The organism is Halalkalibacter kiskunsagensis (assembly GCF_037027555.1).
Lineage (GTDB): Bacteria > Bacillota > Bacilli > Bacillales > Bacillaceae_D > Halalkalibacter > Halalkalibacter kiskunsagensis.
In genome coordinates this window covers 57,672-115,342 of record NZ_JAXBLX010000005.1, presented here as the reverse complement: position 1 = coordinate 115,342, position 57,671 = coordinate 57,672, and the positions used below count along the sequence as shown (strand labels likewise).

The window sequence follows — 57,671 nt, the reverse complement described above, 5'->3', positions numbered from 1 at the left end:
CGAAATCCCATATTAAACATGCAGTGAAAGATAGTTTATCCCGCTTACAGACCGATTATATTGACCTGTATCAGCTTCATGGAGGAACGACTCGGGATAATATAGATGAAACAATTGAAGCATTTGATGAGTTAAAGCAAGAAGGATTGATTCGTCATTATGGCATTTCCTCGATTCGCCCAAATGTTATTCGCGAATATACAAAACGTTCACAGATTGTTAGTGTGATGATGCAATATAGTTTGCTTGATCGTCGCCCAGAAGAATGGTTTTCTTTGTTAGAAGAGCATCAAGTGAGCGTTGTAGCAAGAGGTCCCGTTGCAAAAGGATTGCTGACTACCAGAGCTCTTGAAAAAACTTCTGATTCAATAAAAGAAAAAGGCTATCTTACTTATTCCTATAAAGATCTAGGCGCCCTCAGGTCATCATTTGATGCAGAGTTCTTGCAAGGACGTCCACTACAAGCGGTCGCGCTTAATTACTGTCTTGCTTCTCCAGTTGTTGCATCTGTTGTCACAGGCGCAACCAGCCCGGAGCAAGTCATTGAAAATAGCAAAGCAATTGAGTCGTATAAGCTAACTACGGAAGAAGTAGACTGGTTGAAGCACGAAACAAAGACAGCGGTTTATGAACAGCATCGGTAGGACTGGAAATGCCCAAAGGGGAACCACCTTTTGGGCACTCTCCATTCATCGTTTTGAATATCTTATCTATCAATTTAGCTTATTATCTGCTATTTTTGAATTACATCTGCTTTTTCACCTATTGATTTCCTATTTCAAACCACAACATAAAAAAAGACTGCTTGAGTCCCTCCCAAAAACAGTCTTTCCATCACGTTATTATGCTTATACTCGCACTTTGTCCATAAGTATTTCTTTCATCACCGAGCATAGTTCTGGTAAAATAATTCGATCCATTGCAAGTTGAATCGCACCTGTTGGACGCGGCATTGAGAAAATTGCCTTGCCATCGCGTACACCAGCAATCGCACGACTTAAAATCGCGGCTGTGCCGATTTCTTCTTTAAAACTTAAATGGCGAAAAAGCTCGCCAAACCCTGGCATTTCTTTATCTAAACTATCTCGAACTGCTTCATGTGTCGTATCATGAAGAGCAATCCCGGTTCCACCTGTAATTAATATTGCGTCAACATCTGCACGAATCGCAGCAATTTTAATCCAGTGTTGAATTAAACTGTATTCGGCATTAATAATTTGATATTCAGAAACAATGTGTCCTTTTTCTTCTAACATTGATCTGATAAGTGCTCCACCGTCATCATTCTCGTATGAACATGAATCTGTAACCGTCAACACCATACAACGAATGCTCTTTGTAGTTTCTTCCAAATGTTCTTCCATCATCGTCATGTATTATTGGCCTCCTATTTTTTAAAAACCACATTCTCGGAAACTATAATAACATGCCTTCTTTCCTCTGTTACCGAACTCTGCCAAATAATTGCTACGACGCTCAGAAAGTGAATGATAAGAAGCGTTCCCCTCCTCACCCCGGCTCAAGCATCGTATCCGAACATAATCATCGATAATGACAAAATTTGAACTTTCAGCATTTCACAAATATTCACTTAACGTTCATCAGAATCCTGCTTTAAACAAAAAAAGCAAGGGCCTTGTCCTGCTCCCTTACTCTTGTATCATCATTTTTTATCGCACACTAAAAAACTGCTTAATTTTAGCGAACATGCCTCTTTGTTCATCGAGTGACATGAGTGGCACCGTTTCACCAAGAATGCGGCGAGCAATATTTCGATAAGCAATTGATGCTTTGCTCGTTGTGTGAAGAGCGATCGGTTCGCCTTTATTGGAATGCTTAATGACCTCTTCATCATCGACAACAATCCCAATAAGATCGATTGCCAGTCGCTCAGCAATCTCATCAACATCGAGCATATCTCCATTTTTCATCATGTGACCACGAATACGATTCACAATTAATTTAGGAGACTCGATATCTTGTTGTTCAAGTAAGCCTATGATTCGGTCTGCATCACGCACAGCAGAAACCTCAGGTGTTGTAACAACAATCGCGCGATCTGCTCCTGCTATCGCATTTTTAAACCCTTGTTCTATTCCTGCAGGACAGTCAATGATGACATAGTCATATTCCTGCTTTAGTTCATCGATGATTACTTTCATTTGCTCTGGTTCTACAGAAGTCTTATCTTTCGTTTGTGCAGCTGGTAGTAAATACATACAATCAAAGCGCTTATCTTTAATAAGAGCAGTATTTAATTTACAACGACCCTCTATCACATCAACGAGGTCATAAATAATCCGATTCTCAAGACCCATGACAACATCAAGATTGCGGAGTCCGATGTCTGTATCCACTAAGCAAATTTTCTTCCCCGAAAGCGCAAGGGCAGTGCCAATATTAGCTGACGTTGTTGTTTTCCCAACGCCACCCTTTCCACTTGTAATGACGATTGCCTCTCCCACGTTGATGACCCCTTTCTAAAATATCATTCGTTAAAGAGCTGGTAAAAAGAAGATGGTTACAATGGGCTCCGCACGCTGTGCGCCTGCGGACGTAAGAAACCACTCACTAGGCAGAGGCTCCTCTCATTGCGATCTAAAGTTGTCAACAAAGTAAAACAACCTTATCGAAAACCCTCTTAAACTAGCAGCTTTGTCTCATTTTTCGCCAATTCTGGATGACTTTGAATCAATTGCTGAACTCGTCCAAGTTGAAACGAATTATCTTCATCCAAGAAAGCACTAGCCATTATCTGTTCATTTGATTTTTCTGACTCAAAATGCATGATTTCTTCAGCAATTCTTAGCTGTGAAGGGGCTAATAAAGAGGCAGAAATAACCGACCTAGCATTGCCCTCAAATCCAGCATGAGCGATTCCCCGAAGCGCGCCCATTACGTAAATGTTTCCATTTGCTATAAGCGTACCTCCAGGATTCACATCGCCAATTAACAAGACGTCTCCATTGATCTTCAGTACTTGTCCAGACCGAATGATTCGCATCAATGTCACAGTTTGTGAATCTTGACGAATTTTCTCAGATTCTTCCTTTGATAGAACACGAGATTCAAACTGATCGACAGCTAAATTACGCCCTTCTGAAATAATGTCCTCTAACTCTGCTTGCTGATGTTCTTGAAGGTAGCGATAACCCATATCAACCTTCACGGAAACATCTGGACCGTCTGCTTGCTGATAGTGCTTAGATGACAGCTTTTCAGCTAGTTCTTCAAGTAAACTCTCATAGGAGCAACTATCATCTAGTATAAAGATTAATCCCTCTTTTGTTCCTTTTATCGTCACATTTTGCTTTTTTGAAACCATAGTTGTGTTCACCTCAGCCTCACTCACCTTCGTTGCTCGCACTAGTACGGTCACCTCACCCGAGTAAAACGAGAAAACAGTGATGATACGTTAATTCAACACGACTCTCGCTAAACCCTTCTTTATGATGAGAAAGATGTAGAAAAATCACCGTATTTTTTGTCGTTTTTCTACCTTTGCCGAAGACTTGCTTGTTTTCCAACATACTGAAATAATTTCTTAACAGGAAAATATACGAGGATGGCAAATGCAATATTTAACACCAATCCCGGTAAAAAACGTTCGTAAAAAAATAAAACGGCTGACAAATCTGTTACTCCGATTAGTCGGTATAACCCAAATTGATAATACTCAAAAATAGAAACAGCCAGAGTGACAAGCAACAAATGCAGCAAAAAAGAATCTTGTACGCGTTTATATGTATAGGCAAATGCATAGCCTATGAACCCAAAACCAAACATATACACACCAAGTAGCTGAGTATAGACGATATCATATACAAGTCCTAAAATAAGGCCATATATTATGCTACTATAACGACCAGAATGAATGCCAATAAAGACGAGCATGACAACAATAAAACGTGGCACAAGTGTTACATCAATATCATGCTGATAAGGTGTGATCAATTGAAAAAGCGTTCCTTCTATAACCAACAAGAAAAAGACGACTGCAGGAATATAGAAGCGACTCACGATGTTTCCTCCTCAAGCAATTCTGGATCCATAGTTGTACTCGTACGCTCAATAATATACACATAATCTAATGCATAAAAATCAGCTGCTGGTTCAATAAAAGCATTTTGAGTTAATCCGTATTCATCCGGTTCAACACGAACGACTTCACCGATTAGCAAGCCACTTGGATACACGCCACCTTTACCAGAAGTTGTCACCATTTGACCTTCTTCAATTTCTGCCTCAAAGTCAATTTTTCTCATAATTAGCAAGCCAGCATCCTCATCATAGCCTTCGATAAAGCCATACTCTGGCTGATCCATTGTGATCATTGCCGATACTCTGTTAGTACGATCATTGTCAGATAGAAGCTGAATTCTAGATGAAAATTCACTCACTTGCTTCACCTTTCCAATTAACCCACCTTTTGAATCGATGACACCCATATTGGGCTCAATTCCATCATCAGACCCTTTGTTTAAACCAATATACTCTGTCCAGCGATCAGGACTTCTTTGAATAACAACCGCTGATCTCATTAAATAATCGTGCAAACTTTCTTCTAACTCGAGCATGTCTTTTAGCGTATTGTTCTCATTCCGAAGCAAACTTCGCTCAACTGAAATTTGCGCATATTCATCTAGTCTTGCTTTAAGCACTTTATTTTCCTCATAGATATGCTGGATATCTCGAACATTTTCAAAGAAACCCGCTACAGCGTATGCGGGTTTCGTAAAAATGGTTTGCACCCATCCAACAGCATCTCTGATGACTTGTTCTGGTCCCGTGATTTGTTCACGATCTGAACGAGAATAACCAATCAAGGCGACCAAAATGATAATGCTGACGAGAAGAATAATTAATTTTTTATTTGAAAAAAAGGATGGCATGCCTGACACCTACTTACAATTTTCTATCCGAACGTGATGTAATTCCCGCTTTTGAGCGGAATAAGTGAAGATTTTCAAGTGCTCTTCCTGTTCCAATCGCGACACAATCTAACGGATTCTCAGCTACAAGAACAGGCATATTCGTCTCATCACTTAAGACACGATCAAGATTACGTAACAACGCTCCACCGCCTGTAAGGACGATTCCACGATCCATAATATCCGCTGCAAGCTCTGGCGGAGACTGCTCAAGCGTATTTTTCACCGCCTCAATAATCGTCGTTACCGTATCAGCGAGTGCTCCCGAAATTTCTTCCGCTGTAACTGTGATCGTCTTTGGAAGGCCCGTTAGCAAGTCGCGTCCACGGATATCCATATCATCAACGCCTTCTGGTGCACCAGCCGAGCCAACTTCTAGCTTAAGCGCTTCAGACGTTCTTTCCCCGATCATTAAGTTATACTTTTTCTTAATGTATTGAATGATTGCCTCATCCATCTCATCACCAGCAACACGAATCGACTGGCTCGTAACAATCCCACCAAGTGAAATAATCGCAACTTCAGTCGTCCCACCACCGATGTCCACAACCATGCTTCCCGTCGGTTCCCATACAGGTAGGTCGGCACCAATCGCTGCAGCGAAGGGCTCTTCTAATGTATAAGCCTCTTTTGCTCCAGCTTGCTTTGTTGCGTCTTCAACTGCACGTTTTTCAACTGCTGTAATGCCAGACGGTACACATACCATTACCGACGGTTTACGCGTGAAAATCGAACGGTTTTTTAATGCCTGTTGAATAAAATACTTTAACATCGTTGCTGTTGTATCAAAATCAGCAATGACCCCATCTCTCATTGGACGAACGGCAACAATGTTACCAGGCGTACGTCCAATCATGTTCTTTGCATCGTTTCCTACTGCTTCAATTGACCCTGTATCTGTTCTAAGCGCTACTACGGATGGTTCACGAACGACAATGCCCTTGCTCTTCACGTAAACAAGCGTGTTTGCTGTTCCTAAATCAATTCCTATATCTTTTGAGAACCCACCAAACATCTATGTATCTCCCTTCATACAAATCCGAAATCATAACCTTCATTATAACGAATAATCATTAAAAAAAATAGCCTTAAGTTCCCCAACTTTTGACGAATTGCAAAGAATTGACCAAACTTCTCGAAATAAGTAGCAAATAGGCCCACACACACCTAGGATTCCGTACGAGCATCTACCTCTCTTCTTTCTCTTTCCAAACAAAAAAGGCAACAAACTCATGTTACCAAACTCGAGAAGGCTTCGCTATCCTCAATTTGTCTTTCGCTAATCACAAAGTGTGCCGCCCATATTATATGACATATCCTTGCTCCTTTAGACTGACAAATTTACGATCACCAATAATAACATGATCGAGAAGCTCGATTCCGAGTACTTTTCCAGACTCTGATAATCGTTTCGTCACTTCAATATCTTCGCGGCTCGGCGTCGGATCACCACTTGGATGGTTATGCAAGCAAATAATCGAAGCGGCTGAACGGCGAAATGCTTCTTTGTACACTTCGCGAGGATGGACGATGCTCGCATTTAAACTGCCAATAAAAATTGTCTTTCGTAAAATGACATGATTTTTTGTGTCGAGGTATAAACAATCGAAATGTTCCTGCTTCAGAAAGCGCATATCTTCCATTACGTAATTGGATACATCTTCTGGAGAACGAATGACATAGCGCTCATCAGGTAGCAAGCAGTGAATTCGTCTCCCAAGCTCAATCGCAGCTAGAAGTTCAATCGCCTTGGCTTCCCCAATTCCATTAATCGTACATAATTCTTCAATTGCAGCATCCTTTAATAACATAAGGCCATCAAATTTTGCTAACACTTGCTGCGCGACCTGTAAGACGGATTCTTTTTTCGTCCCACTTCTAAGCAGGATTGCCAATATCTCTTGATTCGTTAAGGCACTTGCACCTTCTTTCAACAATCGTTCACGAGGTCTTTCACGTAAGGGAACATCTCGAATGAGGAATGATGAGTGCGACAAGGAAACACTCCTTTCTACTTTGTTCAATCGAGGTAGATTTTATTTACATATTTGGTGTAATGCCTAGCTTTTGCAATTCTCTCATCGTTTTCGCAATCGGTAAGCCGACTACGGCAAAGTAATCTCCAATAATTCGCTTCACTAAATACGCACCAAACCCCTGGATTCCGTAACTTCCCGCTTTATCAAACGGCTCACCACTGCGAATGTACATCGCAATATCATCATCAGATAACGAATAAAACTCAACATCCGTTTTCTCATAAAACATTTTGTTGCCTTCTTGAGAGTAAAGTGCCACACCTGTATAGACGCTATGTGTATGACCTGATAGCATTGTAAGCATCGCTTGCGCCTCTTCTTTGTCTTCTGGTTTGCCAAGAATTTCATCACCAAAGGCAACGACCGTATCTGAGCCGAGTACGATTGCTTCTTTGTTTTTTTTCCACACTTCTTCTGCTTTTTGACTAGCTAACTGTTGCACAACTTCAGCTGGAGACAGTCCCTCCTCTACTTTTTCAATGACATGACTTGTTTTAACGGAAAAGGAATAATGGGCTTGTTCGAGCAATTCTTTGCGCCTCGGGGAACCTGAGGCTAAAATGAAAGATTTCATGAAAGGAGTCACCTCTACAATAGTTTTTCTTTTTATTGTACAGGTTCGAAAATAGAATACCAAATTTTTCTTAGTGCCGCTATACATGTGTCAGGAAAACTGACGGAAGAGCTTATTGTTGCTCGTCGTTGATCAAATAATTGCCTCACTCCGGTGATTCTAAGATCAGGAGCTACTTCCTTTCGCGAAATTTAAGTTTTTTTCAGCGAGTTCGTCCATCGTCCATATATCTGTAAAAAATTAATTTTAACAGCGAAATCGAAAATATATCAGCGAAATTCTTTTTTAACAGCGAATCAGCTATTATCGCGACTTTTAGCATTTACATTGTTATTCAACATACGAAAAAAAGATGGCACAAGTTCGTTGGCCATCTTTTTTCTGTGTATTTATTGCAACACTTGAACTACTTGCTCATACTCCACGAGTGCATCTAAAAGTGCTTGCTGTGATTCCCATAATGTTTTTTCATCCATTGTTTCCACGTATGCTGAAAGCTTATCGCCAGCTAGGACTAAATTGTCTCCTACTGCTAGTGCGTGAACTTGAGCCTCTTGAGGCAGTTGTGTAAATGCTTGGTCTCTTTCCGCCTGTAAACTGTCTGTTGACTGCTCTAATTGTGCCAATCGCTCACTCGTTAACAACGACCCACCACCAAGACCATCCACTGATAATTGCAGAAGTTCCTTGTAATGTGAAATTGCTTTTGTAAACCATGCAGTCACTGGTTCAGCTTGTCCTGTCACTACTTGCCCATCCACTTGATACGATTTCAAATACGTGTCTTGCCCGTAACTATCATAAAGGGTCGCTATTTTATTAGCTTGTGCGCGGTCTCCACCAGCACCAATAAACATATAAATAGGATCAGTTCCTTTTGTTAATGTACCAGCTACGCCTTGCTCTTTCAATTGAGCAACGATTTCCTCCCCTTTCGCAAGATCAGAAAACGCTCCACCTTGGACAACTTCTAATGATAAGACTGGGAAACTCTCGACTCCGCCTTCTGAAAACGTAGGAATGGCTCCTGTTGTATTTTCTTCGACTACGACATTTGGAGTGTTTCCTGTAAAAACGGTTAACACCATAAAGCCTAAACTTAAACCAACGACAACCGCTGAAAATAAAGCGACAACTAACATTACTGGAAACTTCGGTCTGTTCACGCCATTATGTGGCTTCTTCTTGCGCTTAAAAGGTAGCTTTGGACTTTTCTCACTAAAGCCATCATCCCAATAAGGTTGTCCATTTTGAATTCTTTCTTCCTGTCGTTTTCCAAAATCTATGATGTTATCTGGTTGAGGAATGAGTTCAGTATCGTCTTCTACTACATGTTCACGGGTCGCTCCAACTTCATCTTTGCTTTTTGGATCTGAATTACTTTCATTGATTGTTTGTTTTATTCCATTTAAACGAACCGAGATTGTTTGTTTTTCTTTTTCCACAGTAGTCACTCCTCTCGTAAACCGTTCTTTACTCTATTCTATTAAAAGTGAACGGATAATAGAACGAGAGAATGCAAAAAAGAAGGAAGAAATCTCCCTTCTTTTTTGATTTGAATCAGTTATATAAAGGCGAGCGCTTCGTAATCCTTTGCCCGCACCTTTACACGCAAGTGAACGAAATGCCTTCTGCTCTAGACAATGCCAACAGCAGTTGATCCATAAGGGCATTGACAGGAAGTTGCTGTTGCAAACGGACACTTGATTTGAATCGGTCGACCTGGTCAATGTCAGGCACCCGCTCTTGCAACTCACTTAAGATTTGCCGTTCAACGTCAAGAGTTTGCAGCACTTGTTCACGCTCAGCGCGCGCTGGTGCCAGCACGTTCATCGCCAGAAAGAAAAAAAATCCGGCAATGAAGACGAGCCCAGCTATAGCAACGAGAATCGTTTGTCGAGTCCACTCGATCTTCACTTGCAATCACCTAATTTCCTTACTTCCGACTTCTTAATTTCAAGCGAAAAACTAGCAACATAGCGCGGCAACACGTCATCAGATGCTATCTCTAACTCATTTGTATTAACAATCGACAAAGTAACAGCTGATACAACATTTGATTGCTCGAGTTCATGGTGGTAAGCAGCAATTTCCTCCATTCGATCAAAGCTTGCATCAAATGACACGATCCCAGGCAAAGCATAATCAAAATTCAAATAATGCCCTCGCTCTGGAAGCAAAGTAACTAAATAATCGAGCAACAAAGACGCTGGCACAACTTGTCTTTCAACCAGTTGAACCGCTTGTTCTAAGCGCTCGTAGTCATTTCCCTCTGTTACAATTAACTGCTGATGCTTTGCCGAAAATGCTTGTTTGAATGAACGCACAAAACTGGCCACATACGGATGATCGCCACAAACAAGTAACTGACTAACTACCCCTATTCCTTGCAACACATTAAACTGATAAAAGTTCATCACTTTTTCAATTTCTCGTACTTGATCGTCAATGTAAGTAAACAAGATCTCTTCATCATCTTTCCAGACAAGAGACGATTTTGCGTAGTCTCGAGCAATGTCCCAACTCTCTTGATCTAACTCAGATGGGATCGTTCTTGAAAACACTGGATGATGTTGATGGAAAATCGTCAAATTCGTTGATGTCGTATCAATTTGTATGAGCATCGTATAGTCCACTTCATTCGTTAGCTTAAGATCATGGAACAACCGATAGGCGCTTAACGACGATAGGTCGGCCGCATTCGGCTTCAGCTTAACTTCTTCTAATAGCTCAACATAGCCATGAACCACTTTTTCACGCGAGGCAAATAAGAGCACCTCTTTTTGCCCTTCATGTAAGCCAAGCACTTTATAATCAAAGACGGGATCATCACATGGCAGCAATAAGGTCTCCCCTATATCGAGATATAGCTGCCCTTTTACTCGTCATCTGGTGTTGCAGCATCAACTTTAGCGTGCGAATAATGACTTGTCCATCCGCCACACAAAACTGAACATACTGTCGCTTTAAGTCCCACTCACTTAAACATTCTTCTAAAATCGTGAGCAGCAACTCAGCATTGACGACTTGTCCATCTTTAATCACATCCGCAGGCATATAGCGTTTTTTCCACTGCGTAAATCGCCTCAAGTTGTGGACGCTTTGAGCCAGCATAGCGAATGACATGATCTTCTATAACAAGCGCATGACGCGCTCCTTTTGACTTTGTCCAAATGTTCATGGGCATTCACCTGTGTTTCAGAATTGTATGATTTATGGGGTAGACTTGATGCTTCGTCTTGGTTTGAGGGTCAGACCCTGTGCTTCGGTTTTTGTTGTTGGGTTGGACATTTGTGCGCGTTTATTCTTATCGTAGGAATGTAGTTATATACCATTCTACTAGAATTGAACCGATAAAATAAGACGTAATTGTGCCGAGTACGATAAATGGTCCGAAGGGAATTGGCTTTTTGCGTTGGACTTTGCCAATGAACAGGCCGATCCCGCCAATGATCGCACCGTAAAAACAAGAAAAGAAAAAGGCGAGTAGCACACCTTGCCAGCCAAGCACTAGGCCTAACACGGCAAATAGCTTAATGTCTCCCCCTCCCATTCCACCGCGGCTGACGATTGCAATGGCAAGCAATAATGTAAAGCCAATTGCTGATCCAACAAACGCATCCCAAAACGGGTCAAGTGGCGCAACGGTTACGCGCATAAGGAGTAAAAGAGGAAAAAAGAACAGCAGCACTTTATCGGGAATGAGCATATAACGAAGATCACTAACAAAAATAATCGCAAGCAGCGACACGAGAAGCATCGATACGACTGTCTCCCACGTCCATCCAAATACGATGAACGAAGCAACAAACAACAAACCGGTCATCAACTCCGTAAATGGATACAAAAGCGAAATTCGCTGCTTGCACCCACGGCAACGCCCTCGTAACACAACATACGAGAACACCGGCACTAAATCAAGCACTCCTAAATCGCGATCACAAGTTGTACAATGAGACCGTGGCCGAACAATCGACTCTCCGATGGGCACACGCATCCCAACGACATTATAAAAAGAACCGAGCGTTATACCAACAAGAAAGAGATAACTATAAATAAGTACCATCATCGCTTTGTACCTTCCTTACTTAGAATCTTGAGCTTTGAGCAAATAAGCCGTGTAAGTCACTGTGTTTCCTTCTTTTGTGACAAGCACATAGGAATTGTTCGTATAGCGCCGAAAAAAACGTTCATTCTCTTCTTGATCGATCAATCCGTGCTCAAGCAATTCCGCAACCGTAATCGCTCGTGTTTCTCCATCCGCAACACTTTCTTGATAGAAGAAATCACGCTGAACGATGTCAACAAGCCGCCGCTCACTTTCCTCATCAACGACTCGACCAACCGGTACCTAGTTCGTACGTGTCTTCATTTTAAAAAAGAACCCCTGCCGCGTAATGTCCGCCAACAGAAAACAAAGCTAACGCACTACAACTAACAAAGAGCTTAAAGAAAGGGGTTTCTATTCATGTTAGTAGTCATCCTCTACCCTCATTTTCTAATTGCTCAAACAGCTGCGATCGCTTCGTATACACATCTTCGGTTGGACGAGAAACCATTTCAACATCCCTCTCTTCCTCATACGGAATTCGTAAAGGCAATGAATCATCGTGCACATCTTCCTCTTCCCGTAATGACCGCGGCAATAAGCTATCACTTTCCACTTCTTTTTTGGAGTCTTGCTCATTTTCTAACAAATACCGTGTCCGATTTTCATAGAAATCTAGTAAATCAGCGTCTTCATGTTCAGTTTCATGAGCAAGAGCACTCCATTCCTCTTTTTCTCCGCTTTCTTCTTCGACCGTTTCTCTTTTGCTGAGCTTATTGTATAATAAAGACCAACTAATGAAAAGAACGGCTTTAATAGAACTCTTGACAGAATTGCATAATTTGGAATAGCACGTAGTTCTATGGACTTATTTAGGAAAAAGACATGACCCTGCTCAACCACGGCAAGGTCATGTCTTTCTTTTGCTCAAGTACCACCTGTTTTTTTATTTGCTATACCAAAGTTCTCGAACGGCAGAAATAAAATAAAGCGATCCACATACAATTAGCATACTGTCTTCTTCTAGTGTATTTACTTCCGTTCGTAGCGCATTTGTCCAATCTGTATCATAACGTTTCGTTGCAACTGGCGCTTGCTCGCATAGAACTTTCGCATCTGCCGCACGGAAAAAATCAAAAGTTGTGAACGTAAATGATGCATTCATTTGTTCAAACGGCTTCAACAAACTATTCATATCCTTCTCTTTTGTCGCTGCCATTAACAAGCGATAACGTTTTGAAGGATAGTGTTGCGTGAGTGTTTGTGCGAGCGACTCCATTCCTTCCTTATTATGAGCACCATCAATAATGACAAGAGGTGATTCACTTAGTTGCTCGAACCTACCAATCCAAGTCGTTGCAGCTAATCCTCTACGTATTTCCTCATCAGAAATAAAATACATTTCTTTTTGTCGCAGCCACTCTAATGCCCGAATCGCAACCGAGGCATTTTCTCGTTGATGCGCTCCAGGCATTTGTATCGTAACTTGATCGAACAAATCACAATCGCTCTCATAGGCAAACTGCTGTTTATTTGCAGCAACACTTAGCAAACGTTCGTGAAAATCAACATGTATTTGAAAATAATCTGCCTGTACGCTGTTCGCCTTCGCGGCAATAATGTCACGCGCTTTTTTTTGTGAGACACCCGAAATGATCGGAATGTTCGGTTTGATAATGCCTGCTTTTTCTTTGGCTATGTGCGAAAGGGTTTCACCTAATATGTGCATATGGTCAAACCCAATCGATGTAATGACAGACAACATCGGGCTAATCACATTCGTAGAATCGAGTCTTCCCCCTAACCCAACTTCCACTAACACGATATCCGGCTTTGATAGATTGGAAAAATAATCAAAAGCAATTGTTGTGATCACTTCAAATTCAGTCGGACTGCCAAGCTCTGTTTTTGCAAGTTCTTCCACTAACGGACGAACTCGGCTGCCACATTGAACAAGTGACGCTTCATCTATTGGTGTCCCGTTAACGGAGATCCGCTCTTCAAACAATTCTATAAAGGGAGAAGTAAACGTCCCGACGTTATACCCTGCCTCTTGTAAGACATGCCTCATAAAACTAAGTGTTGATCCTTTTCCGTTCGTTCCCCCAATATGAACCGCCTTTAATTGATTCTCAGGATTACCTAATCGTTCAAGCATCCAATGCATTCGCTTTAATCCAGGCTTAATTCCAAATGGCAACAAACTGTGGATCCATTCAATCACCTCAGCACTCGTCTTCACAACCCCATCCCCTTTGCTCTCTTTCTCTAAAAATGAAGGTTGCTCCAAAAAAGGATATCCGCCTTCTTTTGAAGCAACTTTATCACTTTTAAAACCGTTGCTTTTTTATTAGCTATAGTACCATTACCTAAAAATATATCTTTCTTGCCTCTTTATGATCAAGTTTATTGAAGTGGAAAGTCTTTCTCCTCTGATTTTCATACGGTCCGGTTTTATCGTTTGAGTATTGTCATCCTCACCTTTTTAAGTTTCTTTTCTCAATCTATCATGCTTTCCACAAAAGTTGAAGATAAATTAATTGCCATTAATCTAGCTGAAAAAATGTAACTGAAGTAAAAAGAAATCCTACTGAGGCAGCTCATGCGAATAATGAATTCTCTGAATTTCACACGGGTTATCTCTTCTAAAACACCCGAGCAACAAGAATCTGAATTACTTGAGCAAACAATTCGCGAATACAGTTTACATTTAAAACAATTCAGTGTAAATATTTTTAGTGATCAATGTGCGGACTCAACCATCCTCACCGAACTCTATAGATACATAGAAATGGAGGAGTAACAGATGATCAAATCACGGATGAACGAACAAAGATATGCCTTAATCCTCGTCCTTCTTATGATTGCCGTAATTGGCATATTCACTCCGGTCATTGTCTCAAATTAATGAGTAATACCCTTCAATTTCAAAAATCGGAAGAAACGATTCAGTTTACAAAGCTAGAAGCAATGGGGATTCTCTATGTCGAAAAAGCTGTTGCTACTGCAATTGAGCACATCCAAACAGATAACTCATGGAAAGACAGATCCGTCTAAAGGTGTGATAAGTGATGCCTACAAAAGCGTGTTTCAAACAGAGATGCAAACGGCTGGGTTCAACCCTGAAATAGAAGTAATAACAATGGACGGACGTTCGAAATTTCATATAATTTTAGAAGAACCAGCTGTAGAGACGAATGATGAAAATAGCTTTCTTCTTATCGTTGGTTATACTGTTACTTCTTCGCTCGATTTACACAATAAGAAGAGTAAGACGGTAACTGATCAACTAGAGATAAACTTAGTAGTAGAGTAAGTTTCATCGATAAAATCTCATGTAGAAAAGAGCTTGGAACAAGTCCAAGCTCTTTTCTTATAAACACTATTTATTTACGCCTTCAACTCTGCAATTCTCGCTTGAACTGTTTCACGCTTCTCCATATAATCAGCTTGCTTCGCTTTTTCCTCTTCAATCACTTTTTCAGGGGCTTTCGCGATAAAGCCTTGGTTGCCTAATTTCTTGTCTACTCGCTCTACTTCTTTATTAAGCTTTTCTAGTTCCTTCTCAAGACGAGCAATTTCTGCGTTCAAATCTAGTAAGCCTGCTAATGGTAAGAATAGCTCTACTCCAGAAAGTACTTGTGACATTGATTTTTCTGGCGCTTTTACATCTGTTCCTACTTCTAGCTTGCTTGGATTACAGAATTTTTCGATATAGCTTTGACCGCGTGTTAATTTCCCTAATACTTGATCGTCTTTTGCCGAAATCAGCAATTCGATTTGCTTGCTCATTGGTACATTCAACTCTGCTCTTGTATTTCGAACGGAGCGAATGATTTCTTTTAATAGTTCCATATCTTCAACAGCATCTTCGAACATATAATCCTCGTTTTTCTCTGGCCACGCTGCGATTGTAATCGATTCGCCTTTATGCGGCAAATGTTGCCAAATTTCCTCGGTAATAAAAGGCATCATTGGATGCAATAGTCGCATCGTCTGATCTAGAACATAAGCTAGAACTGATCTAGTCGTTTTCTTTGCTGCTTCGTCTTCACCGTATAATGGTAATTTTGCCATTTCAATATACCAATCACAGAGGTCATCCCAGATAAAGTTATAAAGCAAACGGCCCATTTCGCCAAACTCATATACATCAATTAAACGCGTTACATCGGCAATCGTTTCTTGAAGACGAGTTAAGATCCATTTGTCAGCAATTGTTTTCTCACCTATTACATCAATCTCGTCATGCGTTAAGCCTTCCATATTCATTAACGCAAAGCGTGAAGCATTCCAGATCTTATTTCCGAAATTCCACGTTGATTCGACTTTTTCCCAGTAAAAACGCAAGTCATTTCCCGGGGAACTTCCAGTAGATAGGAAGAATCTCAAGGAATCCGCCCCATATTTGTCGATAACGTCCATTGGATCAACACCATTTCCGAGTGACTTACTCATTTTGCGACCTTCTGAATCACGAACAAGTCCATGAATAAGAACGTCATCAAATGGGCGTTTGCCTGTAAATTCAAGCCCTTGGAAAATCATTCTTGATACCCAGAAGAAAATGATGTCATAACCCGTAACTAGCACATTCGTTGAATAGAAACGGTCAAAATCAGGTGATGCTTCCTCTGGCCAACCCATCGTAGAAAACGGCCAAAGAGCGGAACTAAACCATGTATCTAGTACGTCTTCATCTTGTTTCCAATTTTCCTCATCTGCTGGTGCTTCGTGCCCAACATATACTTCGCCTGTTCCTTTATGGTACCAAGCTGGAATTCGGTGTCCCCACCAAAGCTGTCTTGAAATACACCAGTCACGAATGTTTTCCATCCATCGCATATACGTTTTCTCAAAGCGATCTGGAACAAAGTTTACTTTTTCCTCCGACTTTTGCAAGGCAATTGCTTCATCTGCTAATGGCTGCATTTTTACAAACCATTGAGTTGAAAGATACGGTTCAACGACTGCACCACTACGCTCTGAATGTCCAACTGAGTGCATATGCTCCTCAATTTTAAATAACACGCCAGAATCTTGTAAATCTTTTACGATTTGTTTTCTACACTCAAAGCGATCCATTCCGTTGTATTTTCCAGCTTTGTCATTCATCGTACCGTCTTCATTCATGACTAGAATGCGTGCAAGATTGTGACGGTTTCCAATTTCAAAGTCATTAGGGTCATGGGCTGGTGTGATTTTCACAGCTCCTGAGCCAAACTCCATGTCAACATAATCGTCAGCAACAATAGGAATTTCTCTACCTGTAATCGGAAGAGTCACCGTTTTTCCGATTAACGACTTGTAACGCTCATCTTCTGGATGAACTGCAACTGCCGTATCACCAAGCATCGTTTCTGGACGAGTCGTTGCGACCTCTATTTGCCCACTACCATCTGTTAAAGGATAGTTCATATGATAGAAGGCACCTTGAACATCTTGATGGATAACTTCAATGTCTGATAGCGCTGTTTTTGTTTGTGGATCCCAGTTAATAATGTACTCCCCACGGTAAATTAAGCCTTTTTCATAAAGCTTAACAAACACTTCACGAACCGCTTTTGAAAGACCTTCATCTAACGTAAATCGTTCACGAGAATAATCGAGCGATAGTCCAACCTTTGACCATTGGTTACGTATGAAAGAAGCATACTCTTCCTTCCATTCCCATGATTTCTCAAGAAACTTCTCACGTCCTAAGTCGTAACGGCTTAGACCTTCTTCTTTTAATTTCCCTTCAACTTTTGCTTGTGTTGCAATTCCTGCATGGTCCATACCTGGTAACCAAAGTGTGTCATAGCCTTGCATGCGTTTCACACGTGCAAGAATATCTTGCAATGTTGTATCCCAAGCATGCCCTAAGTGTAGCTTTCCAGTTACGTTAGGTGGTGGAATAACAATTGAATACGGTTTTTTTGATTCATCTCCTGTTGCTTCGAAATATTTCCCTTCTATCCAATAAGAATACCATTTCGCTTCGGTTTCTTGTGGGTTGTATTTTGTTGGCATCGTTAACTTTTCATCACTCATCACTAGATCCTCCTTAAAATAGAACAAATAAAAAAACCCCCTCCATCAAAGGACGAAGAGAGTTCACTCGCGGTACCACCTTTGTTTGCAACACAAATAAATCTCATGTGCTACACACTCAAACTGATAACGGTCAGTATCCGGCTATGCTTACTATAACTTTTCAGCAAAGCTGCTCCTAGGTGACATTCGAATCGTACATCTTAAGAAATCTCTCAGCTATTGATTTCTTTCTCTGAAAGGTTCCGACCCTACTCTTCCTATTCTACGCATTCAATGATTGTGGTTATATTTTAGCTCGAATCGTATTCATTCGTCAATAACAGCATCGCCCATTTTTTCTTTTTTATACGAAGATAACAATTCATAAGTAAAAATCCTGTGCCCTTGCACATCTAATGGGTTGTTGCATACCGTAAAAGTAAGGAGTTCTTTAGAAAGAGAGGTGTCACGATGCGTCGTCGTTTCAGGCGTTTTCATCATCATCACCATCATAATCGCCCAACTTGGTGGTTAAAATTGCGAGCGCTGTTTGCTCAAATTCTCATTCCTCTTATTTGCTTTCAGCTTTTACGTACTCTTTTGCTACCAACTACGTTTGATGTTATTTTGTTAACGTTGATGATTGTTATGTACTTTTCCATAAGTCTACGGTTTATATAGAAAAATAAACGTCCTCTTCAATGAAGAGAACGTTACTGTTGGACTTGTTGTTGTTCTGTATCCGGTACGATGATAAGCTTTTGCGTCAGTCGCTGCACTCTGCGCATTGACGTTAAGCGCTTTTCGAGCCTTTGGACATGCTCAAATTCTCTCATTGTTCCTTTGCTTGCCACATAAGAATCTACAGCAAAGGCGATCGGTTCTGGAAAATTCAAATAGGCGCAGATTAAATGCTTTTCTTCTTCTAATAGAGGAAGATGGCGCTCATAGTTCATAAACCACTTCAGCACCTCTTCTTCAACCCAATAAGCATGACGGAAACTATATCTACAAAAGCTAGCAATATCCCGAGACGGTGTATCGATACATGCTCTCTCAAAATTTAATAAAAGAGGTTCGTTTTCAGGACTAAAAAAAGCATGTGATCGATTGACTCTTCCGTGGCATAGGACTGTCCGGTATTTCTCTTTTTCCAAACAGATTTCGTACCACTTTTCTAAATGGTTCTTTGCAGCTTCTGCCATTTGATCAAGCATATAGACATGTGTAATATAGGTTAATTCAAATGGTGACATGTATGTTTTTCGTTCCGCTTCATCTGCAAAGCGGTTTAACATGAGTCTACGCATTTCCCAACGACGAAGCAGCTGCTGATACGACTCATCAACATTTTCTTTTAAAAAAGGTTGCGTCTTGACCGTTAACCGATGAATGGTTCCAAGCTGAGAAGCTAGCTTTTGCTCCTGTGAATCTCTTGATGTATACTCAATCGCTTCCATCCATGGCATTAAATAATAGGTATGAGTTCCAGTTGAAAGAGTATACTCTCCGTATTTCGTCGGAAGAATCGGAACAGCTTGCTTAAAACCGAGCTTAGTTAGCTTTCGCAAAGCATGAATAAATTCATCTGCTTGGTGCGCTCCAATTGTTGTTTCTTTTAAAGCAAACACTCCACGGCTCGTTGTGACTTTTTTAATTTTCCCGTGATCTTCAATTGCTTGAGGATATAGGTCATAATAAAAAAGGATCGAATCATACGGCGTTCGTGCCTGGTTCATTGTGTAAACACCTTCTTTTTCTTATCTATCGAAGAGCTGATCACTTGAACAAGTATCTTTGACTGTTCCCACTCTTTTTTTATGTTTAGTATCTCCTCTTCAATCTCTGCTTCTGTTGGGTTTCGTTCTAATATCATGACGAGGTTGTCGAGTTCATATGGACATAAGCATTCCGAACAAAGGAATATCGCTTGTTCTCTCGTGACTCGATCCTTTTCATACATTCCTTCTATAAGGCTTTCAAGTGATTCCTTCCCATACTTTTCAAGCCACTCAGAAAGAAACATTCGCAATGAATAGTATCCTCGTTCTGGCAATTGCCTTGTGCCAAACCAGATTAGAACGTCATAAACCATTTTTGCCTGTTTCGGTGTGGTAACAGGATCTAGCAACGGCAATCGTTCGTTCAAACTCGCTTGTAAAGCTGTTGCCTTCTTCATTCGAATTTCCGATTCCTTCAGTAACGCCGAAACGAATTGTCTATGGGATTCCCTTAAATAAGGCACATGCGAATGCAACTTGGAATACATTGGTTCTTTTTGCTGTACGGGTTCAATATCAGCTGTTGATTGTACACCGTAGTGAATCATCGCACCAATCAACCTGCCAATTTCCTTTTCCGATTGACTCACAACAGCTCCTTGATCAACCTCATCATGAACGGTCAACCATCCACCTTTCCATGAGATGGCAGCTTCTTGATCTTTGTTTCGAATCATCCGGTCGGCTAGCACATAAGGCGTGACGTTGCAACGGTCACGCCATTCTATGTGCCAATCAAGGAGGGCTTTATCTGACCAATAGCGCAACCTTTTTCGACCTTGTTCCGTCTCGACTAACGCTTCGTTTACAAATTTCACGTTTTGCCATTGATAATTTTCGCAAAGCCAATCCAACAATTCCATGTTGTTACTCCTTTTAAGACTCTACACTAACCGGTATATAAAGGATCTGACCTTCTTCTACTTGCTCACCTTGCAAGCGATTCATTCTAACGAGTTGACTCGTACTTATATCATACCGGTCAGCAATAGTGTCTAGAGATTCATTCTCTTGAATAATGCACATTTTCCATTTTGAAAATCTTTCCTCTCCTTTAGAAAGCATACTCGTTAAATACAATGCATTTTCTTCACGAGGCGGTGGCGCTTCTTCTTCATCAGCTTTTTCTTCAGGACGTTCTTCTAATGACGGTGCCACTGCCATTTCTTTAAGAGGAGCTAGATTGATTTTTGTTTCTGGTTTAGCTGGGGCTTCTTCTCTCACTTCTTCTACTGTGTCTTCAGCAACAAGTTCCACACTCTCAGTTGGTGCTTCTTGCTCTATTTCTACTTCTTCAACGTCTTCTATATCCTCTGTGTTATCCACTTCTTCTATGTCTCGTGCCTCACTTGCGACTGGCTCATAACGAGGTGCATCCGAACTCACATTTGCTACCTCTTCTTCCTTACGTGTATATTTAGTTGATGGTGAGGCTGCAATGGCTGGTGTCTTTTCTTCTACTTTTTCCTCCACGGATTCTGGACTCTCTTCACTTACCGGATGAAACGGGCGAGCTGGATAACTTCCTGGTACATTTGGAATCATTGCTCCTATTTCTGGACGCTTTTTCGCTTCAAATGCAAATGCGGTTGGAACAGCTCCTAATTTCGGTGGTTCGGCCTTTACGGCTTCTTTTTCGATTTCTTGCTCTACTCGCTTTTCAACCGAATCTTGCTGCTGAGTCATTCCTGAAATACTTATATCAGCGGTTAGTTGAATACAGCTTTTTTCCGGGAGATCATAATCAAATGATTCGACTTGTACGTAGACATCATCGAGATTTTGAATGCGGCTCGTTGGAATGGTGACATCAATTGGGAAAAAGTGTTTAATCTCACCAGTTCCATCATCAGAAATTGTCACATCTCCAGCTGACCGAAATGATAGCTGCGCCTCAAGCGATTCACTATCTACATCAACAGCTTCAGCGCTACCTGTTGGACGGTATTCTCCAACAAGACGTAAGCCACCCTTAATGTAGACATGAAGATCTTTTTCTTCAATGACAATCTCTGGTTCAAGAGACATCCCTAGGATTTCCTCAACTTCTTGACCTTTATTTAACCAAACCGATTCCTCAATCGAAAATGATAACTTAGACGGGTGTTCTGTCACGTTACATTCCTCCTCAACATATTCTCTTTCCTTCTGCTACGCTTCTAGTCAGTACAATATCACTCTATGACAAGTTCTCCGGCAATATGCTTAAAAAGGAAAGTTTAATAGATCAGAAAAAGAGAACCGTCTTTCACATAAAAATAAAAAAACTATCCATTTCTACGAGTGATCATAGATAGGATAGGCTTTTAAATTATTTCAACTTCGAAAACGCAACTTCAGCAGCTGCAATCGTTTGATCAATATGTTCGTTTGTATGTTTGGTCGATAAGAACATTCCTTCAAATTGTGATGGAGGAAGTGAAATTCCTTGGTTCATCATTTCTTGGAAGTAACGAGTGAAATAATCAAGGTTAGATGTTGATGCTTTCTCAAAGTTCGTTACTTTTTCATCGGTAAAGAAAAAACCTACCATTGAACCTGCTCGGTTTATATGATGCGGAATCTCATGTTTTTTCGCGGCATTCGATAATCCAGTAGCTAGGCGCTCTGCTAACTCTTCAAACTGGTCGTAATCAGCTGGTGTTAACTGTGAAAGGGTTTCATAGCCTGCCGTCATCGCAAGAGGGTTTCCTGATAGTGTTCCCGCTTGGTAAATCGGTCCACTTGGGGCTATTTGCTCCATAATTTCACGTTTCCCACCGTAGGCACCTACCGGCAATCCGCCACCAATAACTTTTCCAAGACACGTCAAATCAGGTGTCACACCAAGCTTTCCTTGGGCACAGTTATATCCAACACGGAAACCAGTCATCACCTCATCAAAGATTAATAACGTTCCGTATTCTTCCGTGATAGCTCTTAATTCTTCTAGAAAACCTGGTTCTGGTGGGACAACTCCCATATTTCCAGCAACAGGCTCCACAATCACACCAGCAATATCATCACCGAATTCTTTAAATGCATAGCGAACACTTTCTAAATCATTATAAGGAACTGTTAATGTATTTTGAGCAATCGACTTTGGCACACCAGGACTATCTGGCAATCCAAGTGTGGCAACACCTGAACCTGCTTTAATAAGCAACGAGTCTCCATGTCCATGATAACAGCCTACAAATTTTAATATCTTGTTTCTACCTGTATAGCCTCTTGCTAAGCGCAAAGCACTCATTGTAGCTTCTGTTCCTGAGTTGACCATACGAACGACCTCAATGGACGGAACGCGGTCGATGACAAGCTCAGCTAGTTTGGTTTCAAGCTCACTTGGCGCACCAAAGCTAGTCCCTTTTTCAGCCGTTTCTTTTAATGCTGCAATTACTTGTTCATCGGCATGTCCTAAAACGAGTGGTCCCCATGACAAGACATAATCAATGTACTCATTTCCATCGATGTCATAAATCTTTGCCCCTTCGCCTCGTTCCATAAAGACAGGATCCATTTTTACTGACTTAAAAGCTCGGACAGGACTATTCACTCCACCTGGCATTAACGGCTTCGCTTGTTCAAATGCAGCTTGAGACTTCGTGTAAGTACGCATCGCGTCTTGCTCCCTTCTTATTTATCTTCTAGTAACCACTTCACAACATCTTTTGCATGATACGTTAAAATTAAATCAGCGCCTGCACGCTTCATACTCAAAAGTTTCTCTAATACAATCTCTTTTTCGTTAATCCAGCCATTTTGGCTAGCTGCTTTTACCATCGAGTATTCTCCACTTACATTATAAGCAACGATCGGAAAGCCAGAAAAATCTTTTACTTCTCGAATGATATCTAAATAAGAAAGCGCTGGTTTAACAATGAGGAAGTCGGCTCCTTCTTCCATATCAGATCGAGCTTCACGCAGCGCTTCTAGACGGTTGGCTGGATCCATTTGATACGTCTTGCGATCTCCAAATTTTGGCGAACTATGTGCAGCATCACGGAAAGGACCATAGAATGCAGATGAAAATTTCACAGCGTACGACATAATCGGTACATCAACATAACCAGCTTCATCTAATCCATGACGTATAGCTGCAACAAATCCATCCATCATATTCGATGGGGCAATGATATCTGCTCCTGCTTCCACTTGAGATACAGCAGTTTTTGCAAGCAAATCAAGCGTAGGGTCATTTAATACTTTGCCGTCTTCAATGACACCACAATGACCGTGATCAGTAAATTGACATAAACAAGTATCCGCTATAACAGTTAAATCAGGGTGATTTTCTTTTATTTGACGAATTGCTTTTTGAACAATGCCATGGTCATGATAAGCTGATGAACCTACGTCATCTTTTGAATTAGGAACACCAAATACGATGATTGCAGGAATTCCAAGGCTCACAACTTCTTCTACTTCTTGGTCAACAAGGTCTAAAGACCAATGAAATACATTTGGCATTGATGGGACTTCCTTTTTCACATTGGTGCCTTCTACAACAAAAATCGGGTAAATTAAATCTTCCTTATGTATATGAGTTTCTCTTACCATGCTACGAATAGTATTACTTTGACGTAGGCGACGGTGGCGGCGGAATGTTACGTCTTTCATCTAGAGTTCTCCTCCTTTGAATCAAGAATTATTTGCTCTACTAAATGTTCAATTGTATATGTATGTGGAATTATTTCAACAGGTAAATCATACTTTTTTGCCGTACGTGCCGCAATTGGACCAATGCAGGCTATTTTTGCTCCAACTTCTTTTGGATCTATACGTATTTCCTTCAGCGCATTCATGTAGTGATGAACCTGGGACGAGCTTGTAAATGTAACATAATCAATTTTCGCATGACACCGAAGGGCAGACTGTAGCTGTTTAGTAGCCCTTTTTGGATATACCGTTTCATATACAGAAAGATCGTCTACAAATGCTCCTAGCTTCGTTGCCTCTTGTATTAATTCTACTCTTCCTAGATTTCCTCTTGCAACTAATACGCGATCTCCTTTTTTAAGTGTCTGAGATAACGCTGCAACTAGTCCTTCTGCGACAAAATCTTTTGGAACTAGATCGGCGCTAAGATGATAGCTCATTAGCGCTTCTTCCGTTTTTGTTCCAACAACAGCTATTTGTATAGTCGGAAATCTAGTATCGTATTGTAACGTTTTATAATGGTTCATAAAGAAATGAACGCCATTCACACTGGTGAAAATTAACCAGTCGTAGTCTTGTAAATGATGAATGGCTTGTCCGACTTCTTTTGAGTTGATTGGTTGAAAAGCAATGAGCGGAACCTCTACTGCGCTTCCGCCCTGATTTTTAATTAATTGTGATAAGTCGTTCGCCTGTTCCTTTGCTCGTGTAACGAGAATCGTTTTACCAGCTAAAGGTCCACTACTCATCCTTGATCAAGTTCTTTCTTTACTTTATCAAGAATTTCTTTTGCTCCTTGATCGAGCAGTAACTGTGACGCCTTTTCCCCAACATCAACAGGGTTTGAGCCTTTTACTGTTTCTTTTAACAATATTTTTCCATCAGGAGAACCAACGAGTGCGGTGAGTTCAATTTCATTGTCTTCAGTAACAAGAGCATAACCGGCAATCGGAACTTGGCATCCACCTTCCATCCGGTTTAAAAACGTACGCTCAGCCGTTACGGTACGGGCAGTATGATCATGATTAATGCGATTTAGAAGGCTGATTAAATCCTCATCATCAGAACGGCACTCTATTCCAAGTGCTCCTTGTCCAACAGCCGGAACACACATGGATTCATCTAAGTATTCTGTAATCAAATCTTCAGGGAAGCCTAAACGCTTGATCCCAGCTACCGCTAGAATAATTGCATCGAAGTCTTCCTCTTTCAGCTTTCTTAATCTCGTTTCTACATTTCCACGGATCCATTTCACTTCAAGGTCCGGACGCGCTGCTAGAATTTGTGCTGAACGACGTAAGCTACTTGTTCCAACGACCGAACCTGCTTTTAAATCAGCAAGTTTCACATGGTCATTTGAAATAAAGGCATCTCTTGGATCTTCCCGCTCTGTCACTGCTGCTAGTGTAAATCCATCTTGCAACACAGAAGGAACATCTTTCATACTATGTACCGCTAAGTCAATTTCTTTATCAGCAAGTGCTTGTTCAATTTCTTTCACAAATAATCCTTTCCCCCCCACTTTTGACAACGTGACATCAAGGATTTTATCACCTTTTGTAACAATTTTCTTCACTTCAAATTCATAGGGAAGTCCCGTCTTTTTCAACTGATCTATGACCCAATCTGTTTGAACAAGAGCAAGATTACTTTTTCGTGAACCTATTACTATTTTACGCATACGATCCTCCAATTTTTATTATCATTTTGACCTATTTTTGTCTTTCTTAGTCTTATATATATCTGTGTACTTAACGTGAACATTTGCAATGGCTCCGCTCAACTAGCGCGCCTAGCATGAGAAGATCTCTCATAACAGGCTTATAAGTTAGCAGCTGCTTTGCTCATTGCGAGTTCGAACAAAAAGGTAAAAATCGGCCTTTTTGTTCGAACACTAATACCATATATGAAACGACGAATATTGGCCTGAGAGAAAATAGTTTATTAATAATACTAGAAAGCCGGCAATTCCGAGTAAGGCCATGTTGTACCCTTGTATTAATTTGACCACTCGTTGATAAATATAAATGGCATAAATCGTTAAGACGATTAATGAGCTAATTACTTTTGAATCAAAGAACGGTACGTATGTAAGCTGGCTATGTGCCCATATAAATCCAAGAATGAGCCCTATTAGCAAAAATGGCCAAGCAATGACAACAGCCATAAATGAAAGTGAGTCTAGTTTTGCAAGTCCTCCAAACCGTACTAACCGTTTTCCCCAAATTTTCCGCTTTAGCATTTGATACTGGATCACATACATCATTTGCAAAGCAAATGATAACGTAAAGGCTGCATATGAGAGCAAAATGAATGAAATGTGGATGATGAGGAGCTCTGAAGCAAGTAGAGCAGAGAGTGACTGTGGTACATCACCATCGGGAGTAAACAAGCTAAAGGCCATCATACTAAACCCAATTACATTTGTGAATAAAACAAGAAAATCAACTCGAAAAAACCAGTTGATTGCCAGCGAAAGAGTTACGACTAACCATGCATAAAAGAACAATCCTTCAAAAGGGGTTAACAATGGCACTCGATCTAGTTCAATTGCACGGATAATAAAAAAAACAGTTTGTAAGACCCAAACAATAGAAAGCAACCAGAAGGCCATAAGATTGACCTTCCGGTTGTTCTGTAAGAAATCAATAAAGTAACCAAATAAACTAATACTATACAATACAATCGTAATAGGATAAATCCAATTCATTCGTTCGTCCCTTCTTTCTTAAGAACGGACAACAGCTGTACGTTGTCTTGCTACGCTTACGTATTCTTGTTTTTGAGTCTCCCATTGCTTTTCTATTTCTGTTATTCGAACTTCTTCTTCGTGTGAAGCTAACTCACCTTCTAAAGCAAAGATTTTCGTGAATAACTCCAATTTTGCATTTGCATCTGGTTCAGCTGCAAGCTCTTTTACTCTCGTTACTGGATCACGTAGAAGCTGATTAACAATACTCTTCGTATGCTTACGTAATACTTTTTTCTCACGCTCTGTTAAATCAGGGAGCTTACGTTCGATGCTTTCCATCGTTTCAGCTTGGACCGCAAGCGCCTTCGTTCTAAGAGCTGTAATAATCGGCACTACTCCTAATGTGTTTAACCATTGCTTAAAATCATCGATTTCTACTTCAACCATTAGCTCAATTTTTTCTGCTTCTCGCTTACGTTCAGCTAAATTAGCTTCAACAATGTTTTGTAGATCATCAATATCATATAAGAAAACATCATCAAACTCAGCAAGAGTTGGGTCTAAATCGCGTGGTACGGCAATATCTACCATAAACAACGGACGGCCTTTCCGCTTTTTCATCGATCCTGCCAGCATTTCTTTAGTAATGACAAAATCACGGGCACCTGTTGAACTAATTAATACATCTGCTTCAGCTAATGTACGCTGCAAGTCTTCAAATGGGCGCGCTTGTCCGAGAAAACGAGCGGCAAGTTCTGCTGCTTTTGCTTCGGTACGATTAATCACCGTAATTCGATCAGCTCCATTTGAATGCAAGTGCTTAGCCGTTAATTCGCTCATTTTTCCTGCACCTAAAATAACAACATGCTTTCCTGAAAAATCGCCAAAAATATTCTTTCCAAGCTCTACAGCAGCGTAACTGACTGAAACTGCATGCTCACCAATTTCCGTACCAGTGTGAGCCTTTTTCGCCAAAGTAATAGCTTGCTTAAATAATTGATTAAATATTGTACCAGTCGCTTGTTGTTCTTGTGCAAGTAAAAAGCTATCTCTAACTTGCCCTAGAATTTGCGTTTCACCTAGGATCATCGAATCAAGCCCACAGGCAACACGGAATAAGTGCTCAACCGCATGGTCGTTTTCCCGAATATCTAAATAAGGGATGAAATCGTCCTTAGGTAAGTTGAACCAATCAGCCAAAAACTGCTTAGTAAAATGTCGACCCGTGTGTAATTGATCTGCCACTACATAGACTTCTGTACGATTACAGGTTGATATAATCGTACATTCAAGAATGCTTTTCATATTCCGTAATTGAGCTAGCGCACTTGGAAGCTCACTTTCTTGGAATGCAAATCTCTCTCTTAATTCGACAGGAGCGGTTTTATAGTTGAATCCGACAACAAGTATATGCATCCTGACGTTCACCCCCAAATTTAATGTCCGTTCAACCATTTATCTCTATATTTATCATAAGTGCATGTTCAATGCGACAATGGCTATATTCGTTGCTTCGAATTTGTTCAAGAAAAGGGACCAACCTTTTTTTGAGCAGACTCTATAAATAATCCAACATACTGGACTGACCTCTACCAGTATAACTGAGTACATTATAACATGTCTAATCTACGACGCCAAAAAAAATTGTGAACAGATCATGAAGCTATGCTATCATGAGATTATTCTTTAAAAGCCTTTTCAAAAACTCACTTATTCCTTTGATCTAGTTCTTTATTCAGACTGGATAACGAACCAATACCTACCTTTATTTAAATATTGTATCCAAGGATGGTACGAAGTATGACTTTTTCATAATCTAGTACATAAGAAAAAAGTATGACATGCATAAACAGCAGCAAACGAATGAATGAGTAAAGTAACTCTTGGTCTTAAAGGGGGGACACTATGAAGACACAACGTATCTTTCCAGGCGTTCTATTAATCGGAGTAGGCTGCTATTACTTACTCCAACAATTATCGATACCATTCGCGCAGCAACTACTTAGCTGGCCGTCAATTTTATTTGTCATAGGATTTGCCTTTTTAGTACAAGGATATGTAGGTCCAGAATATTCAATGATCTTTCCAGGAGCACTTTTAACAGGTCTTGCGATTCACTTTCACCTTTCCTCATTTTTTAACTGGTGGCCAGAACATTGGGGAATGTATACGAGCATCGTTGGTATTTCCTTTATATTATCCGCTCGGAAAACAAAAAAAGAAGGTTATTTATTAGGTAGTTTTCTTATCATCTTTTCTGCACTAAGCTTTGCTTCCATTAATCCATTTAGTTGGTTATATGACGCCTACTCCTTTCTTAGCTCTCTTTGGCCAGTTTTTCTGATCGGACTTGGTACCTTTCTTATTTTCAAAAGAAAATAAAACGATTCGATAAAAAATACTAGTAAATAAGAAGCAATGGCTCCACTCATAGCGGGCTTTAAAACAAGGTACCGGCTTATGTAAGTAAATCTGACCTGACTGGACTATGCTCATTTGGCATGTCAGTCAGGTCAGGTACAGGGTCAGCTTGTGGTGGACCTACAACATGTAGTTCTCCGTTGTTTCGACTTGGAAGATCTCTCCGATTTGTGTTTCATCGAGTCTGAAATTAAATTGAGCATTATGAAATTCCATTCCAGGCACCAAATTGTGGGAATCGTATTAATAGAAACAAAATAAAAAAGCGAGGATTATCTCCTCACTTTTCGAAAGATTATTCAATTAAAAAAGTTTACATACATTACTTTGATGTATAATGAAGAATCGTTTTCCAAATTTGTTCTTTTCCTTGAGCGGTCTCAGAAGAAAAAAGCAACAATGGGTCCGATTCTACTTTTTCTAACCCCTCTTTTATCACTTTTAAGTGCTTTTGCCATTTTCCCTTAGGAATCTTATCACTCTTTGTTGCAACAACGATAACAGGAATATCAAAATGCTTGAGCCAATGATACATTACTATATCATCTGCGGAAGGCGGATGGCGAAGATCAACGATTTGAACAACGGCTTTTAGCTGTTCGCGGTCTTGCAAATACGTTTCAATCATTCTTCCCCAAGCTTCTCGTTCTGTTTTCGGAACTTTTGCAAATCCATACCCAGGAACATCAACAAAATAAATGCTCTCATTGATTTCATAAAAGTTTAACGTTTGTGTTTTCCCAGGGCGTTGCGACGTACGTGCTAAACCCTTCCGGTTAATCATCTTATTAATAAACGATGACTTTCCAACATTCGAACGACCTGATAACGCAATTTCAGGTAAACGTGAAGTCGGATATTGTTCAGGCTTGACAGCAACATGTGCTAATTCTGACTTTGTAACTTTCATACTTACTCTCCTAACGCATGCTTCAAAACTTCATCTAGATGAGATACGAGAATGAATTGTAAGTCGCTACGCACGCTCTTTGGTATATCTTCTAAATCTTTCTCATTATCTCTTGGAATAATAATGGTCGTGAGTCCAGCACGATGAGCACTCATTGACTTTTCTTTTAAACCACCTATCGGCAGCACTCGACCACGGAGCGTAATCTCTCCCGTCATCCCTACTTCTTTTTTCACTTTTCGACCTGTTAACGCCGATACTAACGCTGTCGCCATTGTAATCCCTGCTGATGGACCATCTTTTGGCGTCGCTCCTTCAGGAACATGAATATGAATATCATTTTTCTCATGGAAACTTGGATCAATATTAAGTTCTTCTGAGCGTGAGCGAATGTAACTAAATGCAGCTTGTGCTGATTCCTTCATAACGTCTCCCAATTTCCCGGTTAACGTTAACTTGCCTTTTCCTGGCGCAAGCGACACTTCTATCGAAAGCGTATCGCCTCCGACTGTTGTGTAGGCTAGTCCTGTTGCAGCACCAATTTGATCTTCTACTTCTGCTAAACCGTAGCGGAATCTTGGTTTACCAAGCATCTCTTCCACTTTCTTTTCAGTGAGAATTACTTTTTTCCGATCGGACGATACAATCAATTTCGCTGTTTTTCGGCAAAGTGTCGCCAATTGACGTTCTAAACTACGAACTCCCGCCTCACGAGTGTAGTATCGGACTAATTTTTGAATCGCTTCATCCTTTACTTGTAGCATTCCTTTAGTTAGACCGTGATCCTGCATTTGTTTCGGCAGTAAGTAATTTTTTGCGATTTGAATCTTTTCTAGCTCTGTGTAGCCTGCTATTGAGATAATTTCCATACGATCAAGAAGGGGACCAGGAATGGTACCTATGTTATTAGCTGTTGTCACAAACATAACCTTTGATAAATCGTACGGTTCCTCAATGTAATGATCACTAAATGTACTATTTTGTTCAGGATCAAGCACTTCTAGCAAAGCTGATGATGGATCTCCGCGGAAATCATTCGCCATTTTATCAATTTCATCTAGCAAAAATACAGGATTTATTGATCCACTCTTTTTCATTCCTTGAATGATTCGACCAGGCATGGCACCAACGTATGTACGACGATGTCCACGAATCTCAGCTTCATCTCGAACTCCACCAAGAGAAATACGAACAAACTTACGGTTAAGTGAACGAGCTATTGACCGGGCTAAGGATGTTTTCCCTACTCCAGGAGGACCTGCTAAACAAAGAATAGGACCTTTGAGCTCTCGTGTTAACTGCTGTACAGCTAAATACTCTAAGACACGCTCTTTCACTTTTTCAAGACCATAGTGATCTTCATTTAGAATTTCTTCTGCGCGAATGACATCTAATTGATCTTCTGTTTCATACGTCCAAGGTAATTGAATCAACCAATCCAAATAATTGCGAAGCACGGAACTTTCCGCTGAATTAGCCGGCATTTTCTCATATCGATCTAATTCCTTCAATGCTTTTTCTTTTACTAATTCAGGCATGTCTGTTTCTTCAATTTTCTCTCGAAGAGTCGAGACTTCACCAGTACGTCCCTCTTTGTCTCCAAGTTCTTTTTGAATAGCCTTCATTTGTTCACGCAAATAATACTCTTTTTGCGTCTTTTCCATTGATTTCTTCACTCGTTGACTGATTTTCTTTTCTAGGCCTAATACTTCATGCTCATTGTTTAAAATTTCGATCAATTTTAACAGACGGGCTTTTAACGAGGTAATTTCCAGCAATTCTTGTTTTTGAGCTAGCTTAAGAGGTAAGTTTGCTGCAATAATATCAGCAAACTGCCCTGGATCACTAATATCTTTTACTGCTGCTAATGTTTCTGCTGAAACCTTTTTTGATACTTTCGTATATTGTTCAAACATTGAAAGAAGATTTCTCATTAGCGCTTGCAGTTCTGGTGTTAGAAATGCTTCTTCTTCATCAAGAAGTTCTGCCTCTACTTTTAAGTAGTCATCATGTTGCAAAAATTGTTCAATTCGAGCACGTTGCAACCCCTCAACATGAATTCGGACCGTTCCATTTGGTAACTTAAGTAAGCTTTTTACTTTTGCTAGTGTTCCTATATGATAAATTTCATCCTCAGTCGGATCATCTATAGAAATTTCTTTTTGAGTTGCAAGTAAGATTTGATGGTCACGTTCCATCACCTGCTCTAACGCCTGAACGGATTTCGGTCTTCCTACATCTAAATGGAGAACCATTGCAGGAAAAACAAGCAATCCGCGTAACGGTAGAAGCGGAATTTGTCGTTTGTCGTTTGTATCGACCATCCGCGCACACCTCCATACATCCAAATTGAGAATCCAAGATCGTCTCATAAGTGTCTGACTCTTTTACGACAAAGTTACTTTTTAAGTCAGACGCTTAAAAGGTATCCGGATTCAATTGGTGATTTTTAGTAAAGATTAAAATTGATCTTTTTCAATTTTATCTTATCGCCATATGTTTGTCTAATTTAAACCGGCGCGATGGATGTGTTCAGATCGGTACTTGCTGGAATAATTTCTTGCTCCTCTTGTTCAATTGCAAGTTCTAGAACTTCATCAAGATGCTCAACCGCCACCACTTCAACGCCTGTTACTTTTTGCAGCAAAGCTTGCTCATTTTCTTTCGGAATGATAACCATTTTGACACCAGCCATTTTAGCTGCTTCAACTTTAGCTACAACGCCTCCAATTGGCTTTACCTTCCCATGAATCCCAAGTTCACCAGTCATCGCTATTGTATTCTTAACTTTTTCACCACGGATAGCAGAATAAATCCCCGTAGCAATGGCTGTACCTGCAGATGGTCCATCTACTGGACCTCCCCCTGGAAAATTCACATGGATGTCATAGTCCTGAGTTGGAATGCCCATACGTCTTAGAACAGTCACAACATTTTCAACAGAGCCTTTGGCCATGCTTTTTCTTCTAATTGAGCGCATTTGATTTCCAGTACTCTCTTCTTCAGCAATCCCTGTAATATTAACAGATCCTTTGCCTGGATTATCAATTACGTTCACTTCAATTTCAAGTAAAGCACCTAAGTTCGGACCATAAACAGCAAGTCCATTAACAAGTCCGACTGCAGATTCATGATAAATCTTTTTCTCTGGTCTAGGTGCAATTTGACTAGCATGAAGGACCCATTCCACATCTTCCAACGTAATTTCTTCTCTATTATCACCTGTAGCAAGTCCAGCTGCAATTTGAACGATATTAACAGCTTCACGACCATTTGTCGCATACTTAGCAATTCGTTCAATCGCTCCTTCTTCGGTCCTGAAATTTATTTTTTCCGCTGCCTTTTCAGCTATTTGAATAATTTCCTTTGGCTTTAACGCTCGGAAATACACCTCTAGACAACGAGACCGGATGGCTGGCGGCAATTCATCTGGTGTTCTTGTTGTTGCACCAATCAACCGAAAGTCAGCTGGTAGCCCTTTTTGAAAAATTTCATGAATATGCCTAGGGATTTGTTGATTTTCTGCACTGTAATAAGCACTTTCTAGAAATACTTTTCGATCTTCTAGCACTTTTAACAGTTTATTTATTTGAATCGAATGCAATTCACCTATTTCATCAATAAATAAAACTCCACCATGTGCTTTTGTCACAGCTCCATGTTTCGGTTGTGGAATTCCTGCTTGGCCCATTGCCCCTGCCCCTTGATAAATAGGGTCATGCACAGAGCCGATTAAAGGATCTGCTATACCTCTTTCATCAAATCTAGCTGTTGTCCCATCAAGTTCAACAAATACTGCTTTTTGTGAAAAGGGTGACAGCGCATTTTTCTTTGCTTCCTCTAGAACGAGGCGAGCTGCTGCTGTCTTTCCAACACCAGGTGGTCCATAGATGATCACATGCTGTGGGTTGGGCCCACATAATGCAGCGCGCAAAGATCTGATACCTTCTTCTTGTCCAACGATATCAGCAAATGTCATAGGACGAACCTTTTCAGATAATGGTTCGCTCAGGGAGACGGCTCTCATTTTTCGTAATTCTTCCATCTCTTTACGTGATTCACGATCGATTGACACTTTTTGATTTCGTTGACTCTTTAATAAATTCCAAAAATATACACCAATGATGACCCCAAAGAAAAGTTGGATCACCAAAGCAATTCCTGTCCAGTTCATGATGAAACCCCCCAGAAGTAGTGTTTTCTTTCCTTTAGTATGACCGGGAAAAAGAACACTAATCAAAGAAAGTTTTGAGAAAGATTGGAGAGCTCATCCCTCCCCTTTTAAACTAAGAGCCAAACTTCTTATGTAAAACCGTCTCAGACTCGCACACAACTACAAAAAAAGTAAGACTGACCCGGTATCCGAGTCAGCCTTGGTGTAATTAAGCACTTTCTTTCGGTTCTGTTTTAGACAAGCTCATTTCTTGCCCATCAGCCGTTAATAAAGTCGGTAACTCATTTTCAGTTACACACTTATCATGAATAATACACTTCACAATATCTTCTCGTGAAGGTAGATCAAACATCACATCAAGCATTAGCGTTTCAATGATCGAACGTAATCCACGTGCTCCTGTTTTCCGTTCAATCGCTTTATTGGCAATTTCTTTAAGTGCTTCATCTGTGAATTCAAGCTCTACTTCATCAAGTTCAAGTAATTTCTTGTACTGCTTCACTAGTGCATTCTTTGGTTCGGTTAAAATTTCAACCAAAGCATCTACATCAAGCGGCTCAAGACTCGAGATAACTGGAAGTCGACCGATGAATTCAGGGATTAAGCCAAAACGAAGCAAATCTTCTGGTAACACTTTTCCTAAGTATTCACCTGGTTTCAAATCATCTTGCTTAACGTCAGATCCAAACCCAATTACTTTTTTACCAAGACGACGCTTGATAATTTGCTCAATTCCATCAAATGCTCCACCACAAATAAAGAGAACATTTGTCGTATCAATTTGAATAAATTCCTGATGAGGATGTTTACGCCCACCTTGAGGTGGTACGCTTGCGCTCGTACCTTCTAGAATTTTTAGAAGTGCCTGCTGAACCCCTTCACCTGATACGTCACGTGTAATTGAAGGGTTCTCAGATTTACGAGCAACCTTATCAATTTCATCGATGTAAATAATCCCTTTTTCTGCTTTCTCAACATCATAGTCTGCAGCCTGAATTAATTTCAGTAGAATGTTCTCAACATCTTCCCCAACATAACCAGCTTCCGTTAAAGAAGTAGCATCTGCAATCGCAAACGGTACATTCAAAATACGGGCTAGAGTCTGTGCGAGTAAAGTCTTTCCGCTCCCCGTCGGCCCGATCATACAAATATTACTTTTCGCGAGTTCCACCTCATCAGAACGTGATAATGAGTTTATACGCTTATAATGATTGTAAACCGCTACCGATAGCGATTTTTTGGCACGATCTTGACCAATGACATAGTCATTTAAGATTTGTCTAATTTCACTTGGCTTTGGTACTTCTTGAAATTCTACTTCCTCTTCCGTACCTAGTTCTTCTTCGACGATCTCAGTACACAATTCAATACATTCATCACATATATACACACCAGGTCCAGCAACTAACTTTCGAACTTGGTCTTGAGTTTTTCCACAAAAAGAACACTTGAGTTGTCCTTTTTCTTCATTAAACTTAAACATCCAATCATCACCCCTTAGTAAATATTGTACCATCCTCAAGCAACTCTGCCTAAATAAGGCAATTAAAAATGGACACGACAATACAAATAACTATGAACATTTTACTAGCTAATACTTTCAGATTAGAACAATCGTATGTTTTGTCATTGTATCACATTTACGATGAGAACCATAAAGAAAACCCTTATTGCTCTAGTTACGTGAAACGCTCAACATCGATTGCAGTCGAACATTCAGGATCCGACCAATATACTTTAGCGATTTCACCTCCATGAGAACATTCTTCACCTATGTAAGATTTGTCTTAAGACATAGAAGACAAGCAATCAAGTATGATTACTTCATTTTATGTATGGATTGATTATACATTCAAGATAAAGTGATAAAAATCCTTTTTCTTGTACAAAAAATCATTTCCCTATTTACTCATGTTCGTGCCCGTCCCTTTAATCAGCTTGTTCAATTCCTTCAAACTCCATACATGTGCGTGGGATAATAAGCTATGTGCTTACATGCTTAATATAAGATCATTTCTGAAACTATTGAACAAAAAAGGAAAAACAACGACACCATTCATCGCCTCCCGACCTTTTAAAAAAACAGGAATCATATCTTTTTTTGAAGAAAACAAGGCGCGAATAATTCGCGCCTTGTTCTGGAGTTATTATGCTTTTTTGCTATTTTCAACAAGAAATTCAACTGCTTTTTGGATTTTAAGGTCACCTTTAATACCTTCAAGTCCACCTTGAGCAGCAAAAATATTTTTAATTTCTTCAACTGAACGTTGGTACATTTCAGCCATTTTTTCGATTTCTTTGTCTACATCTTCATCTGTTGCTTCAAGATTTTCTGCAATTGCAATTGCTTCTAGTGTAAGGTTCACACGTACACGCTTAGCTGCATCCGTTTTAAATTGCTCACGCATTGCTTCTTCATCTTGTCCTGAGAATTGGAAATACATTTCAAGGTTCATACCTTGAGCTTGAAGACGTTGCTCAAATTCTTGTAGCATACGGTCTACTTCTGTATTAATCATTGCTTCAGGAATTTCAATTGTTGCATTTTCAGCAGCTTTTTCTACTAATGTATCACGAATTGCATGCTCAGCTTGATGGTCTTTATCTTTTTGAAGCTTTTCCTTTAATTGAGTCTTAAGCTCTTCTAAAGTTTCTACTTCTTCATTTGTATCCTTTGCAAACTCATCGTCAAGAGCTGGTAACTCTTTACGCTTAATATCATGAACTTTCACTTTGAATGTTGCAGGCTTACCAGCTAAATTTTCAGCATGGTATTCTTCAGGGAATGTTACTTCCACATCTTTTTCTTCTCCAGCTTTTAAACCTACTAATTGCTCTTCAAAGCCTGGAATGAATTGACCAGAACCAATTTCAAGTGAGTAGTTCTCTGCTTGTCCACCTTCAAATGCTTCACCGTCAACAAAGCCTTCGAAATCAAATACAGCAGTATCGCCATTTTCAATTGCTCCGTCTTCTACTACAACAAGCTCTGCTTGGCGCTCTTGTAAAGTCTTAAGTTCAGCATCAACATCTTCATCAGTAATTGTTGTATCTTGCTCTTCTACTTCAAGACCTTTGTATTCTCCAAGTTCAACCTCTGGCTTAACAGTAACTTTTGCTGTAAATACTAGAGTGCTTCCTTTTTCCATTGTTTCGATATCAATTTCAGGACGGTCTACAGGGTCAATTCCTGTTTCGGCAATTGCAGCAGCATATGCTTCTGGTAGTAAGATATCTAGAGCATCTTGGTAAAGAGATTCAACACCAAATTGCTTTTCAAACATACCACGAGGTACCTTTCCTTTACGGAATCCAGGTACATTCACCTTTTTTACCACTTTTTTGAAAGCTTGCTCAAGAGCAGCATCTACCTTTTCAGCTGCTACATCAACTGTTAGGACGCCTTCATTTCCTTCTAATTTTTCCCATTTTGTAGTCATTTACTTTCCCTCCAACTTATACACATCTTCGTTTCCGAATGATAGATTTCTTCTATTATCTTTGACAACCACTCTAGTATAACATAACGTTTGTCCATTTCAAGTAGTACTAATTATCAACATCCTTATTAATCATATGATTTTGATCTATTTGATAAACAGACGATTCTAATTCTTTTACTTCTACCACTTTCTCCATAAAAAAGTTCAACTTAAATTGATATTCTTCTTCTAATTGCACTACTTCATCTTCTAAACCAATTCTCTCTGCTGCACAATAATGAAAGACTTGTGCCCAAAGTTTAGAATCTTCTGGTTCAGGTAAGAAAGGATAAAGCGACCAAAGATGAGTCCAACTGAGTTGCTTCGCTAATTCGTATAGTAATGGATCGTTAGGTTCAAGATGATTACTTAAATATGCTAGAATTTCATTATGAAATTTTTGTTGGTAAACATGAGTAAGTTCACTGGGTGTGACATCCATTTCCCTACCCTGTTTCGTAATATGTATTGTCTCATTACAGTCTTTATCATGCAAAGCTTGTAACGCCATACTCTGCAAAACATAATCACGGTCTTTTAAACGTAAATATTGAACTAGTTCATTCATAGATTCCTGACCTTCTAGTTCCCTCAAGTGCTGAATCGCTTTAGACTGAAGTTCCAATGAATCTGCCTGAAGCATATTGGTTACTTCTATTGGTATTGATTCTTCTTTCAATTCTGTTTGAGCAAGCCACTCTTGGTCACCAACCATTTGACGGCTGAAATGTAGCAACTGATAGAAGGATTCTGCGTATTGAGATGGAAATTGATTTTCCGATAAGACTGCATCAAGTATATCAACAACTTCTTGATATCTCCCTAACTGGACAAGCAATGATATATGTACTTGGAGATTTTCAAAATATTCTCCTATCCCTTCTTTCAGTAAATCATTCGTATGTTGAACCGCCTCTTCTAACCTTCCTAACTCGACTAGACTTAACATCTTGCCAAACAATATTTGAGGATGCTCAGGCTCATGTTCTTCTGCTGATAAGAAGAATTCATAAGCTGCTTTTCCGTCCTTATTTTTTAAAGCATCCATTCCTTTCTCAATGAGACGCTTTACAAGACCAGGGTATAAAATAACCTTCTTATTAATTTGCTGCTTTCGTTTATCCACTGGAACCGCTCCACTCTTTTTTTCATGAGTTTTTCTGACCTCCCAACCAATCACCTACTCACCAGGAATACGTCAGTTTCATTTCCATCAGCTATGGAACGGGCGAGGCAGGGCAATACTTTTTTACAAAAATAGTTGAATAAGCCATAGAATTATTTATCCTATTTTTACAACTAACTTTAATGAATAATCATTCAAGCTATTCCTTTAATTTTATCAGGTCCACCATGGCATTACAATCTATGCTTATAGACATGACAAAAGGGTAACTCCAAGTCCTCAGTAGCCGTAGTCATAAACTCATAGCTAATGATTCCTAGAATTACCCTTTTGCTTATGCTTTTTGTTCAAATGCTTCAATTTCTTTGTCATATTGAAGTGTTAATCCGATTTCATCCCAACCATTTAGAAGCATTTCCTTCCAGTAAGGATCAATTGAGAATGTTGCCTCAAAGCCGTCTCCGCTTAACTTCTGATTTTCTAAACTTACACTAAGCTGATAAGTGTCATTTGCTCCTTTAGTTAAGAGTTGTTGCACCTTTGTCTCATCTAATCGAATTGGAAGCATTCCATTTTTTACACAGTTATTGTAAAAAATATCCGCAAAGCTTGGTGCTATGATCACTTTAAACCCATAATCATGCAACGCCCATGGTGCATGTTCTCGAGATGATCCACAACCAAAATTATGACCAGCTACTAAAATTGATGCTCCTTGATTATGCTTTTGGTTTAATTCAAATTTAGGATCTGGTTTCCCATCCGCTAAAAAACGCCAATCAAAAAACAAAAACTGGCCAAAACCGGTACGCTCCACACGTTTTAAAAACTGTTTTGGAATAATTTGATCCGTATCGACGTTTACTCGGTCCATTGTCGCAACTGTCCCTTTAAGGTTTACAATTGGTTCCATCGTTTTCCTCCTTACTTTGATACATGCTGTAACTTGAACTCACGAATATCAACAAAATGTCCAGCAATCGCTGCTGCTGCTGCCATCTCAGGACTTACTAAGTGCGTACGCGCTCCTTTTCCTTGGCGCCCTTCGAAATTTCGATTGGATGTTGAGGCACAGCGTTCTCCTTCAGGTACCACATCAGGATTCATGCTTAAACACATACTACATCCAGAACTACGCCACTCAAACCCAGCATCTATAAATATTTGATCAAGCCCTTCTGCCTCAGCACGTTGTTTTACCTTTTGAGATCCTGGTACAACGAGCGCTCGTACATGCTTAGCAACCGTTTTTCCTTTTATAACGTTCGCTGCTGCCCGAAGGTCGCTTAGTCGTGAGTTTGTACAGGATCCGATAAAGACATGTTGAACGTCAATGGAAGATATTGGAGTACCCGGACTTAAATCCATATAGTCTAGCGCTTGTTTAATAGCTCGTTGATCAGTATCTGTTTTACCGTCCGTAGGCGCGGGAACCAGTTTAGAAATACCGACACCTTGTGAAGGATTCGTTCCCCAAGTTACCATCGGTTCAATTTCAGACGCATCGATGGTAACGACGCGGTCATACGTAGCACCCTCATCAGTCGCTAACTGCTTCCACTTTTCTACCGTTTCAACAAACGCATCGCCTGAAGGAACCTTTTCACGTCCTTCTAAGTAATCAAATGTAACTTGATCCGGACTAATGAGACCAGCTTTGGCTCCTGCTTCAATAGACATATTACAAATTGTCATACGTTCTTCCATTGTCATTCCACGAATCGCATCACCAGTAAACTCAATGACTGAACCCGTACCAACATCTACTCCGAATTTTGCAATAATCGCTAAAATTACATCTTTTGCTGAAAGTTCAGGTGAGAGTTTCCCAGTAACACGAACCTCTAATGTCTTTGGACGTGATTGCCAAAGCGTTTGAGTAGCAAGAACATGCTCTACTTCACTCGTTCCGATACCAAAGGCCAATGCTCCAAATGCTCCATGTGTTGATGTATGACTATCTCCACAAACGATTGTTTTGCCTGGCTGTGTTAAGCCAAGCTCTGGACCAATCACATGAACAATACCGTTTTCCGGGTGTTCTAAATCAGCAAGTTCAATGCCAAACTCCTTGCAATTTGACTCAAGTGTTTCCATTTGAGTTTTTGCGATTTGATCAGTTATATCATACCGATTTACCGTTGGAACATTATGATCCATCGTTGCAAACGTTAAGTCTGGTCGTCTTACTTTGCGATTCGCGAGCCTTAAACCCTCAAATGCTTGGGGGGAGGTCACTTCATGAACCATGTGTAAATCAATATAGAGGAGACTTGGCTTTCCTTCTTCTTGCATTACTTCATGAGCTTCCCAAATTTTTTCAATGATCGTTTTAGGTGCCATTCTTCACTCCTCCTAGTCACTAATAATTTTTGTTATAGAATAAGAGAATGACAACGATAATGTAGTTCATCATCGTTGTCATCTTTTTTTGATTACGATATGACTACTTTTTTTGTTAACGCGTCAATCACTTTTTCAGTCATTTCAACTGTTGATAAGGCCGTTTTTTCATCTTGCGTTAAATCTGCTGTTCTGTAACCATTCTCTAACACATCATTAATCGCTTCTGAAAGAGCTTGGGCCTCATCGGTCATCTGAAATGCATAAGTTAGCATCATGACAACAGATGAAAGTGTTGCTAACGGATTAGCAATTCCTTTTCCAGCGATATCTGGAGCCGATCCATGAATTGGTTCAAATAACCCTGGACCATCTTGACTTAAGCTCGCAGATGGCAGCATCCCTAAGGAGCCAGTAATCATTGATGCTTCATCACTCAATATATCTCCAAACATATTTTCTGTGACAATTACATCAAACTGTTTCGGATTTCGAATGAGTTGCATTGCTGCATTATCGACAAGCATATGGCTGTAAGAGATCTCAGGAAATTCTTTTGCGACCTCTTCAACAACTTCACGCCACAACCTACTTGATTCTAGAACATTTGCTTTGTCAACAGATGTTAATGCACCACCACGAACTTCCGCAAACTCAAATCCTTTTCGGACGATGCGTTCAATTTCTTTTCGAGAGTAAACAAGGGTGTCAACAGCCACTTCTTCTTCTCCAACACCGCGGCGTTCACGAGGTTCACCAAAGTAAAGTCCTCCGGTTAATTCCCGAACAATAACAAGATCAACCCCTTGAATGATCTCATCCTTTAAAGGTGATGCTTCAGCTAGAGCATCATAGATAGTAACAGGACGCAAATTCGCAAAAAGATCTAACTCTTTTCTTAAACCGAGCAATCCCTTTTCTGGCCGCTTATCTCCAGGAAGTGTATCCCACTTCGGTCCACCGACTGCCCCGAGTAAGACAGCATCACTTTGTTTACAAATTGAAAGAGTCTCTTCTGGTAATGGAGTACCAGAAGAATCAATTGCAACACCACCAAGATCGCCGTACGTAAATTCAAACTCATGCTTATACAAACGACTGATTTCAGTTAATACTTTGGTAGCAGCGTCACATACTTCTGGTCCAATACCATCACCAGGGAGAATAGCAATCCGTTTTTTCATGATCTTCCTCCCACTTGTTATATCTTTACTGTATTTGTTCGTTGTTCATTGAATTGTTTGCGATTAATTGTACGGTTAACCGCATTAATGTATGCCTTAGCTGACGCTTCTAACACATCATGAGCTGTTCCACGACCAGATGATTCTGTTCCGTCGTATTGAACTGTAACATACACTTCAGCTAGAGAATCGCGACCAGCTGTTGTTGACTGAATTCGGTAGTCCATTAATAAAATCTGTTCATCAATCACACGTTCAAGTGTATTGTAGATCGCTTCTACACTACCCGAACCAGTTGCAGCTTCTTGAACCGTTTCACCAGTAGGCAACTTCATTGTAATAGTTGCTGTTGGAATATTGGTTGTTCCATAGTTCACTTGTAATGTTTCAAGTTCATAATGAGCAATTGCCGATCCAACCGTTGCCTCTGTCATAAGAGCAAATAAATCTTCTTCTGTAATATCTTTTTTCTTGTCAGCTAAATCTTTAAAGGCAACAAATGTCTTTTGTAATTGTTCATCTGTTCCATTAAAACCAAGTTCAACTAACTTTTCCTTAAAGGCATGACGTCCTGAGTGCTTGCCGAGGACCATTCTGTTAGAAGATACTCCTACAAGTTCAGGCGTAATGATTTCATACGTTTCTTTATTCTTCAACACACCATCTTGATGAATTCCTGATTCATGTGCAAAAGCATTAGCACCAACAACAGCTTTGTTATTAGGTACAACCATACCAGTCAATTTACTAACGAGAGAACTTGTTCGTTTAATTTCTTTTAAAACAAGTCCTGTATCAGCTTTGTAATGATCTTGACGAATGTTTAGTGCAACAGCAATTTCCTCAAGAGCAGCATTACCAGCACGTTCACCAATTCCATTAACTGTACATTCAACTTGACCAGCACCATTTTGGATCGCTGCAAGGGAATTCGCAACTGCCATTCCAAGATCATCGTGATTGTGTGTAGAAAGAATCGCTTTATCGATGTTCGGTACATTTTCTGACACATAACGGAACATTTGACCAATTTCATAAGGGGTCGTGTATCCAACTGTATCTGGAAGGTTAATGACGGTTGCACCTGCATCAATAACAGCGCGGATAATTTTCGCTAAAAACGGTAACTCAGTACGGCTTGCATCCTCTGCAGACCACTGAACTTGCGGAAATCTTGTTTTTGCTAATTTCACAGCCGCAACCGCATTTTCAATGACTTGCTCAGGTGTCATCTTCAGCTTATATTCCATATGAATAGGAGATGTGGCAATGAAAACATGGATTCTCGGTTCAGCACTTTCTTTTAGTGCTTCCCAAGTTGTTTCAATATCACGCTCAAGTGAACGGGCGAGGCCTGTAATCGAACTTCCCTTTACCGTATCAGCAATTGCTTTAACAGAAGCAAAGTCCCCTTGAGAGGAGGCCGGAAAACCAGCCTCAATAATATCAACACCCAAACGCTCTAGTTGTTTTGCTATCTCTAGCTTTTCTTGAAAGTTTAAGTTCACACCAGCAGACTGTTCTCCGTCTCGTAGCGTGGTATCGAAAACATTAATCTTCCGCACTACTACCACTCCTTAGATTTTTGATTTTGCCTTAACGAATGGCATCATTTCACGTAATTCACGACCAACGACTTCAATTGGATGTTGGCTTTCTGCTCTTGTAATTGCAGTAAACTCTGGACGATTTGCTTGGTTTTCAAGAATCCAACCTTTTGCAAATTTACCTGTTTGAATATCAGTAAGAACTTTCTTCATTGCTTTCTTAGTATCTTCCGTTACGATTTGAGGACCTGCTACATAATCTCCCCATTGTGCTGTATCAGAGATTGAATAGCGCATTGTTTCAAGTCCACCCTCATACATTAAGTCAACGATTAACTTTAGTTCGTGTAGGCACTCAAAGTAAGCAACTTCTGGTTGGTATCCAGCTTCAACAAGTGTTTCAAAACCAGCTTTAACAAGTGCAGATGCTCCGCCGCATAGTACTGCTTGCTCACCGAATAGATCTGTTTCTGTTTCTTCTTGGAATGTCGTCTCTAATACACCTGCACGTGCAGACCCGATTTGCTTTGCATATGCTAATGCAATATCTTTTGCATTGCCAGTTGCATCTTGGTATACAGCGATTAATCCTGGTACGCCACCGCCTTCTTCAAATACACGACGAACTAAGTGACCTGGACCTTTTGGAGCTGCTAGGAATACATCAACATTGCTTGGTGGTACGATTTGATTAAAATGAATATTGAAACCATGTGCAAACGCAAGTGTCTTTCCTTCTGTTAATTCAGGCTCAATTTCATTTTTGTAAACAGTTGGTTGAAGCTCATCTGGAAGAAGAATCATGATTACATCTGCTTGAGCAGAAGCTTCGCGAACAGATACAACTTCAAATCCATCTTCTACAGCTTTATCCCATGATTTTCCTGGACGAAGACCGATGATTACATCTTGACCACTTTCACGCATGTTTAGGGAATGTGCATGACCTTGTGAGCCATATCCAATTACTGCAACCTTTTTCCCTTTTAAGATTCCTTCATTTACATCTGAATTGTAGTATACTTTTGCCATTATAAAACTCTCCTCTTTTTGTTTAATTATTTTTTATATTTGAATTAATGAATTCACAAAATTAGTTAATTAGAGTTAATCGATATGGGTCATTTACTGGTTTTTTTGTACTACGGTTAAATGCAGTAATTCCAGTTCGGGCAATCTCTTTAATGCCATAAGGACGAAGTAAATCAATAAATGCTTCAACCTTTGTATGATCCCCTGTAATCTGAATCGTCATAGACTCTCGTCCGACATCAATAATCGTTGCTCTAAAAGGATTAACAAGTGCAGCAACTTCCCCACGTTGTTGAGGAGTTGCTACAATTTTAATTAAAGCAAGTTCACGCGCAACAATGGATTCATCTGTTATATCTTTTACTTTTAAAACATCCACTTGTTTGTTAAGTTGTTTGATAACTTGCTCAATGTTTTGCATACTGTCAGCACCGACAACAAATGTCATCCTTGAGATAGAAGGGTTTTCAGTTACGCCAACGGTTATGCTTTCAATATTGTAATGTCTTCTTGCAAACAAGCCCGTAATTCGGTTCAAAACACCTGATGTATTGTTTACAAGTGCAGTGATTATTCTTTTCATAGTGGCTTAACTCCTTCCATTTGGTGCTGTCCTTTTCCTGGAGAAATCATTGGATATACGTTTTCCTGTTTAGCTACTCGAACATCCATTAGTACCGGGCCAGGATGCGCCATCATCTCTTCTAGAGCTCCTTTTAGGTCTGAAAGATTTTCTACTTTCATCCCCTTAATGTCGTACGCCTCAGCTAATTTCACAAAGTTAGGCTGAATCGGGAATAAGGAGTTTGAATAACGCTCACCATGAAAGAGCTGTTGCCATTGTCGAACCATTCCGAGTGATGCATTATTAACAATAACAATTTTCACTGGAATATTTAACTCTTGCAAAATTGAAAGCTCTTGCGCTGTCATTTGAAATCCAGCATCGCCGATAACTGCAACAACCGGTGATTTAGGTTCAGCAAATTGAGCGCCAATTGCTGCTGGGAAACCAAAGCCCATTGTTCCAAGGCCGCCTGAGGTTACCCAACGATTCGGTTTTGTAAAACGGTAAAATTGAGCTGACCACATTTGGTGCTGACCTACATCTGTTGTGATGATCGCTTCGCCATTTGTCACTTCATGAATCAATTCAATTAGATTTTGCGGCTTAATCGTTTCGCCATCCTCTTTATACCAAAGCGGATACTCTTCTTTACGTTGTTTTTGCTTAGCGCGCCATTCTGTTGTATCTCCCGTAGCCCCTTTTTCTTCTAGTAGCATTTGTAATGCGCGTTTCGCATCACCAACTACTGGAATTTCAGTTTCAATATTTTTCCCGATTTCCGCAGGATCTATATCTATATGGACGACACGCGCATTAGGAGCAAAGTGCTCAAGGTTCCCAGTTAATCGATCATCAAATCTTGCACCAATGCTGATTAATAGATCAGACTCGTAAATGGCCATGTTGGCTGTATATGTTCCGTGCATACCACCCATACCTAGAAACAACTCATGATCTCCTGGAAAACTACCAAGACCAAGCAATGTATTGACAACAGGAATATTTGTTTCTTCAACGTACTCAAACAATTCACTTGATGCCTTTCCGTGTAAGACACCAGCTCCTGCTAAAATAATTGGTTGCTTAGCTTCAGCTACAGCTTCAACTACTTTGCGAATTTGCAAACGATTCGGGACGACAGTTGGTTGATAGCCTGGAATATTGACTTCTGAATCATAATCAAACATCCCCGTTGCTAACGACACATCCTTAGGCAAATCGATTAATACTGGACCAGGTCTTCCAGTTGTAGCAATATGAAACGCTTCTTTTATTATTCTTGGAAATTCATCAACTGAACGTACCTGATAATTATGCTTTGTGATTGGCATTGTGATACCAATCATATCAGCTTCTTGGAAAGCGTCTGTTCCGATAACCGTAGTCGCAACTTGCCCTGTTATCACAACAAGTGGAAGCGAATCAATCATTGCATCAGCAATTCCAGTTACAACATTTGTCGCTCCTGGTCCAGAAGTTACAATACAGACGCCTGGTTTTCCAGACACTCTCGCATACCCCTCAGCAGCATGAATGGCTCCCTGCTCATGTCTTGCTAACACATGATGGATCCCTGTTTTGTAGATCTCATCATATGTTGGGAGAATAGCACCGCCTGGATACCCAAAAATGACGTCTACTCCCTCTTTGGCCAATGCTTCAATTAACATGCTTGAACCCGATAGTTGTTTAGGTGGTTCATTCGTTTGTTTTTCTTTCTTTTTCATTTTCGTACTCATCTCTTAATGCCTCCTTACATCTTAGTTCTCTTATCAATCCCTTTTTCCAAACAAAATGAACATTCTGCAATTTAAAATTTAACAATAAAAAAATCTTCCCACCCCATATAAGCTACTCACGTAGCTAAAAGGGGCGAAAAGATTTTCTTTCCACGGTACCACCCTTATTCATTGAACGAAAAACCTACCGTTCAATCTTATCGTTTTGATAACGAGTGCCTGTGAACACTCGACCAATCCTACTAGAATAATTCTTTCAGATTGATACTCCGAGGCGAGCTTCGTCAATGGTCACAACGCCGTATCTCAGCACCACGGCTCTCTGTTGAAGTCAACACATTGATTACTTTTCCTCTTCTTCGTTTTTACGTATTAGATTTTCATTACTCCACCAGTATTGGCAGAAGTTACTAGTTTAGCATATCTTGCTAAATATCCTTTTTTCACTTTTGGTTCTGGTGCAACAAAACCTTCTTTACGCGTTGCATGAACATCATCAGATACTAACCATTCAATCGTTCTATTAACTAAATCGATTCGAATTCGGTCACCATTTTCTACGAAAGCAATTGGACCTCCATCAGCAGCTTCTGGTGAGATATGACCAATTGAAATCCCTCTTGATGCTCCTGAGAATCTGCCGTCCGTAATAAGGGCGACTTTCGTTCCGAGCCCTCGACCAGAAATAGCTGATGTTGGTGCCAGCATCTCAGGCATTCCAGGTCCACCTTTAGGTCCTTCGTAACGAATGACAACCACATGGCCTTCTTGTACTAACCCTTCATCAATTCCTTTTTGTGCTTCCTCTTGAGAGTTAAAGACAATTGCCTCTCCATCAAACACTTTAATTGATGGATCAACAGCTCCTACTTTTATAACCGCTCCATCTGGTGCGATGTTTCCGTATAATACAGAAAGACCGCCAACTGGACTGTAAGGATTATCTTGTCTGCGAATAACATCATCATTTGTAATTTCTGCATCTTTTACATTTTCATACAAGCTTTTTCCCGTAATCGTAATTCTATCTGGATGAATAGCACCTTCAATATTACACAACTCTTTAATAATTGCACTTACTCCACCGGCATGATGTACATCATCCATAGAATAATCAGAAGCTGGGCTAATCTTTGATAAATATGGAACTCTTTCAGCCACTTTGTTAATTCTATTTAAATCGTACTCAATCTCTGCTTCATTTGCTATCGCCAACGTATGAAGAACGGTATTTGTCGATCCACCCATTGCCATATCTAGGGCAAAGGCATCATCAATTGTTTCTTCTGTAATAATATCTCGTGGTTTAATGTCTTTCTCAATTAAATTCATGAGATGTTTCGCTGCGTCTTTAATCAGTTTATGACGCTCATCTGATGTTGCGACGATTGTACCATTTCCAGGTAGGGCCACACCTAGCATTTCCATTAATGAATTCATTGAGTTTGCTGTAAACATTCCCGAACAAGAGCCACAAGTTGGACATGCTGATTGCTCAATTTCAAGCAACTCTTCCCTTGTCATATTACCTGACCCAAATGCGCCTACTCCTTCAAAGACAGATACTAAAGACAAGTTTTTCCCGTCTTTTGTTTTCCCTGCCTCCATTGGGCCACCTGATACGAATACGGATGGTACATTTGTTCTTACTGAAGCCATTAGCATTCCAGGTGTAATTTTATCGCAATTTGGAATGTAAAAGACACCGTCAAACCAGTGAGCGTTAATAACTGTTTCAGCTGCATCACAGATAATTTCTCTACTTGGAAGAGAGTATCTCATCCCGATATGTCCCATTGCAATACCATCATCTACTCCAATGGTATTAAACTCAAATGGAATTCCACCAGCTTCTCGAATTGCCTGTTTTGCAACTTCTGCAAATTTATTCAAATGCATATGTCCTGGGATGATATCAATGTAAGAGTTACAAACACCAATGAATGGTTTATCCATTTCATCTTCTTTTACACCAGCTGCTCTTAATAAGCTTCGGTGCGGTGCTCGGTCAATCCCCTTTTTTATCATGTCACTTCTCATACTACCCGCTCCCTATTTCCATCACTTCTTCTCTTTAGATAACCTCAACTCTACTCTACTAACTCTATTTTAATGTGTCCTTGTAGACCTTTTCTCCTTCAAGAACGACTCTATTTCTAAATGTTTCTAATAAACACTTCGTCTCTTTGCCTGGTTTTCCTTCGCCGATTACTCGACCGTCTACTTTTACAACAGCAATTACTTCAGCAGCTGTTCCAGTTAAAAACACTTCATCAGCAACATAGACATCATGTCTCGTGAAAGGCTCTTCTTTTACTGCATATCCAAGATCTCTAGCAAATTCAATGATAGCGTTCCTTGTGATTCCTTCAAGAGCTCCAACGTATCCAGGTGGAGTCAAAAGCTCTTTTCCCTTCACAATAAATACATTATCAGCAGACCCTTCTGCTACATATCCTTGGTCATTTAGCATTAACGCTTCACTTACTCCAGCTAAGCTAGCTTCAATTTTCACTAGAATATTGTTCAAATAATTCAGAGATTTAACCTTAGGACTTAATACATCTGGGCGATTTCTCCGTGTTGCTACGGTTACTATTTCTAATCCAGATTCATATAGCTCTTTTGGAAAAAGAGCAAGTTCTTCTGCAATAATAATAACTTGAGGTGTTGAACACGATGCAGGATCAAGACCTAAGTTCCCAACTCCTCTAGAAATAACTAGACGTATATAGGCATTACTTAAATGATTCTTTTGTAATGTTTTTACGACAAGTTTCTTCATTTCTTCTTTCGTGTGAGGAATTGATAGCATAATAGATTTTGCTGAATTATACAATCTATCAAGGTGTTCTTGTAATCGAAATACATTTCCCTCATAGACGCGAATACCTTCAAACACGCCATCGCCATAAAGAAATCCATGGTCATACACTGAAACTTTAGCATCTTTTTTTTCAACAAATTCCCCATTTAAATAAATCCATTGTTCACTCATGACGTTAACTCTCCTCGTGTATCACCGTAGACGTTTGGACCCCTTATTTTAGAGATTAAAATTACACATGATTTTATCTCTGCAGAGCGGACATTTGTTTTTTGATATATGGTTGTTTGAAACTTATCATACGCTCATTCAGCACTATGGTCAACCATTTTTTTAAAATAATTTGACTATTGTGATTAGTCATTAAGAATGAATACGCTTACACCTTTGCTACTAGTAGATTCTCAAAATAAAAATTCCACTATTTCCTATATTAAGCATATTAACGGCTTTAGCGGACATCCTAATGTTGGGTGATAGAAGATGTTAAAAAAATACAAAAAGTACGTAAGGCTGTCGAAAAAATTTCCTTTTATTCGATTTCCGAACAGACAACGTGCCTCTTTAGTTGTCGTTGAAGATCTTTGGAAAGTATGTGACACAGAAAGTGAAAAACTTCTTTATCGTCAATTGCAAGCGAACATGTATTACCCAACTCCACATTACTGGATTGATAACGTTCGTGCGAATCTTGCTCTTGTGCCCTACCGCTTAGCTTTAATCGAGCTAAGACCAGGAATCAACGAGAAGAAAATAATCCGTGTATTAAAAAAGCGTGGTTGGCGGGTATTGTTTTACGACACAGATCAATTGTTACAAAATGAACAATTGTATGTGAACCTTGTGTTACAACAAGCTCCAACTCAAACAAAAAATGTCTCCACCTCAGTATGAGGGGAGACATTTTGATTTATTATGTAAAAAAATTTAAATGGCGTCCCAGGAGAGATTCGAACTCCCGACCGACGGCTTAGAAGGCCGTTGCTCTATCCTGCTGAGCTACTGGGACAAAAAGCGGGTGATGAGAATCGAACTCACGACATCAGCTTGGAAGGCTGAGGTTTTACCACTAAACTACACCCGCATATTCTAAAAAATATTTAACTCTTAAATTAACTTTGCTTTAGAAGCAATAACTGAATTTCTTTCAGCGACATTTATTACTATAAAGGATCTAAAACAAAAAGTCAACAGTTTCACAAAAAATATTAATCAATAAGTTATCTTCCTAACTTATGGAGTTGTTCAAAAAAGCAAGGATCAACCTTTTTGAACAACTTCTAGGAAGGGATATGCTCCTCTTACGATAAATGATAATGATAAATCATATCAGACACAACTTCACCATTGTATTCATAAAACGTAACCGTAGCATATGTTCCATTATATTCACAAATACAATAGGTTTGTTCAACTCGATTACGTGGAAGTCTGATACTCCCCGGATTTATGTAAATCACACCATTCTCAAGAAATGCCGTTGCAACATGTGAATGACCAAAACATGCTATTTGTGCTTGCAACTCTTCTGCACGATAACTCAGTGGCACATTTGTCAATTTCACATTATAAAGATGCCCGTGTGTAACATAAATGCAAACTCCATTTACATTTTCTGTTCTTTCATTTGGAAAGTCATCTCCGAAGTCACAATTTCCTTTGACAACTTTTACTCCTTCTATAGCTCGATGGTCGCCATCTAGTTCTGAGTCACCACAATGTATGAGAATATCCATCTCACTGCGATGACGATCTAATACCACTTGGAGTTCTTCCCCCCATCCATGACTATCACTTATTATTAAGGCCTTCATTTTGTAGTCCTCCCCACGCTAACTCCAATCAGCTTGATTGGCAAAAAGGTTTTTTAAAGCATTCGCACGGTGACTTCGCACATTTTTTTCCTCTGATGTCAGTTGTGCCATTGTTTTTTCTAGTTCTGGAATATAGAAAATCGGGTCATATCCAAAACCATTCGATCCTCTAGGTTCAGTTGCAATTGTTCCTTCACACGAACCTTCGAAAATAAGGGTCTGTTCATTCGGCCTAGCTACTGCTATTACACAAACAAATCGTCCCGTTCGATCTTCACTTGGTACATCTACTAATTCGCGTAACACTTTTTCTATATTGGCAGAATCACTTTTTGTCTCTCCTGCGTATCGTGCGGAATAGACACCAGGCCGACCATCTATAGCATCTATAACTAATCCTGAATCATCTGCAATTACACTGGAATTAAGATATTTTGCTAGCGTCTCCGCCTTTTTAGTAGCATTTTCAGAAAAGGTTGTTCCATCTTCTATAATATCTGGAATATCCGGATAATCAAGTAAGGATTTTACAATTAGGCCCTTTTTTTCAAGAATTTGTTTAAATTCTGCTATTTTCCCTTTATTCTGCGTCGCAATTACTAACTCTTTCATTATCTTCACCTTTCATTGACATCATTTAATGCGATCAGCTATCTCACCTAATACATCTCTTTGTTTAGCGATTAACGAATCAATTCCTATTTCTGCACGATCAAGTAACTCATTCAGTCGGGCTCGAGAAAATGTCGCTTCTTCTCCTGTCCCTTGAAGTTCAACAAATTGATGGTTTCCTGTCATCACAACATTCATATCTACTTCTGCCGCAGCATCTTCTACATAGCACAGATCTAGTAATACACCTTTTTTCGTATCAACACCTACTGACACAGCTGCTAGAAAATCTTGAATAGGCCATTCTTTCACCTTTCCCTTTTTCATCGTTTTATCCATGGCTAGTGCTAAAGCTACAAATGCACCCGTAATCGCCGCTGTTCTCGTACCACCATCAGCTTGAATGACATCACAATCAATCCAGACCGTTCTTTCACCAATTTTATTAAGGTCAATAATGGACCTAAGTGCTCTTCCAATTAAGCGTTGAATTTCCATCGTTCTTCCTGATACTTTCCCTTTTGAGGACTCTCGGATATTTCTTTGTTCTGTAGCTCGTGGCAGCATAGCGTATTCAGCAGTAATCCATCCCTTCCCTTGTCCTCTTAAAAAAGGCGGCACACGCTCCTCCACAGTAGCTGTACATATTACCTTTGTATCTCCCATTGAAATTAGTACAGAACCCTCTGGGTGTTTTACGTAGTTTGTTTCGATTGTAATGTTTCGTAATTGATCAGCCTCACGTCCGTCAACTCTCATTTTAACTCCTCCAATTCAATCTAAGTCTAAATCTATGTTATCATTCCCTAAAATGAAGATTCCTTTATGTAAGGATAAAAGGAGGTAGCATATATGCTCCTCCTTTTTTTAACCATTTATTATTATAAAGAATTTCATCTATATAGTCCAATACCTCGATTAATAACTCCCGGTATTCACTAGACTTGGTCTTGAAACAGGTTCTGCAACCTTCCCTGACTCCGTTAACACATTGGCTTCCCCGTTTACAGTTACAGCTACTTTTTCAACACCTTCTTGTTCTGTTAATGTAAGAGCTAACATATTCAACACATTAGAAGAGACAGCTGTTGATTGCATTTGCGAAAGAAGAGCTTCATTAAAATCTAGTGTCACAATACCATTTTCATACATTGGTTCTTCAACAAGTTCTACACCTTGTCTAAAGTCAGTTAAAAGCTCGGTCTCATGTGAAGGTCCTTTTAACAACTCTTTTACTGCTGCAGTTAATGAATCCTCCCCTAAGGCAACACGACGCGTCACAGGTACATAGTAGCTTTCTTCCCCATTTTGGGCAAGGAAGTAAAGGGTTACCCCTTTACTATTAACCACATCTGTAACTGATCCTGTTTCCATATTGATCCCGTTAGCACGGCTAAGCGCTTCTCCAATTGGAGTACCGTTAACCGGCATTGTATCTTGTTTATAGCCATTAATATTAATTTGAACACTATCCACACTTTCAAATTGCGTTAACGTCCATGTAATAGCTTCTAATATTTGCTTTTCATAATTGGGATCATAATCCTTAAACTCATTTGAAAAATCTGCTATTGCCATTCCGTCTTTTAAGTTTACATCAACCTCAGTACCAGCCGGAATCACGGCACGGAAACCATTCGGAAGCATTTCACTTACAGGGCCACCTTCAACTAAATACTCTAGCGATTGTCTTAACACACTTTGAGTTTTGGGAAGTTCAAGTGTTTGAGGAACAACAAGTCCATTTGCATCAATTAAATAAAGTTCACGCTGAGCTGGCTCTCCTACTGCTTCTTCCCCAAGATCTTCTCCTTCATCCACTTCTTCATCTGGCACTTCCTTGTTGTCTTCTAATTCTAATGACTCATCTTCCTCTACATAATTCGTTGGAGGTGTATCCATCTCATTCGTTGTCTCATTCGAACCAAACGAACAAGCTGTCATTGTTAACATAGTAAAAGCAAGAATGGGAACCCCTTTTCGTAACACTTTGCGCATTGTTTTCCCTCCTAAGATAGTTTGTACTACATGTATACGAGCCTTAAAAAATAATAGACCATCTTTATCTATTTTCGTCCTAAATTTTTTTGAATTCTTTTTATACTAGGGACAAAAAGAAATGTTGAATCTGAGTGACACTCCTTAAACGCTGAAAAGTACTAAGAGATTGATCTCTTAGTACTTTTCATGCCATATTATTCATTTCCTAATAAAAGCGGAGTCACACACTCTACATTCATTTCTAGCCACTTATCGGCATGAATTTTAAAGGACAATGGGTCCCCTGTTGTAAAAAAGCGATGAATCGGCTTTCTCTCATTCGTATAGAGCAAATTTTTGTGATAGAGGAGACTACTCACTTCACGAGCTGTCTCATCCCCCGAAGATATTAGCTGTATTCCATTGCCGACACGCTTTCCAATTACCTCTTTAAGCAACGGATAGTGAGTACAACCTAAAATAAGTGTATCAAAATCCAAATGATCCAAAGGCTTAAGCGCTTCGTCAACGACTTGTTCAGCTTCAGGACCTCCAAAAATACCGCGTTCAACTAAAGGAACAAACGGAGGACAGGGAAGACTTTCTACCTTCACTTCACTATTAATCGACTTTAACGCTTTCTCATAAGCTTGGCTTCTGATTGTTCCAACAGTCCCAATAATAGCTACATGGTCTTTTTTTGTCACCTTCAAAGCACTTATAGCCCCTGGATGAATAACACCTACAATTGGAATGCTTAATTCCTTTTTGACTTCTTCAAGAACAACTGCCGTAGCTGTATTGCAAGCAACGACTAACATTTTCATGTTTTCCTTTAAAAGGTGATCAATCATTTCCCACGTGAACCTTCTTACTTCCTCTTCGGATCTTGGACCATATGGACATCTAGCAGAATCGCCTATATAAACAATTTCTTCTTTCGGCAATTGTCTTATAATTTCTTTCGCTACTGTAAGGCCACCTAAACCTGAATCAATTACTCCGATCGGTCTATCCAACAACTACCCCTCAATTTCTCATTCAGCGCTTCACTACTGATTCATACGTGTCGCTTTCATTTCTTCGTGAAGAACATGTAAACTCTTTTCAAGAAAATCAACTTCTTCTTGCGAGAAGTCAGTTAAGATATTCTCTAAGTAGTCTTGACGTTTTTTAATTACTTCCTCAATAATGGTACGACCTTTATCTAACAAATGAATCCGAACGACGCGCCGGTCATTTTTATCTTTCACTCGTTCAACAAGCTCATTCTTTTCCATTCTATCCACTAAGTCTGTAGTCGTACTACATGCTAGGTACATTTTATTTGAAAGTTCACCTATCGTCATATCACCATATTCATTTAACCATTGCAACGCAACAAATTGTGGTGGAGTAATCGGAAATTGCGTTAAGATTTCTCGCCCCTTTTGCTTAACCATTTCTGATACTCTTCGTAATGAACGTTCTATTTGTTCAATTTGGCGATCATCCATATCAACGCACCTCCAATAATACTAATTATATCTATTCTCTTCATTGTCCCCTGTTTTTTTTCGAAAAGCAAGTCTATTATGTGACAATTTCAGCACGAAAAAAGGAGGGGTCTAAAAAGGATATACATGACCTTTTTAGACCCCTCAAAAATAAATACCATCTACTTCTACTTCATAAAGGTCTCGCGAACTTGTTTCTCTACTTCATCCGCTGTATCTAAGTTAAGCATTTCAGCTGAAAATGACGCTAGTTCTTCCTTAGAAAGAGCAAGCAATTGATTTCGAGCAGGTAATATAGAAGTAGCACTCATACTAAACTCATCCAAACCTAAACCAAGTAATAGCGGAATTGCTACTTCATCTCCAGCCATTTCACCGCACATTCCTGCCCATTTCCCTTCGGCATGAGCTGCATCTACAACCATTTTCACAAGTCGTAAAATAGCAGGGTGATACGGTTGGTATAAATATGAGACACGTTCGTTCATACGGTCAGCTGCCATTGTATATTGAATTAGATCATTTGTACCGATACTGAAGAAGTCAACTTCTTTAGCAAATAAGTCAGCTGCCACTGCTGTTGAAGGGATTTCAACCATCATTCCAATTTCGATGGCCTCAGAAACAGTTACCCCATCAGCAACTAGCTTGTCCTTTTCTTCAAGAAGCATCGCTTTCGCTTGACGGAATTCATCAAGTGTAGCGATCATCGGAAACATGATTTTCAAATTTCCAAATGCACTTGCGCGAAGAAGGGCACGTAATTGTGTACGGAAAATATCTTTTTCTTCTAAGCATAAACGAATAGCTCTAAATCCTAAAAATGGATTCATTTCTTTTGGTAAATCTAAGTATGGTAATTCTTTATCTCCGCCGATATCAAGCGTACGAATAACAACCGGTTTGCCTTCCATACGCTCGACTACTTCTTTATAAGCTTCAAACTGTTCTTCCTCTGAAGGAAGTTCCGTTCTACCCATATAAAGAAATTCAGTACGATACAAACCGATACCTTCAGCACCATTGTTGATAACACCCTCTAAATCCTTTGGTGTTCCAATGTTTGCTGCAAGCTCTACATGCATGCCGTCTTTTGTAGTCGTTTGTTCATTTACTAGCTTTGCCCATTCTGCCTTTTGTTTTGCAAAATCATCACGTTTTTGAGTGTATTCTGCAAGTTCCTCGTCAGTAGGGTCAACAATAACAAATCCTTCTAGACCATCCACAATCACAATCATGCCTGTTTGAATCTTCGCAGTGACTTCTTTTGCTCCAACGACTGCAGGTATTTCTAATGACCTAGACATAATTGCTGAGTGAGACGTACGTCCGCCAATATCAGTAGCAAATCCTTTAATAAATACAGGATTCAATTGCGCAGTATCTGAAGGAGTTAAATCCTCAGCAATAATCACCGTTTCTTCTGAAATGGTTGCTAGAGATTGTGTTTGAATACCAAGTAAGTGCCCTAGAACGCGCTTTGTTACATCTCGAATATCTGCTGCACGTTCTTTCATGTATTCATTATCCATATTTTCAAACATCGTAATGAACATCGTAGACACTTCGTTTAATGCATATTCAGCATTCTGCTTTTCATCAGTTATTTTTCCTTTAACAGCATCTACAAGTTCAGGATCACTTAAAACGAGTAAATGCGCAGCAAAGATCTCAGCTTTATCAGCACCTAAGTCTTTT

General features: G+C 39.8%; 53 protein-coding genes, 2 tRNA genes, 1 pseudogene and 2 other annotated features (2 of these 58 cut by a window edge). Of the genes and pseudogenes, 4 read left to right on the top strand and 52 right to left on the bottom strand.

Annotated elements, in window-relative coordinates; genetic code table 11:
• Positions 1–644 carry the 3' portion of an aldo/keto reductase gene (locus SLH51_RS04480; RefSeq protein WP_335959425.1) on the top strand. 277 nt of this gene lie to the left of the window's left edge, so the window shows 644 of its 921 coding nt (coding positions 278–921); its start codon lies beyond the left edge, outside the window; the stop codon is at positions 642–644.
• Between the two features lie 204 nt (positions 645–848).
• Here SLH51_RS04480 and SLH51_RS04475 read toward each other — a convergent pair whose 3' ends face one another.
• From SLH51_RS04475 to SLH51_RS04400, 16 genes are all read right to left on the bottom strand, one after another.
• Positions 849–1,373: a MogA/MoaB family molybdenum cofactor biosynthesis protein gene (locus tag SLH51_RS04475; RefSeq protein ID WP_335959424.1), complete on the bottom strand. Its 525-nt coding sequence runs from the start codon at positions 1,371–1,373 to the stop codon at positions 849–851.
• A 297-nt stretch (positions 1,374–1,670) separates the two neighbouring features.
• A complete protein-coding gene (gene minD / locus SLH51_RS04470) occupies positions 1,671–2,465 on the bottom strand; it encodes a septum site-determining protein MinD (protein ID WP_335959422.1) in 795 nt (264 codons plus the stop codon).
• A gap of 176 nt (positions 2,466–2,641) precedes the next feature.
• Positions 2,642–3,367 carry a septum site-determining protein MinC gene (gene minC, locus SLH51_RS04465; RefSeq protein ID WP_335959420.1) on the bottom strand — a complete coding sequence of 242 codons (726 nt, stop codon included), beginning with the start codon at positions 3,365–3,367 and terminating at the stop codon, positions 2,642–2,644.
• 128 nt (positions 3,368–3,495) lie between these two features.
• Positions 3,496–4,020: a rod shape-determining protein MreD gene (gene mreD / locus SLH51_RS04460; RefSeq protein ID WP_335959418.1), complete on the bottom strand. Its 525-nt coding sequence runs from the start codon at positions 4,018–4,020 to the stop codon at positions 3,496–3,498.
• Positions 4,017–4,892 carry a rod shape-determining protein MreC gene (mreC, locus tag SLH51_RS04455; protein WP_335959416.1) on the bottom strand — a complete coding sequence of 292 codons (876 nt, stop codon included), beginning with the start codon at positions 4,890–4,892 and terminating at the stop codon, positions 4,017–4,019. The genes mreD and mreC overlap by 4 nt, the downstream gene beginning before the upstream one ends.
• Before the next feature lie 13 nt (positions 4,893–4,905).
• A complete protein-coding gene (locus SLH51_RS04450; RefSeq protein WP_335959415.1) occupies positions 4,906–5,946 on the bottom strand; it encodes a rod shape-determining protein in 1,041 nt (346 codons plus the stop codon).
• A gap of 289 nt (positions 5,947–6,235) precedes the next feature.
• Positions 6,236–6,928 carry a RadC family protein gene (gene radC, locus SLH51_RS04445; RefSeq protein WP_335959414.1) on the bottom strand — a complete coding sequence of 231 codons (693 nt, stop codon included), beginning with the start codon at positions 6,926–6,928 and terminating at the stop codon, positions 6,236–6,238.
• 43 nt (positions 6,929–6,971) lie between these two features.
• Positions 6,972–7,544 carry a Maf family protein gene (locus tag SLH51_RS04440; protein WP_335959413.1) on the bottom strand — a complete coding sequence of 191 codons (573 nt, stop codon included), beginning with the start codon at positions 7,542–7,544 and terminating at the stop codon, positions 6,972–6,974.
• Positions 7,545–7,933: 389 nt separating this feature from the next.
• Positions 7,934–8,989 carry an SPOR domain-containing protein gene (locus SLH51_RS04435; RefSeq protein WP_335959412.1) on the bottom strand — a complete coding sequence of 352 codons (1,056 nt, stop codon included), beginning with the start codon at positions 8,987–8,989 and terminating at the stop codon, positions 7,934–7,936.
• 160 nt (positions 8,990–9,149) lie between these two features.
• Positions 9,150–9,461, bottom strand: a complete 312-nt coding sequence (locus SLH51_RS04430) for a hypothetical protein (RefSeq protein WP_335959410.1) — start codon at positions 9,459–9,461, stop codon at positions 9,150–9,152.
• Entirely contained in the window at positions 9,458–10,387 is a 930-nt protein-coding gene (pilM, locus tag SLH51_RS04425) for a type IV pilus biogenesis protein PilM (RefSeq protein WP_335959409.1), read from the bottom strand. The genes SLH51_RS04430 and pilM overlap by 4 nt, the downstream gene beginning before the upstream one ends.
• A complete protein-coding gene (locus SLH51_RS04420) occupies positions 10,374–10,601 on the bottom strand; it encodes a hypothetical protein (protein ID WP_335959408.1) in 228 nt (75 codons plus the stop codon). Before SLH51_RS04420 ends, pilM begins: the two co-directional genes overlap by 14 nt.
• On the bottom strand, positions 10,582–10,725 hold the full coding sequence (locus SLH51_RS04415; RefSeq protein WP_335959407.1) for a hypothetical protein: 144 nt from the start codon (positions 10,723–10,725) through the stop codon (positions 10,582–10,584). The genes SLH51_RS04420 and SLH51_RS04415 overlap by 20 nt, the downstream gene beginning before the upstream one ends.
• Before the next feature lie 126 nt (positions 10,726–10,851).
• Positions 10,852–11,613, bottom strand: a complete 762-nt coding sequence (locus SLH51_RS04410; RefSeq protein WP_335959405.1) for a prepilin peptidase — start codon at positions 11,611–11,613, stop codon at positions 10,852–10,854.
• A gap of 409 nt (positions 11,614–12,022) precedes the next feature.
• Entirely contained in the window at positions 12,023–12,241 is a 219-nt protein-coding gene (locus SLH51_RS04405; RefSeq protein WP_335959403.1) for a hypothetical protein, read from the bottom strand.
• A 297-nt stretch (positions 12,242–12,538) separates the two neighbouring features.
• Positions 12,539–13,882 carry a bifunctional folylpolyglutamate synthase/dihydrofolate synthase gene (locus SLH51_RS04400; RefSeq protein WP_335959401.1) on the bottom strand — a complete coding sequence of 448 codons (1,344 nt, stop codon included), beginning with the start codon at positions 13,880–13,882 and terminating at the stop codon, positions 12,539–12,541.
• Positions 13,883–14,575: 693 nt separating this feature from the next.
• Here SLH51_RS04400 and SLH51_RS04395 point away from each other — a divergent pair.
• Positions 14,576–14,908 (top strand): hypothetical protein, encoded by a 333-nt coding sequence (locus SLH51_RS04395; protein ID WP_335959399.1) that lies wholly within the window; start codon positions 14,576–14,578, stop codon positions 14,906–14,908.
• 74 nt (positions 14,909–14,982) lie between these two features.
• Here the strand turns inward: SLH51_RS04395 and SLH51_RS04390 are convergent, their stop codons facing one another.
• The 11 genes from SLH51_RS04390 to hemA form a co-directional block, all read right to left on the bottom strand.
• Positions 14,983–17,625 (bottom strand): valine--tRNA ligase, encoded by a 2,643-nt coding sequence (locus tag SLH51_RS04390; protein ID WP_335959397.1) that lies wholly within the window; start codon positions 17,623–17,625, stop codon positions 14,983–14,985.
• Positions 17,626–17,670: 45 nt separating this feature from the next.
• Positions 17,671–17,902, bottom strand: a binding site (T-box leader).
• A gap of 32 nt (positions 17,903–17,934) precedes the next feature.
• On the bottom strand, positions 17,935–18,120 hold the full coding sequence (locus SLH51_RS04385) for a hypothetical protein (RefSeq protein WP_335959396.1): 186 nt from the start codon (positions 18,118–18,120) through the stop codon (positions 17,935–17,937).
• Between the two features lie 200 nt (positions 18,121–18,320).
• Positions 18,321–19,346 carry a spore coat protein YsxE gene (gene ysxE / locus SLH51_RS04380; RefSeq protein ID WP_335959395.1) on the bottom strand — a complete coding sequence of 342 codons (1,026 nt, stop codon included), beginning with the start codon at positions 19,344–19,346 and terminating at the stop codon, positions 18,321–18,323.
• Positions 19,343–20,251 carry a hypothetical protein gene (locus SLH51_RS04375; RefSeq protein ID WP_335959393.1) on the bottom strand — a complete coding sequence of 303 codons (909 nt, stop codon included), beginning with the start codon at positions 20,249–20,251 and terminating at the stop codon, positions 19,343–19,345. The genes ysxE and SLH51_RS04375 overlap by 4 nt, the downstream gene beginning before the upstream one ends.
• A 13-nt stretch (positions 20,252–20,264) precedes the next feature.
• Positions 20,265–21,503, bottom strand: a complete 1,239-nt coding sequence (spoVID, locus tag SLH51_RS04370) for a stage VI sporulation protein D (RefSeq protein ID WP_335959391.1) — start codon at positions 21,501–21,503, stop codon at positions 20,265–20,267.
• A gap of 196 nt (positions 21,504–21,699) precedes the next feature.
• Complete coding sequence (hemL, locus tag SLH51_RS04365) at positions 21,700–22,986, bottom strand: glutamate-1-semialdehyde 2,1-aminomutase (RefSeq protein ID WP_335959389.1); 1,287 nt, start codon at positions 22,984–22,986, stop codon at positions 21,700–21,702.
• 17 nt (positions 22,987–23,003) lie between these two features.
• A complete protein-coding gene (hemB, locus tag SLH51_RS04360; RefSeq protein ID WP_335959388.1) occupies positions 23,004–23,987 on the bottom strand; it encodes a porphobilinogen synthase in 984 nt (327 codons plus the stop codon).
• Positions 23,984–24,775 (bottom strand): uroporphyrinogen-III synthase, encoded by a 792-nt coding sequence (locus SLH51_RS04355; RefSeq protein WP_335959387.1) that lies wholly within the window; start codon positions 24,773–24,775, stop codon positions 23,984–23,986. Before SLH51_RS04355 ends, hemB begins: the two co-directional genes overlap by 4 nt.
• Positions 24,772–25,707 (bottom strand): hydroxymethylbilane synthase, encoded by a 936-nt coding sequence (hemC, locus tag SLH51_RS04350; protein ID WP_335959386.1) that lies wholly within the window; start codon positions 25,705–25,707, stop codon positions 24,772–24,774. The genes SLH51_RS04355 and hemC overlap by 4 nt, the downstream gene beginning before the upstream one ends.
• A gap of 213 nt (positions 25,708–25,920) precedes the next feature.
• A complete protein-coding gene (locus SLH51_RS04345; RefSeq protein ID WP_335959385.1) occupies positions 25,921–26,736 on the bottom strand; it encodes a cytochrome C assembly family protein in 816 nt (271 codons plus the stop codon).
• 18 nt (positions 26,737–26,754) lie between these two features.
• Positions 26,755–28,134 (bottom strand): glutamyl-tRNA reductase, encoded by a 1,380-nt coding sequence (gene hemA / locus SLH51_RS04340; protein WP_335959383.1) that lies wholly within the window; start codon positions 28,132–28,134, stop codon positions 26,755–26,757.
• A gap of 489 nt (positions 28,135–28,623) precedes the next feature.
• On the opposite strand from hemA, the gene SLH51_RS04335 reads away from it, so the two are divergent.
• Positions 28,624–29,100: a LiaI-LiaF-like domain-containing protein gene (locus SLH51_RS04335; RefSeq protein ID WP_335959382.1), complete on the top strand. Its 477-nt coding sequence runs from the start codon at positions 28,624–28,626 to the stop codon at positions 29,098–29,100.
• A gap of 76 nt (positions 29,101–29,176) precedes the next feature.
• Here SLH51_RS04335 and SLH51_RS04330 read toward each other — a convergent pair.
• The 16 genes and pseudogenes from SLH51_RS04330 to ilvE all read right to left on the bottom strand — a co-directional run.
• Positions 29,177–29,355: pseudogene (locus SLH51_RS04330) on the bottom strand (manganese catalase family protein); the annotation flags it as partial.
• A gap of 106 nt (positions 29,356–29,461) precedes the next feature.
• The gene (gene yihA, locus SLH51_RS04325) at positions 29,462–30,049 is read right to left on the bottom strand and encodes a ribosome biogenesis GTP-binding protein YihA/YsxC (RefSeq protein ID WP_335959380.1); all 588 of its coding nucleotides are present in this window, start codon (positions 30,047–30,049) and stop codon (positions 29,462–29,464) included.
• 2 nt (positions 30,050–30,051) lie between these two features.
• On the bottom strand, positions 30,052–32,373 hold the full coding sequence (gene lon, locus SLH51_RS04320) for an endopeptidase La (RefSeq protein ID WP_335959379.1): 2,322 nt from the start codon (positions 32,371–32,373) through the stop codon (positions 30,052–30,054).
• 185 nt (positions 32,374–32,558) lie between these two features.
• Positions 32,559–34,223, bottom strand: a complete 1,665-nt coding sequence (lonB, locus tag SLH51_RS04315) for an ATP-dependent protease LonB (protein ID WP_335959377.1) — start codon at positions 34,221–34,223, stop codon at positions 32,559–32,561.
• A gap of 208 nt (positions 34,224–34,431) precedes the next feature.
• Positions 34,432–35,706: an ATP-dependent protease ATP-binding subunit ClpX gene (clpX, locus tag SLH51_RS04310; protein ID WP_335959375.1), complete on the bottom strand. Its 1,275-nt coding sequence runs from the start codon at positions 35,704–35,706 to the stop codon at positions 34,432–34,434.
• Positions 35,707–36,370: 664 nt separating this feature from the next.
• Positions 36,371–37,663 carry a trigger factor gene (gene tig / locus SLH51_RS04305; protein WP_335959373.1) on the bottom strand — a complete coding sequence of 431 codons (1,293 nt, stop codon included), beginning with the start codon at positions 37,661–37,663 and terminating at the stop codon, positions 36,371–36,373.
• 109 nt (positions 37,664–37,772) lie between these two features.
• Positions 37,773–38,831: a tetratricopeptide repeat protein gene (locus tag SLH51_RS04300; RefSeq protein ID WP_335959371.1), complete on the bottom strand. Its 1,059-nt coding sequence runs from the start codon at positions 38,829–38,831 to the stop codon at positions 37,773–37,775.
• Positions 38,832–39,165: 334 nt separating this feature from the next.
• Positions 39,166–39,744, bottom strand: coding sequence for a 3-isopropylmalate dehydratase small subunit (gene leuD / locus SLH51_RS04295; protein ID WP_335959370.1), 579 nt, complete (start codon positions 39,742–39,744; stop codon positions 39,166–39,168).
• 11 nt (positions 39,745–39,755) lie between these two features.
• On the bottom strand, positions 39,756–41,174 hold the full coding sequence (leuC, locus tag SLH51_RS04290) for a 3-isopropylmalate dehydratase large subunit (RefSeq protein ID WP_335959368.1): 1,419 nt from the start codon (positions 41,172–41,174) through the stop codon (positions 39,756–39,758).
• A 92-nt stretch (positions 41,175–41,266) separates the two neighbouring features.
• On the bottom strand, positions 41,267–42,358 hold the full coding sequence (gene leuB / locus SLH51_RS04285) for a 3-isopropylmalate dehydrogenase (protein ID WP_335959366.1): 1,092 nt from the start codon (positions 42,356–42,358) through the stop codon (positions 41,267–41,269).
• A gap of 17 nt (positions 42,359–42,375) precedes the next feature.
• On the bottom strand, positions 42,376–43,923 hold the full coding sequence (locus tag SLH51_RS04280; protein ID WP_335959365.1) for a 2-isopropylmalate synthase: 1,548 nt from the start codon (positions 43,921–43,923) through the stop codon (positions 42,376–42,378).
• A 12-nt stretch (positions 43,924–43,935) separates the two neighbouring features.
• A complete protein-coding gene (gene ilvC, locus SLH51_RS04275; RefSeq protein ID WP_335959364.1) occupies positions 43,936–44,937 on the bottom strand; it encodes a ketol-acid reductoisomerase in 1,002 nt (333 codons plus the stop codon).
• Positions 44,938–44,998: 61 nt separating this feature from the next.
• Positions 44,999–45,520 (bottom strand): acetolactate synthase small subunit, encoded by a 522-nt coding sequence (gene ilvN / locus SLH51_RS04270; protein WP_335959363.1) that lies wholly within the window; start codon positions 45,518–45,520, stop codon positions 44,999–45,001.
• Positions 45,517–47,244, bottom strand: a complete 1,728-nt coding sequence (gene ilvB, locus SLH51_RS04265; RefSeq protein WP_335959361.1) for an acetolactate synthase large subunit — start codon at positions 47,242–47,244, stop codon at positions 45,517–45,519. Before ilvB ends, ilvN begins: the two co-directional genes overlap by 4 nt.
• Before the next feature lie 126 nt (positions 47,245–47,370).
• Positions 47,371–47,613: a binding site (T-box leader), on the bottom strand.
• A 3-nt stretch (positions 47,614–47,616) separates the two neighbouring features.
• Positions 47,617–49,284, bottom strand: coding sequence for a dihydroxy-acid dehydratase (ilvD, locus tag SLH51_RS04260; RefSeq protein WP_335959360.1), 1,668 nt, complete (start codon positions 49,282–49,284; stop codon positions 47,617–47,619).
• Between the two features lie 64 nt (positions 49,285–49,348).
• Positions 49,349–50,242, bottom strand: a complete 894-nt coding sequence (gene ilvE, locus SLH51_RS04255) for a branched-chain-amino-acid transaminase (protein ID WP_335959359.1) — start codon at positions 50,240–50,242, stop codon at positions 49,349–49,351.
• Positions 50,243–50,554: 312 nt separating this feature from the next.
• Here ilvE and SLH51_RS04250 point away from each other — a divergent pair, with 312 nt between their 5' ends.
• Positions 50,555–50,965, top strand: coding sequence for a hypothetical protein (locus tag SLH51_RS04250; RefSeq protein ID WP_335959358.1), 411 nt, complete (start codon positions 50,555–50,557; stop codon positions 50,963–50,965).
• Positions 50,966–51,003: 38 nt separating this feature from the next.
• Here the strand turns inward: SLH51_RS04250 and SLH51_RS04245 are convergent.
• From SLH51_RS04245 to ptsP, 9 genes are all read right to left on the bottom strand, one after another.
• Positions 51,004–51,080 (bottom strand) — tRNA-Arg (locus SLH51_RS04245).
• Between the two features lie 4 nt (positions 51,081–51,084).
• Positions 51,085–51,155: transfer RNA gene (locus SLH51_RS04240), tRNA-Gly, on the bottom strand.
• Between the two features lie 217 nt (positions 51,156–51,372).
• Complete coding sequence (locus SLH51_RS04235; RefSeq protein WP_335959357.1) at positions 51,373–51,885, bottom strand: metallophosphoesterase family protein; 513 nt, start codon at positions 51,883–51,885, stop codon at positions 51,373–51,375.
• 18 nt (positions 51,886–51,903) lie between these two features.
• The gene (locus tag SLH51_RS04230; protein ID WP_335959355.1) at positions 51,904–52,497 is read right to left on the bottom strand and encodes an XTP/dITP diphosphatase; all 594 of its coding nucleotides are present in this window, start codon (positions 52,495–52,497) and stop codon (positions 51,904–51,906) included.
• A gap of 21 nt (positions 52,498–52,518) precedes the next feature.
• Positions 52,519–53,256: a ribonuclease PH gene (gene rph / locus SLH51_RS04225; RefSeq protein ID WP_335959354.1), complete on the bottom strand. Its 738-nt coding sequence runs from the start codon at positions 53,254–53,256 to the stop codon at positions 52,519–52,521.
• A gap of 159 nt (positions 53,257–53,415) precedes the next feature.
• A complete protein-coding gene (locus tag SLH51_RS04220) occupies positions 53,416–54,495 on the bottom strand; it encodes a GerMN domain-containing protein (RefSeq protein WP_335959352.1) in 1,080 nt (359 codons plus the stop codon).
• A gap of 197 nt (positions 54,496–54,692) precedes the next feature.
• Positions 54,693–55,496 (bottom strand): glutamate racemase, encoded by an 804-nt coding sequence (racE, locus tag SLH51_RS04215; RefSeq protein WP_335959350.1) that lies wholly within the window; start codon positions 55,494–55,496, stop codon positions 54,693–54,695.
• Between the two features lie 33 nt (positions 55,497–55,529).
• Positions 55,530–55,973 (bottom strand): MarR family winged helix-turn-helix transcriptional regulator, encoded by a 444-nt coding sequence (locus SLH51_RS04210; RefSeq protein WP_335959348.1) that lies wholly within the window; start codon positions 55,971–55,973, stop codon positions 55,530–55,532.
• Between the two features lie 167 nt (positions 55,974–56,140).
• Positions 56,141–57,671 carry the 3' portion of a phosphoenolpyruvate--protein phosphotransferase gene (gene ptsP / locus SLH51_RS04205; RefSeq protein ID WP_335959346.1) on the bottom strand. 185 nt of this gene lie beyond the right edge of the window, so the window shows 1,531 of its 1,716 coding nt (coding positions 186–1,716); its start codon lies off the right edge, out of view; its stop codon occupies positions 56,141–56,143.

What these genes read in the sequence shown, in the direction of transcription:
- SLH51_RS04475 (WP_335959424.1), bottom strand. Translation starts at nt 1,373, where the DNA reads ATGACGATGATGGAAGAACATTTGGAAGAAACTACAAAGAGCATTCGT.
- mreC (WP_335959416.1), bottom strand. Translation starts at nt 4,892, where the DNA reads ATGCCATCCTTTTTTTCAAATAAAAAATTAATTATTCTTCTCGTCAGC.
- SLH51_RS04450 (WP_335959415.1), bottom strand. Translation starts at nt 5,946, where the DNA reads ATGTTTGGTGGGTTCTCAAAAGATATAGGAATTGATTTAGGAACAGCA.
- SLH51_RS04440 (WP_335959413.1), bottom strand. Translation starts at nt 7,544, where the DNA reads ATGAAATCTTTCATTTTAGCCTCAGGTTCCCCGAGGCGCAAAGAATTG.
- SLH51_RS04420 (WP_335959408.1), bottom strand. Translation starts at nt 10,601, where the DNA reads ATGCCTGCGGATGTGATTAAAGATGGACAAGTCGTCAATGCTGAGTTG.
- SLH51_RS04415 (WP_335959407.1), bottom strand. Translation starts at nt 10,725, where the DNA reads ATGAACATTTGGACAAAGTCAAAAGGAGCGCGTCATGCGCTTGTTATA.
- SLH51_RS04410 (WP_335959405.1), bottom strand. Translation starts at nt 11,613, where the DNA reads ATGATGGTACTTATTTATAGTTATCTCTTTCTTGTTGGTATAACGCTC.
- SLH51_RS04395 (WP_335959399.1), top strand. Translation starts at nt 14,576, where the DNA reads ATGTCGAAAAAGCTGTTGCTACTGCAATTGAGCACATCCAAACAGATA.
- SLH51_RS04390 (WP_335959397.1), bottom strand. Translation starts at nt 17,625, where the DNA reads ATGAGTGATGAAAAGTTAACGATGCCAACAAAATACAACCCACAAGAA.
- SLH51_RS04385 (WP_335959396.1), bottom strand. Translation starts at nt 18,120, where the DNA reads ATGATGGTGATGATGATGAAAACGCCTGAAACGACGACGCATCGTGAC.
- ysxE (WP_335959395.1), bottom strand. Translation starts at nt 19,346, where the DNA reads ATGAACCAGGCACGAACGCCGTATGATTCGATCCTTTTTTATTATGAC.
- SLH51_RS04375 (WP_335959393.1), bottom strand. Translation starts at nt 20,251, where the DNA reads ATGGAATTGTTGGATTGGCTTTGCGAAAATTATCAATGGCAAAACGTG.
- hemL (WP_335959389.1), bottom strand. Translation starts at nt 22,986, where the DNA reads ATGCGTACTTACACGAAGTCTCAAGCTGCATTTGAACAAGCGAAGCCG.
- hemB (WP_335959388.1), bottom strand. Translation starts at nt 23,987, where the DNA reads ATGAAAGACGTAACATTCCGCCGCCACCGTCGCCTACGTCAAAGTAAT.
- SLH51_RS04355 (WP_335959387.1), bottom strand. Translation starts at nt 24,775, where the DNA reads ATGAGTAGTGGACCTTTAGCTGGTAAAACGATTCTCGTTACACGAGCA.
- hemC (WP_335959386.1), bottom strand. Translation starts at nt 25,707, where the DNA reads ATGCGTAAAATAGTAATAGGTTCACGAAAAAGTAATCTTGCTCTTGTT.
- SLH51_RS04345 (WP_335959385.1), bottom strand. Translation starts at nt 26,736, where the DNA reads ATGAATTGGATTTATCCTATTACGATTGTATTGTATAGTATTAGTTTA.
- hemA (WP_335959383.1), bottom strand. Translation starts at nt 28,134, where the DNA reads ATGCATATACTTGTTGTCGGATTCAACTATAAAACCGCTCCTGTCGAA.
- SLH51_RS04335 (WP_335959382.1), top strand. Translation starts at nt 28,624, where the DNA reads ATGAAGACACAACGTATCTTTCCAGGCGTTCTATTAATCGGAGTAGGC.
- yihA (WP_335959380.1), bottom strand. Translation starts at nt 30,049, where the DNA reads ATGAAAGTTACAAAGTCAGAATTAGCACATGTTGCTGTCAAGCCTGAA.
- lon (WP_335959379.1), bottom strand. Translation starts at nt 32,373, where the DNA reads ATGGTCGATACAAACGACAAACGACAAATTCCGCTTCTACCGTTACGC.
- lonB (WP_335959377.1), bottom strand. Translation starts at nt 34,223, where the DNA reads ATGAACTGGACAGGAATTGCTTTGGTGATCCAACTTTTCTTTGGGGTC.
- clpX (WP_335959375.1), bottom strand. Translation starts at nt 35,706, where the DNA reads ATGTTTAAGTTTAATGAAGAAAAAGGACAACTCAAGTGTTCTTTTTGT.
- tig (WP_335959373.1), bottom strand. Translation starts at nt 37,663, where the DNA reads ATGACTACAAAATGGGAAAAATTAGAAGGAAATGAAGGCGTCCTAACA.
- leuD (WP_335959370.1), bottom strand. Translation starts at nt 39,744, where the DNA reads ATGGAACCAATTGTAAACCTTAAAGGGACAGTTGCGACAATGGACCGA.
- leuC (WP_335959368.1), bottom strand. Translation starts at nt 41,174, where the DNA reads ATGGCACCTAAAACGATCATTGAAAAAATTTGGGAAGCTCATGAAGTA.
- leuB (WP_335959366.1), bottom strand. Translation starts at nt 42,358, where the DNA reads ATGAAAAAACGGATTGCTATTCTCCCTGGTGATGGTATTGGACCAGAA.
- ilvC (WP_335959364.1), bottom strand. Translation starts at nt 44,937, where the DNA reads ATGGCAAAAGTATACTACAATTCAGATGTAAATGAAGGAATCTTAAAA.
- ilvN (WP_335959363.1), bottom strand. Translation starts at nt 45,520, where the DNA reads ATGAAAAGAATAATCACTGCACTTGTAAACAATACATCAGGTGTTTTG.
- ilvB (WP_335959361.1), bottom strand. Translation starts at nt 47,244, where the DNA reads ATGAGTACGAAAATGAAAAAGAAAGAAAAACAAACGAATGAACCACCT.
- ilvD (WP_335959360.1), bottom strand. Translation starts at nt 49,284, where the DNA reads ATGAGAAGTGACATGATAAAAAAGGGGATTGACCGAGCACCGCACCGA.
- ilvE (WP_335959359.1), bottom strand. Translation starts at nt 50,242, where the DNA reads ATGAGTGAACAATGGATTTATTTAAATGGGGAATTTGTTGAAAAAAAA.
- SLH51_RS04250 (WP_335959358.1), top strand. Translation starts at nt 50,555, where the DNA reads ATGTTAAAAAAATACAAAAAGTACGTAAGGCTGTCGAAAAAATTTCCT.
- SLH51_RS04235 (WP_335959357.1), bottom strand. Translation starts at nt 51,885, where the DNA reads ATGAAGGCCTTAATAATAAGTGATAGTCATGGATGGGGGGAAGAACTC.
- SLH51_RS04230 (WP_335959355.1), bottom strand. Translation starts at nt 52,497, where the DNA reads ATGAAAGAGTTAGTAATTGCGACGCAGAATAAAGGGAAAATAGCAGAA.
- rph (WP_335959354.1), bottom strand. Translation starts at nt 53,256, where the DNA reads ATGAGAGTTGACGGACGTGAGGCTGATCAATTACGAAACATTACAATC.
- SLH51_RS04220 (WP_335959352.1), bottom strand. Translation starts at nt 54,495, where the DNA reads ATGCGCAAAGTGTTACGAAAAGGGGTTCCCATTCTTGCTTTTACTATG.
- SLH51_RS04210 (WP_335959348.1), bottom strand. Translation starts at nt 55,973, where the DNA reads ATGGATGATCGCCAAATTGAACAAATAGAACGTTCATTACGAAGAGTA.